Source organism: Clostridium sp. ZS2-4 (genome assembly GCF_026719745.1).
GTDB lineage: Bacteria > Bacillota > Clostridia > Clostridiales > Clostridiaceae > Clostridium_H.
On the sequence record NZ_JAPPRQ010000132.1, the window covers coordinates 1 to 57,150 of the forward strand.

The 57,150-nt window shown below is 29.0% G+C and carries 55 protein-coding genes and 1 riboswitch; of the genes, 40 read left to right on the forward strand and 15 right to left on the reverse strand.

The genetic code is table 11. The features are described 5' to 3' along the window. Window positions 1-497: 497 nt before the first annotated feature. Window positions 498-1,376, forward strand: coding sequence for an aldose 1-epimerase family protein (locus OIO11_RS15200; RefSeq protein WP_268072293.1), 879 nt, complete (start codon window positions 498-500; stop codon window positions 1,374-1,376). 262 nt (window positions 1,377-1,638) lie between these two features. Here the strand turns inward: OIO11_RS15200 and OIO11_RS15205 are convergent, their stop codons facing one another. Then, the gene (locus OIO11_RS15205) at window positions 1,639-2,583 is read right to left on the reverse strand and encodes an L-lactate dehydrogenase (protein ID WP_268072345.1); all 945 of its coding nucleotides are present in this window, start codon (window positions 2,581-2,583) and stop codon (window positions 1,639-1,641) included. A 306-nt stretch (window positions 2,584-2,889) separates the two neighbouring features. Here OIO11_RS15205 and OIO11_RS15210 point away from each other — a divergent pair, with 306 nt between their 5' ends. Together OIO11_RS15210 and OIO11_RS15215 are read left to right on the forward strand one after the other, a co-directional pair. Beyond that, a complete protein-coding gene (locus tag OIO11_RS15210; protein ID WP_268072294.1) occupies window positions 2,890-4,089 on the forward strand; it encodes a hypothetical protein in 1,200 nt (399 codons plus the stop codon). A gap of 66 nt (window positions 4,090-4,155) precedes the next feature. Further along, entirely contained in the window at window positions 4,156-4,713 is a 558-nt protein-coding gene (locus OIO11_RS15215; RefSeq protein ID WP_268072295.1) for a hypothetical protein, read from the forward strand. Window positions 4,714-4,748: 35 nt separating this feature from the next. Here OIO11_RS15215 and ndk read toward each other — a convergent pair whose 3' ends face one another. The 3 genes from ndk to OIO11_RS15230 all read right to left on the reverse strand — a co-directional run bounded on the left by ndk (window position 4,749) and on the right by OIO11_RS15230 (window position 7,854). Further along, window positions 4,749-5,147, reverse strand: a complete 399-nt coding sequence (gene ndk, locus OIO11_RS15220; protein WP_268072296.1) for a nucleoside-diphosphate kinase — start codon at window positions 5,145-5,147, stop codon at window positions 4,749-4,751. Between the two features lie 479 nt (window positions 5,148-5,626). Then, window positions 5,627-5,944, reverse strand: a complete 318-nt coding sequence (trxA, locus tag OIO11_RS15225; RefSeq protein WP_268072297.1) for a thioredoxin — start codon at window positions 5,942-5,944, stop codon at window positions 5,627-5,629. A gap of 479 nt (window positions 5,945-6,423) precedes the next feature. Then, window positions 6,424-7,854, reverse strand: a complete 1,431-nt coding sequence (locus OIO11_RS15230) for a cation:proton antiporter (RefSeq protein ID WP_268072298.1) — start codon at window positions 7,852-7,854, stop codon at window positions 6,424-6,426. Window positions 7,855-8,336: 482 nt separating this feature from the next. Between OIO11_RS15230 and OIO11_RS15235 the strand changes: the two genes are divergently transcribed. Together OIO11_RS15235 and OIO11_RS15240 are read left to right on the forward strand one after the other, a co-directional pair. Then, window positions 8,337-9,719, forward strand: coding sequence for a citrate/2-methylcitrate synthase (locus OIO11_RS15235; protein ID WP_442781312.1), 1,383 nt, complete (start codon window positions 8,337-8,339; stop codon window positions 9,717-9,719). 312 nt (window positions 9,720-10,031) lie between these two features. Beyond that, the gene (locus OIO11_RS15240) at window positions 10,032-10,697 is read left to right on the forward strand and encodes a phosphatase PAP2 family protein (RefSeq protein ID WP_268072299.1); all 666 of its coding nucleotides are present in this window, start codon (window positions 10,032-10,034) and stop codon (window positions 10,695-10,697) included. Between the two features lie 61 nt (window positions 10,698-10,758). On the opposite strand, the gene OIO11_RS15245 is transcribed toward OIO11_RS15240, so the two are convergent. After that, entirely contained in the window at window positions 10,759-11,616 is an 858-nt protein-coding gene (locus OIO11_RS15245; RefSeq protein ID WP_268072300.1) for a mechanosensitive ion channel family protein, read from the reverse strand. A 281-nt stretch (window positions 11,617-11,897) separates the two neighbouring features. Here OIO11_RS15245 and OIO11_RS15250 point away from each other — a divergent pair, with 281 nt between their 5' ends. The 8 genes from OIO11_RS15250 (at window position 11,898) to nagB (ending at window position 20,044) form a co-directional block, all read left to right on the forward strand. Beyond that, window positions 11,898-13,742, forward strand: coding sequence for an AAA family ATPase (locus OIO11_RS15250; protein WP_268072301.1), 1,845 nt, complete (start codon window positions 11,898-11,900; stop codon window positions 13,740-13,742). Between the two features lie 123 nt (window positions 13,743-13,865). Continuing rightward, window positions 13,866-14,348: a PTS sugar transporter subunit IIA gene (locus OIO11_RS15255; protein ID WP_268072302.1), complete on the forward strand. Its 483-nt coding sequence runs from the start codon at window positions 13,866-13,868 to the stop codon at window positions 14,346-14,348. Between the two features lie 226 nt (window positions 14,349-14,574). Further along, complete coding sequence (glcT, locus tag OIO11_RS15260) at window positions 14,575-15,414, forward strand: glucose PTS transporter transcription antiterminator GlcT (RefSeq protein ID WP_268072303.1); 840 nt, start codon at window positions 14,575-14,577, stop codon at window positions 15,412-15,414. A 232-nt stretch (window positions 15,415-15,646) separates the two neighbouring features. Then, window positions 15,647-17,047 carry an N-acetylglucosamine-specific PTS transporter subunit IIBC gene (gene nagE, locus OIO11_RS15265; protein ID WP_268072304.1) on the forward strand — a complete coding sequence of 467 codons (1,401 nt, stop codon included), beginning with the start codon at window positions 15,647-15,649 and terminating at the stop codon, window positions 17,045-17,047. Window positions 17,048-17,179: 132 nt separating this feature from the next. Beyond that, the gene (locus OIO11_RS17290) at window positions 17,180-17,272 is read left to right on the forward strand and encodes a DUF7916 family protein (protein ID WP_442781313.1); all 93 of its coding nucleotides are present in this window, start codon (window positions 17,180-17,182) and stop codon (window positions 17,270-17,272) included. Between the two features lie 125 nt (window positions 17,273-17,397). Continuing rightward, window positions 17,398-18,129, forward strand: a complete 732-nt coding sequence (locus OIO11_RS15270) for a GntR family transcriptional regulator (RefSeq protein ID WP_268072305.1) — start codon at window positions 17,398-17,400, stop codon at window positions 18,127-18,129. A 27-nt stretch (window positions 18,130-18,156) separates the two neighbouring features. Continuing rightward, entirely contained in the window at window positions 18,157-19,305 is a 1,149-nt protein-coding gene (nagA, locus tag OIO11_RS15275; protein WP_268072306.1) for an N-acetylglucosamine-6-phosphate deacetylase, read from the forward strand. Between the two features lie 13 nt (window positions 19,306-19,318). Further along, window positions 19,319-20,044, forward strand: a complete 726-nt coding sequence (gene nagB / locus OIO11_RS15280) for a glucosamine-6-phosphate deaminase (protein ID WP_268072307.1) — start codon at window positions 19,319-19,321, stop codon at window positions 20,042-20,044. A 20-nt stretch (window positions 20,045-20,064) separates the two neighbouring features. On the opposite strand, the gene OIO11_RS15285 is transcribed toward nagB, so the two are convergent. Continuing rightward, window positions 20,065-20,904, reverse strand: coding sequence for a hypothetical protein (locus tag OIO11_RS15285; protein WP_268072308.1), 840 nt, complete (start codon window positions 20,902-20,904; stop codon window positions 20,065-20,067). Between the two features lie 120 nt (window positions 20,905-21,024). Beyond that, window positions 21,025-22,437: an MATE family efflux transporter gene (locus OIO11_RS15290; protein WP_268072309.1), complete on the reverse strand. Its 1,413-nt coding sequence runs from the start codon at window positions 22,435-22,437 to the stop codon at window positions 21,025-21,027. Between the two features lie 190 nt (window positions 22,438-22,627). On the opposite strand from OIO11_RS15290, the gene OIO11_RS15295 reads away from it, so the two are divergent. The 4 genes from OIO11_RS15295 to OIO11_RS15310 all read left to right on the forward strand — a co-directional run bounded on the left by OIO11_RS15295 (window position 22,628) and on the right by OIO11_RS15310 (window position 24,184). Further along, the gene (locus OIO11_RS15295; RefSeq protein ID WP_268072310.1) at window positions 22,628-23,260 is read left to right on the forward strand and encodes a hypothetical protein; all 633 of its coding nucleotides are present in this window, start codon (window positions 22,628-22,630) and stop codon (window positions 23,258-23,260) included. Window positions 23,261-23,368: 108 nt separating this feature from the next. Next, entirely contained in the window at window positions 23,369-23,551 is a 183-nt protein-coding gene (locus OIO11_RS15300) for a hypothetical protein (protein WP_268072311.1), read from the forward strand. A 31-nt stretch (window positions 23,552-23,582) separates the two neighbouring features. Next, complete coding sequence (locus OIO11_RS15305; RefSeq protein ID WP_268072312.1) at window positions 23,583-23,831, forward strand: spore coat protein; 249 nt, start codon at window positions 23,583-23,585, stop codon at window positions 23,829-23,831. Between the two features lie 164 nt (window positions 23,832-23,995). Continuing rightward, window positions 23,996-24,184, forward strand: a complete 189-nt coding sequence (locus OIO11_RS15310; RefSeq protein ID WP_268072313.1) for a hypothetical protein — start codon at window positions 23,996-23,998, stop codon at window positions 24,182-24,184. A gap of 67 nt (window positions 24,185-24,251) precedes the next feature. On the opposite strand, the gene OIO11_RS15315 is transcribed toward OIO11_RS15310, so the two are convergent. Next, the gene (locus OIO11_RS15315) at window positions 24,252-25,109 is read right to left on the reverse strand and encodes an SDR family oxidoreductase (protein ID WP_268072314.1); all 858 of its coding nucleotides are present in this window, start codon (window positions 25,107-25,109) and stop codon (window positions 24,252-24,254) included. Window positions 25,110-25,315: 206 nt separating this feature from the next. On the opposite strand from OIO11_RS15315, the gene OIO11_RS15320 reads away from it, so the two are divergent. The 3 genes from OIO11_RS15320 (at window position 25,316) to OIO11_RS15330 (ending at window position 31,275) form a co-directional block, all read left to right on the forward strand. After that, a complete protein-coding gene (locus tag OIO11_RS15320; protein ID WP_268072315.1) occupies window positions 25,316-30,388 on the forward strand; it encodes an ATP-binding protein in 5,073 nt (1,690 codons plus the stop codon). Window positions 30,389-30,472: 84 nt separating this feature from the next. Next, on the forward strand, window positions 30,473-30,811 hold the full coding sequence (locus tag OIO11_RS15325) for a YtrH family sporulation protein (RefSeq protein WP_268072316.1): 339 nt from the start codon (window positions 30,473-30,475) through the stop codon (window positions 30,809-30,811). Continuing rightward, the gene (locus OIO11_RS15330) at window positions 30,799-31,275 is read left to right on the forward strand and encodes a hypothetical protein (protein WP_268072317.1); all 477 of its coding nucleotides are present in this window, start codon (window positions 30,799-30,801) and stop codon (window positions 31,273-31,275) included. The genes OIO11_RS15325 and OIO11_RS15330 overlap by 13 nt, the downstream gene beginning before the upstream one ends. Window positions 31,276-31,301: 26 nt before the next feature. On the opposite strand, the gene OIO11_RS15335 is transcribed toward OIO11_RS15330, so the two are convergent. Both OIO11_RS15335 and OIO11_RS15340 read right to left on the reverse strand, forming a co-directional pair. Next, complete coding sequence (locus tag OIO11_RS15335; protein ID WP_268072318.1) at window positions 31,302-32,615, reverse strand: aminotransferase class V-fold PLP-dependent enzyme; 1,314 nt, start codon at window positions 32,613-32,615, stop codon at window positions 31,302-31,304. Window positions 32,616-32,830: 215 nt separating this feature from the next. Continuing rightward, on the reverse strand, window positions 32,831-34,198 hold the full coding sequence (locus OIO11_RS15340; protein WP_268072319.1) for a chloride channel protein: 1,368 nt from the start codon (window positions 34,196-34,198) through the stop codon (window positions 32,831-32,833). A gap of 189 nt (window positions 34,199-34,387) precedes the next feature. On the opposite strand from OIO11_RS15340, the gene OIO11_RS15345 reads away from it, so the two are divergent. Continuing rightward, entirely contained in the window at window positions 34,388-34,531 is a 144-nt protein-coding gene (locus OIO11_RS15345; protein WP_268072320.1) for a hypothetical protein, read from the forward strand. Window positions 34,532-35,174: 643 nt separating this feature from the next. Here the strand turns inward: OIO11_RS15345 and OIO11_RS15350 are convergent. Then, window positions 35,175-35,771, reverse strand: a complete 597-nt coding sequence (locus tag OIO11_RS15350) for a superoxide dismutase (protein ID WP_268072321.1) — start codon at window positions 35,769-35,771, stop codon at window positions 35,175-35,177. A 220-nt stretch (window positions 35,772-35,991) separates the two neighbouring features. Between OIO11_RS15350 and OIO11_RS15355 the strand changes: the two genes are divergently transcribed. The 5 genes from OIO11_RS15355 (at window position 35,992) to OIO11_RS15375 (ending at window position 39,821) form a co-directional block, all read left to right on the forward strand. Next, on the forward strand, window positions 35,992-36,495 hold the full coding sequence (locus tag OIO11_RS15355) for a flavin reductase family protein (protein ID WP_268072322.1): 504 nt from the start codon (window positions 35,992-35,994) through the stop codon (window positions 36,493-36,495). A 105-nt stretch (window positions 36,496-36,600) separates the two neighbouring features. Further along, complete coding sequence (locus OIO11_RS15360) at window positions 36,601-36,963, forward strand: transcription factor (RefSeq protein WP_268072323.1); 363 nt, start codon at window positions 36,601-36,603, stop codon at window positions 36,961-36,963. Window positions 36,964-37,356: 393 nt separating this feature from the next. Next, the gene (locus tag OIO11_RS15365; protein WP_268072324.1) at window positions 37,357-38,619 is read left to right on the forward strand and encodes a uracil-xanthine permease family protein; all 1,263 of its coding nucleotides are present in this window, start codon (window positions 37,357-37,359) and stop codon (window positions 38,617-38,619) included. 89 nt (window positions 38,620-38,708) lie between these two features. Next, complete coding sequence (locus OIO11_RS15370; RefSeq protein ID WP_268072325.1) at window positions 38,709-38,897, forward strand: YkuS family protein; 189 nt, start codon at window positions 38,709-38,711, stop codon at window positions 38,895-38,897. A 306-nt stretch (window positions 38,898-39,203) separates the two neighbouring features. Next, window positions 39,204-39,821 (forward strand): acetate uptake transporter, encoded by a 618-nt coding sequence (locus OIO11_RS15375; RefSeq protein ID WP_268072326.1) that lies wholly within the window; start codon window positions 39,204-39,206, stop codon window positions 39,819-39,821. A 95-nt stretch (window positions 39,822-39,916) separates the two neighbouring features. Here OIO11_RS15375 and OIO11_RS15380 read toward each other — a convergent pair whose 3' ends face one another. Beyond that, the gene (locus tag OIO11_RS15380; protein WP_268072327.1) at window positions 39,917-40,462 is read right to left on the reverse strand and encodes a hypothetical protein; all 546 of its coding nucleotides are present in this window, start codon (window positions 40,460-40,462) and stop codon (window positions 39,917-39,919) included. Window positions 40,463-40,694: 232 nt separating this feature from the next. Between OIO11_RS15380 and OIO11_RS15385 the strand changes: the two genes are divergently transcribed. From OIO11_RS15385 to OIO11_RS15405, 5 genes are all read left to right on the forward strand, one after another. Next, window positions 40,695-41,558, forward strand: a complete 864-nt coding sequence (locus tag OIO11_RS15385) for a methionyl aminopeptidase (RefSeq protein ID WP_268072328.1) — start codon at window positions 40,695-40,697, stop codon at window positions 41,556-41,558. Between the two features lie 35 nt (window positions 41,559-41,593). Beyond that, entirely contained in the window at window positions 41,594-41,749 is a 156-nt protein-coding gene (locus tag OIO11_RS15390) for a hypothetical protein (protein WP_268072329.1), read from the forward strand. A 106-nt stretch (window positions 41,750-41,855) separates the two neighbouring features. Then, complete coding sequence (locus OIO11_RS15395; protein ID WP_268072330.1) at window positions 41,856-42,731, forward strand: DegV family protein; 876 nt, start codon at window positions 41,856-41,858, stop codon at window positions 42,729-42,731. Window positions 42,732-42,810: 79 nt separating this feature from the next. Continuing rightward, window positions 42,811-43,563, forward strand: coding sequence for a hypothetical protein (locus OIO11_RS15400; RefSeq protein WP_268072331.1), 753 nt, complete (start codon window positions 42,811-42,813; stop codon window positions 43,561-43,563). A gap of 91 nt (window positions 43,564-43,654) precedes the next feature. After that, on the forward strand, window positions 43,655-44,971 hold the full coding sequence (locus tag OIO11_RS15405) for an aspartate kinase (RefSeq protein ID WP_268072332.1): 1,317 nt from the start codon (window positions 43,655-43,657) through the stop codon (window positions 44,969-44,971). A gap of 258 nt (window positions 44,972-45,229) precedes the next feature. On the opposite strand, the gene ilvD is transcribed toward OIO11_RS15405, so the two are convergent. Continuing rightward, window positions 45,230-46,891 (reverse strand): dihydroxy-acid dehydratase, encoded by a 1,662-nt coding sequence (ilvD, locus tag OIO11_RS15410; protein WP_268072333.1) that lies wholly within the window; start codon window positions 46,889-46,891, stop codon window positions 45,230-45,232. A 337-nt stretch (window positions 46,892-47,228) separates the two neighbouring features. Continuing rightward, window positions 47,229-47,339: riboswitch (SAM riboswitch) on the forward strand. A gap of 127 nt (window positions 47,340-47,466) precedes the next feature. On the opposite strand from ilvD, the gene OIO11_RS15415 reads away from it, so the two are divergent. From OIO11_RS15415 to OIO11_RS15450, 8 genes are all read left to right on the forward strand, one after another. Beyond that, entirely contained in the window at window positions 47,467-48,642 is a 1,176-nt protein-coding gene (locus tag OIO11_RS15415; protein WP_268072334.1) for a M20 family metallopeptidase, read from the forward strand. Window positions 48,643-48,782: 140 nt separating this feature from the next. Continuing rightward, on the forward strand, window positions 48,783-49,739 hold the full coding sequence (locus OIO11_RS15420; protein ID WP_268072335.1) for a methionine ABC transporter ATP-binding protein: 957 nt from the start codon (window positions 48,783-48,785) through the stop codon (window positions 49,737-49,739). Further along, window positions 49,740-50,384 (forward strand): methionine ABC transporter permease, encoded by a 645-nt coding sequence (locus OIO11_RS15425; protein ID WP_268072336.1) that lies wholly within the window; start codon window positions 49,740-49,742, stop codon window positions 50,382-50,384. Window positions 50,385-50,485: 101 nt separating this feature from the next. Beyond that, the gene (locus OIO11_RS15430; RefSeq protein ID WP_268072337.1) at window positions 50,486-51,301 is read left to right on the forward strand and encodes a MetQ/NlpA family ABC transporter substrate-binding protein; all 816 of its coding nucleotides are present in this window, start codon (window positions 50,486-50,488) and stop codon (window positions 51,299-51,301) included. A 164-nt stretch (window positions 51,302-51,465) separates the two neighbouring features. After that, window positions 51,466-51,666, forward strand: a complete 201-nt coding sequence (locus OIO11_RS15435) for a 4Fe-4S dicluster domain-containing protein (RefSeq protein WP_268072338.1) — start codon at window positions 51,466-51,468, stop codon at window positions 51,664-51,666. 172 nt (window positions 51,667-51,838) lie between these two features. Then, a complete protein-coding gene (locus OIO11_RS15440) occupies window positions 51,839-52,336 on the forward strand; it encodes a hypothetical protein (protein WP_268072339.1) in 498 nt (165 codons plus the stop codon). Between the two features lie 67 nt (window positions 52,337-52,403). After that, window positions 52,404-53,309 (forward strand): LysR family transcriptional regulator, encoded by a 906-nt coding sequence (locus OIO11_RS15445; protein ID WP_268072340.1) that lies wholly within the window; start codon window positions 52,404-52,406, stop codon window positions 53,307-53,309. Window positions 53,310-53,477: 168 nt separating this feature from the next. After that, window positions 53,478-54,458, forward strand: coding sequence for a YeiH family protein (locus tag OIO11_RS15450; RefSeq protein WP_268072341.1), 981 nt, complete (start codon window positions 53,478-53,480; stop codon window positions 54,456-54,458). A 55-nt stretch (window positions 54,459-54,513) separates the two neighbouring features. Here OIO11_RS15450 and OIO11_RS15455 read toward each other — a convergent pair whose 3' ends face one another. After that, window positions 54,514-55,242, reverse strand: coding sequence for an HAD-IB family hydrolase (locus OIO11_RS15455; protein WP_268072342.1), 729 nt, complete (start codon window positions 55,240-55,242; stop codon window positions 54,514-54,516). 165 nt (window positions 55,243-55,407) lie between these two features. Next, window positions 55,408-55,806: a flagellin gene (locus OIO11_RS15460; protein ID WP_268072343.1), complete on the reverse strand. Its 399-nt coding sequence runs from the start codon at window positions 55,804-55,806 to the stop codon at window positions 55,408-55,410. A 373-nt stretch (window positions 55,807-56,179) separates the two neighbouring features. Here OIO11_RS15460 and OIO11_RS15465 point away from each other — a divergent pair, with 373 nt between their 5' ends. Continuing rightward, window positions 56,180-57,019 carry a CvfB family protein gene (locus tag OIO11_RS15465; RefSeq protein ID WP_268072344.1) on the forward strand — a complete coding sequence of 280 codons (840 nt, stop codon included), beginning with the start codon at window positions 56,180-56,182 and terminating at the stop codon, window positions 57,017-57,019. Window positions 57,020-57,150 lie beyond the last annotated feature (131 nt).

The window sequence follows — 57,150 nt, forward strand, 5'->3', positions numbered from 1 at the left end:
CAACTTACTTTTAACATCTGAGATCAACAAGCACTTACCCAATGCAATATAATCCAAATTTAGAAATTAAAATTTAACTGTTTTTAGTATTGCATTTTTTAAATTTAGTATATTATTCCAGCAGGCTCCGCCTAAAAGATTGGAAGTCGAAGAAATATTATAGATAATAATAACAGGTAATTATGTACAAATATAAGTTTTATATTTGTACGAAACTTAGGTAATTAGTTTGTTTATAATACCTATTCTATATTTTAAGGAAGACATGTTACTTATATAATTTTAACAAAAACCTTCTTTTAAGAGATTCTTTCTTAGAAGAAGGTTTTTGATTTGTCTTAAATATTTATATTTAAACAAAAATTGAGAAAAAATGATTATATGGGATAAAATGTAATGAAATTAGCGCATATTAAACGATAGAGCGTATGAGAATATTTGTAAATTAACAAAAAACACAATAATATGTTAAATAAAAGGAAATGGGAGGAATGAAAATGATTTTAAAATTAGAAAATGAAATTTTAGAGGTTTCAATAGAAAACATGGGTGCTCAGTTGACAAGCATCAAAGGGAAAAAAGATAATATAGAATATTTATGGACTGCAGATCCAAAATATTGGGGAAGACATTCTCCTATATTATTCCCTATAGTAGGTAAGGTTAAAAATAATCAATATAGAATTGAAGATAAAGTGTTTAATTTAAATCAGCATGGGTTTGTAAGAAATTGTGACTTTACTTTGATTGAAGAGAAAGATGATAGGATTACATATAGATTAACAAGTAATGAAGAAACTTTAGAAAGGTATCCATATAAATTTCAGCTTGATGTGGAATACATATTAATAGAAAATAGTTTAGAGATAATATATAGAGTTAGAAACATAGATGATAAGGATGTTTTCTTTTCAATAGGTGCACATCCTGGATTCAATTGTCCATTGATGGAAGGTGAAACTATGGAAGATTATTATTTAGAGTTTAGTGAAAAGGAGACAGTAAATAGGGAATTAATAGATGCTAAAGTTGGGTTATATACTGGAGAGAGTGAAGAATTACTAAAAAATGAAAGTAAGATATCACTAAAAAAAGAATTATTTAAAGATGATGCTTTAGTGTTTAAAAATTTAAAATCCAATAGAATATCTTTAAAGAACAATAAAAACAATAAAGTCATTACAGTAGATTTTAAAGGATTTCCTTATCTAGGAGTATGGTCTCAATCATTTGGAGCACCTTTTGTATGCATAGAACCATGGTATGGACATGCTGATTTCATAGATTTTGATGGAGACTTTAGGGAAAAAGAAGGAATAATGAAGCTAGGAGTAGAAGAAGAATTTGAATGTAAACACTGCATCATAGTAGAATAAAATTGTGAAGCAATTTTATTCTAGTAACCAGTCGCCAATCCCCAGTCACCAGACAATGACGTTTTGCTAATGCAAAACTAAAATTAAAATAAAACAAAATAGACTTAAAGTAGATATAATCTATCTTTAAGTCTATTTTAATTTATTTTTATCTAATTGTTCTTAATTGCTTTTATCTTTTTTCTTTACGCTGGGGATTGGTGATTGGCTACTGGGGAATAAAAGAATGTTGTGTCGCAACATTCTTTTTAGTTGAATTTAATTAAAAGCTTAATTTATTTGTATATTCTTTTATTGTGTTAGCAGATAACATCAATTGTTGTAGTTCTTCGTTATTTAAAGGAACTTCTAGAATCTTTTTAATTCCAGAGGCACCTACTATTGAAGGTGCACCAAGATAAATATCATTAATTCCATATTGACCTTCAAGAAGAGTGGATACTGTCAAAATTGAATTTTCATCTCTTAAAATAGCCTCAACTATTCTTGTAATTGCTAAACCTATTGCAAAGTAAGTTGCCCCTTTTTTCTCTATGACTTCATATGCAGCTTCTTTTACATCTTCTAATATTTTATATTTGGAAAGACCTTTGCATTTGCTGCATACCTTTGAGCAGTATGTGTTTACATTCATTCCTGCAACAGAGGTTAAACTCCATGTTGCAATTTCAGAATCCCCATGTTCACCCATTATATAGGTATGAATATTTCTGGGATCAATATCAAAATGTTCACTTAAGAGATATTTGAATCTGGAGGTATCAAGAACTGTACCTGAACCGATAACTCTTTCTTTTGGAAAACCTGATAGTTTATAAGTTATATATGTTAATACATCTACAGGATTAGAGACTACAAGGAGTATAGAGTTTGGACTGTATTTTGTAATTTCAGGAATTATAGTTTTAAATATGTTAAAGTTTCTATTTACCAGATCCAGTCTAGTTTCTCCAGGCTTTTGAGCGGCACCAGCAGTAATTATTATTATATCTGAATTTTTTAGATCAGTATAATTACCTGGGTATATATTTACAGGGTTCACAAAGGAAACTCCATGGGCTAAATCCAGTGCTTCTCCAACGGCTTTATCTTTATTTATATCAACAATTACAATTTCAGAAGCAAAACCGCTCATCATTAAGGCATATGCGGTTGTCGCGCCAACAAAACCCGCTCCGATTATTGATATTTTAGTTTTTTTTCTTATATTCATATGATGTCCTCCAATATGAGAAATAGTAGTATAATATTATTTTAGATATTACATATTCAATGATAATTATTATAAATATAAAGATGCAATGTTTTCTTCTTTAGTTTTTTCTTTATTATATTTTTTATACTGTTTTAATTATCATATTCTTTGTACAGCTAAGGCATAGGAGTGTGAATTTTTTAACTTTAAAAATTCATTGAAGTACTTGTTGGAATATTTTAAGTGTTGGTATACAATTTACATATAATAAGACTATAAAAGCAATAAGTGGCTAAAATATAGATATACTGAAGGAAGGTGAACATCATAAATAAGAGAAAAAAAGGTTTCTTTATTCATGATTATTATAAATTTACAGAACAATATATCGCAAACAAGGCTAGCTATTATGGAATACCAAAAAGAGTGATTGAAAGACAAATATGGATTTATGAACTTCATTCTCAAATTCAGAAAAGGCTAAAAGGTAGAGTTGTTTTAAAGGGAGGAGCTTCTACGCAGCTGTATCTTCCTTTAAATGTGCAAAGATGTACAGAAGATTTAGATTTATATACAGATTTAAGTCCAAAACAGCTGAGAAAAGAGATGAAGAGCATAGAAAAAGAGTTTAATTCTAATAAAATTCATATGAAAGCAAATGAATATATACCAAAGAGTGTAATTATATCTGGAAAAACCTTGCCAATTACAACTTTTCTTATTAAACTTCCTTTTATATTCAAGAAAAATAGAAAATCAAAGGAAGAAAGCCTGAAGATAGATTTTCTGCATGTAAACATAAAAAAACTTCATACTACTTCTCTAAAAAATGGAAAAATTTTAGGATTAGATTTGAATTATACACCTATCATAGTAGATAATTATGCGACGATTACATCTAAAATTGTAACTTTCGCGGTAAATTCTATAGGTATAGAAAAATTTAAAAAAGATAAATTATACAAAAATGCGTATGACATGTTTCATATGATAACAACATGTGGGAATAAGGAGGTTTTAATAAAAGTAGCTGAGTATATGAAAATGAGTATGAATGAAGAATTTTATATAAAGAAAATACAGCCTATAAGTATAGAAAAAGTAATGGGGGATATACTCCAAGAACTTTATTATCTATCTATTTATGATTTGCAAGATAACTTTACAGGCTATTCAAAAAGATTTTTGGATTTTCAAACTAAATATATTCAGTATGGAATAAAGGAAAAATTGGATTTTGACAGTTGGGGAATTATATGCGCTCATCTCTATCTATGGGTATATGCACTAAATTATTATATTCAGCACAAGGATTTGTCAAGATTGGACTATATAATAAAAATAGAAGAAGAATATAAGTTTTATGAAAAATTATCTGATAAAGATCAGATTATTTATTTGGATAATATAATAACAAAACTTGAAAATAAAAGAAGGCAATATTTATATAAATATATAAGTAATCCACTTAGACTTATATATTTACACTATATTTATTTTAATAAAAATTATAAGTAAACGAATTTAAACGTAATACTTGAAATATAAATATACCATAGATTAATAATAACAAAAGGAGGAATTATGGAAGTAGAGAATTTAATTTATGGAATTGAAGAACTAAAGGGGCTAGTAGAAAAAAGAGATATAGAAAATAAAAAAATAAAAAAATATAAAAATCCTAATGAAAAAGTTGTAAAGAGTACACTATTACTTTTAATTTTCATATGTCCAGTAATGCTTGTGTTTCCGCATAAATATCAAGGTGTTACTGCTGTAGCCAGTTTAATTATCAATAAAGGAATAGATAGAAAAAATTTAGTCATACTTTCTAATAAGATTTTGATAGGATGGATAATAGTTGCATTGATTATACTTATATATCAATGTTTCTTAAAATCCATAATATTTAGATATAAGGTTAGAAAATGTGAAAGTAATATATATTATCTGGAAAGTAAAATAAATAAATTATCAGAGGAATATGGTATTGCTCCTGAGTTTAGGCAAGAAAAAATATTAAAATCTTTTTTAAAAGATTTTAAAAATAAAAGGGCTAATGATTTAAGGGATTGTATAAATTATTATATGAATGAAACTTGTGTTGATAACATTGTTAATAGCATAAAAAATAGCAGGTAGATAGCATAGAGGTTATATACCTGCTATTTAAAACATTATTTAAACCAAATATTTATTTCTTTTTCAGCAGTTTCTATACTATCTGAGGCATGAACTGAATTTTCAGTTTTAGAAATACCCAAATTTCCTCTTATAGTGTTTTTTTCTGCTTTTGCGGGATCAGTATTACCGTTTAGTTTTCTTACTTTTTCAATAGCATTTTCTCCCGCCAAGATAAGGGCGCATAGAGGACTTCTTGTTATATAATTTATTAATTCCTGAAAGAATGGTTTATCTTCATGTGATTTATAGTGAAGTCGAGCTATGTCTTCACTAGCTATTAGCATTTTTAATGCAGTTATTTTTAAGTCTTTTTTTTCATAAAAAGTAAGAATGTTACCTATGTTATTTCTTTCAACAGCATCAGGTTTTATAAGTACAAGAGTTCTTTCCATAGATTTATTACCTTCCTTTATTATTAATACAAATATATTAAGGTTTACAATTTAATATATGGATAACTGGGGCGTGGTGAAGTGTGAAAATTCAGAAAATTATTGTGTTTAAAATTTTATTATAAAAGTAATATATTGTCAAGAAACATATTACTAATTTCATTGATGTTTTTATTAAACTTTATGGCTATAAAATCTCTCTAACAAAATAATTTTATTAGAGAGATTTTATAGTTAATCTTTTGTTTCAGGAACTGCGTTAGGATGATTTCTTATGATTCTTTGATTAGTTTGACCTTTCTGATTTTCTTTTGGTGATGGTCGTTTCATACCTTTTTTTGCCATATATATCCCTCGCTTATAAAAGTATTCTTTAGTATTTTTTACAGTATTTTTTATTTAATACTTATGAAATTTATATAATTAATTTTTATCAAATTTTATTTATTTCATAAGTGGTAATTCTAACACTCATTATTCTACAAAAATTTTTTTATAGTGCGTATTAATTCATTCTTTGGAGTGGAGCCAATTATAGTTTTCTTTAGTTTACCTTCCTTAAATATCATTATTGTAGGTATACTTGATATTCTGAATTTTTTAGCCAAAAGAGGACTTGAATCTACATTGATTTTTATAAATTTAACTTTAGATACTAATTCGCTAGATAATTGTTCCATGATAGGTGACAGCATTCTACAAGGACCACACCAAGGAGCCCAAAAATCTACAACAACAATAGATTCTTCAGAGTTTAATTCGCTTGTAAAGGTTGTATCTGTTACTTCTTTTACCATAATAAACACCTCCAAACATTTTAATACCCTTACAGGGTATGCTGCGAAGAGGTGATTTGTGCAAAAAAATTTTAATAAAGTGAAACAAAGAAAAGGAGCTACCTTTTGTAATGATTTCTAAATCATTTTTAGATAGCCCCTCTTTACAAAATCAAGAGTTCAAAATTATAACCTAAATTAAAAAATACTTTATTTAACCAATGTAATTTATACACTACATCTTAGAAATAAAATATTTAACTCATGTGAAATTTTTTAAAAATCAATGAGACTGTGCAAGCCAAACACCTCCAGTATCTTTAGAATCATTACAATACTTTGGGCTTATTTACACAATTTTTATTAAGATTAATAAAAATTAAAATCTTAATATTTTTAGTTAAATAATTTTGAAACCCTTTGACAATGTTTATGATGCCCAAATTGAATTTTTATATACTTATTTTTATTATCCATAGGTATAATAAAGTTGTTAAATGTTAACCATTTAACAGCTTTACTATTTCTGCGGATTTATCAGCTAGACCAGCTATAATAAGCCTATCTCCTTTTAAAATTTTAGTGTCAGCTACGGGCAATATTTCAACATTCTCTCTTACTAACATAAAAACTCTAAACTTGTGTGGAAAATTAATTTCTTTTAATGATTTATTAAACAGATCTTCGTTCATTGGAATTATTTCCATAATGCAAATTTTATTAAGTGATGAATTTTCAATAGGTTTAATGTTATCGTGTTTAAACATTGCATCAAAGCATAGAGGAAATAGGATGCAGGATATAACTGTTGTAAGTATAAAAGCTGAGTAATCTGAGCTGCTAATTATATTTAGATTATATGCCATTTGTGCACCGACTATTAATAAACTTAGCTGAGCAGAAAGTATAAAAGCTCCAGATATAGCTTTATTAAAGCTGAACATAAAATTCATAAGTAAAGCTGATATTAGCTTTACTGTAAATAGTACAAGTAAAAATATTGGTATATTTAAAAGAGCCTTTGGATCTTTTAATATGGAGGTTAAATCAAGAGTGACACCAACCATTATAAAGAATATTGGAATTAGGAATCCATATCCAAGTATATCTAATTCATATTTTAATTCTTCTTTTTGCTTATCAAGTATAAATGTAAAAATTACCCCTGCAAGGAAAGAGCCTAATATGATTTCAGTTCCAATTTTATCCGAAATAGTTACAAGTATTAGCATTAATGCAAATGCAGCACGAACGCCTATATGCAAATTTGAAAAAAACGAAGATGAAAAATCAAATATATGTGATGTTTTTTCAATAAATTTAAATATAATAAATGCTACTATAAACAATAATATGAACAAGAAGTTTCTATATGTTAAGCCTTGTGTAATAGTGGAGGAAATAAGTGTAAGAGCTATCAAACACACAAATTCACAGATTATAGTGTATATTAGTAAGGTTTGCCCATATTCTGTATTGAGTATTCCTCGTTCTTTTAAAAATGGAACAATAAGTCCAGGTGCAGCAGCCGTGAATAAAAAAGTTATAAATAAAATATTGTTAATAATACCTATCTTATATAAGGTAAGTGATAGTAAATAGGAAATCAATAAGGAAACTCCAAACATTCCAAAGCACATAAGTATACGAAATAGAGCTTTCTTTTTTTCTTTTCCAAATTTAACTCTATCAATGTCAATTTCAAGTCCACTTAAAAACATAAGATAAGCAAGTCCAAGGTGTGATAAAAAACTTATCCATACGTCTTCATGCACGAGATTTAAAAAGCTTTTCCCTATTATAATCCCTATAAAAATTTCACCTACAACAAACGGAATTTTGAATTTCTTGATACTGTTTATAAAAATGGGGGTTATAAATGCAAAAATCGCTAAGATTAACAATGAATCGTAATTTATAGTTTCTGTCATAAAGCACACATCCAATCTTTTAAAAAATTTTCAAAATTATATATGTTTATATAATTTTGTTTAATTATAGTTTAATAAATAAATTTTAAATTAAAATTAAATTAATGTAAACAAAAAATATAGATATATTAAAAGTATATACTCTGTTCAATAGGAATAGTTGATATATATTGAGAGGATATTTAAAAAAGAAATGAAATTTCAAATAAAATAATTGCAAAGTTAAAAAAAATTCAAAAAATCATTATTAGGAAATAAGATACATTTTAAATTAAAAATTACAGTGGAGTTTTGCAAAAATAAAAGGATTAAAGGGGGATGGGTAAAGAGTTTTTTAACAGGTGATATAAAAGGTTTATATATTTGAATGAAATAATTAAAAACAAATTATGCAATTTTACACAAATTTCTATTTAATAATAACCTTCTATGTGGTAAAATATATTAAATCAACTATTTATTTTATGGGGGGCTGACTAATAGTGATTAATAATTTTAGAGATAGTATACTTATCAATAATGTATTTGCGGAAAATATTTTAAATGAATTAACAGATTTGGCTGAAAAGAATAATGTTATTGATTCACAGTTCTATAAAAAATACGATGTTAAAAGAGGGCTTAGAAACGAAAATGGCACAGGTGTTTTAGTAGGACTAACGGAAGTCGGTAATGTTCATGGATATACAATGGAGAATGGAGAAAAAATTCCAGATAAAGGTATGTTGACTTACAGAGGTATAGATGTAAAAGAAATTGTAAAGGATTGTTATGAAAATAAACGATTTGGATTTGAAGAAGTATGTTACTTACTTATTTTTGGAGAATTGCCTAACAAGGACAGGTTAGAAGAGTTTAAATATCTTTTAGGAGAATTGAGAGGCTTACCAGATGGGTTTATAGAGGATATGATTTTAAAGTTTCCTAGTAATAATATAATGAACAAGCTAGAACGAAGTATACTTGTTTCGTATTCCTTTGATAGTAATCCTGATGAGACAAGTATAAACAATATATTAAGACAGAGTATAGAATTAATTTCCAGAGTTCCAACAATGATAGCTTATGGATATCAAGCTAAGGCTCATTATTATGATAATAAGAGTTTGTTTATACATTCACCTAAAGCTGAGCTTAGCACAGCTGAAAATATACTTCATCTTATAAGACCTGATAATCAATATACTAGAACAGAAGCTGAACTTTTAGATTTAGCACTAATATTACATGCTGAACATGGTGGAGGTAATAACTCAACTTTTGCAACTCATGTTGTATCTTCAACAGGAACAGATACTTATTCAGCATTGGCTGCTGCAGTTGGAGCTCTAAAGGGTCCAAAGCATGGTGGAGCTAATATTAAAGTTATGAACATGATAGAAAATATAAAAGAAAATGTTGAGAATTGGGAAAATGTTAATGAGCTAGAAGATTATCTGATAAAGATATTGAAGAAAGAAGCTTTTGACAGATCAGGATTAATATATGGTATAGGTCATGCAATTTATACTCTTTCTGATCCAAGAGCTGTAATGCTTAAGGAAAAAGCTTTAGAATTGGCAAAAGAGAAGAATAGGATAGAAGAATTTAATCTATATAAAAATATAGAAGAGATAGCTATTAGGATATTTAGAGAATTAAAAGGAAGAGAAGATATTTGTGCAAATGTAGATTTGTATTCAGGATTAGTATATGATATGTTAAATATTCCAAGTGAGCTATATACACCATTATTTGCGGTAGCCAGAATGTCAGGCTGGTGTGCTCATAGAATAGAACAAGTGGTAAGTGAAAGTAAAATTATAAGACCTGCATATAAGAATATTAAAGAAAAATGCCAATATACTCCTTTTAAGGAAAGATAAAAAAACCTAGAAGTTTATAAACTTCTAGGTTTTTTTATCTTTAGCATATTAATTATAAAATATAGTGTATTTTTTAAATTAAATAGAATTCAATATTATTTTATATAATAATATTGAGAAAGTATCTGTATAGTCTATTTATAATAATGTTTTTTAAAATAAAAATTTAAGAATATATTAAGGTTTATAATTAAGTATTTTTTAAGATATTTAATTTAAAATTATAATTATGAGAATGTGAAATTAATTATCTTTTTTATAAGAAGAAAAGATTTTGTTATTCTGAAATATAAAGAAAGAGGGGAATGCATTATGAAGAAATTAAAGAAAAATATAATTCCAATAAGTCTTATGTTAATAATTCCAATTTTAAATATTTTTTATGGAATATTAAATAATGATAGTAGAGGAGTTTATAGTTTAGAGACTAAGATAGATACATTAATTCCTTTTACAAAGAGTTTTATTATACCTTATGTAATATGGTATCCTTTTATATTTTTGGTATTAGTATATCTATGTTTAAAAAATACTAAGATTTATTATAAAACTTTATTCTGTTTAAGTATAGGATTTGTAGTGAGTTATATTATATTTTATTTTTTCCAGACAACTATTGTGAGACCTGCTTTTGTAGAAGATGATATTCTTACAAAGATAGTGGAGATAGTTTATAAAAATGATAAACCTTATAATTGTTTTCCAAGTCTGCATGTATTAACTACTTATTTTGTTATGAAAGGAATAAGTGAAGTTGAAAGTAATAGAAAAATTACTTTGCCTGTAAATATTACTGGAGTTTTAATAATAGTGTCTACCATGTTTGTTAAACAACATGTGGCTATGGATGTTATATTTGCTATAATAATTGGCGAAATTATTGTGAAAGTGGTTAGTGCAATATGTCCACAGGGGGTAGACGTATTGGGAAAAAAACTATTCTCATCGCTGACTATGAAAAAGGAATTAGAAAACTAAAACCCTATTAAAATACCTGTGCCTTTCAATAGACACAGGTATTTTAATAGGGTTGTTTTAATTATAATAAATTAATATCATTATGTTTTTCAAATTCTATAAGTATACTTTCTGTAATATTATGTTCTAAATTTCTAAAATTTCTGGATCTGCAAATAAATCTTAAGGTTAAAATTATTTTTCCAATATCAATAGAAGTATAAATTGTGTGTGAAAGATTTTGATAGTAAATAGGATGAGTTTTAGAAGCTATATCTAAAGAAAGTTTGGCTTCTTCTTCTATATTACCTAAGTGGTGTTCTGTAATACTCATTATTAAATTTTTGGCTTTTTGCCAATTACTGTCTAGAGTAAGGGTAATTTCAAGTTCATTCCATGTATAAGGAAAAGTATTTGTTTCATTTATTATTTCAAAGGAAAGTGCTTTAATATTAGGAATATATACGAGTCTTCCTGTACTCTGACCGTAAGTTTTATTGGTTTGTGTAACTTCAATAATAGTAGTATGAAACCAATCTATTTCTAACACATCTCCAATACTATCTTCAATTTTAATTCTGTCGCCAACCTGAAATGGTTTATGTGAGTTTATAATTACCCATCCAAGAAAATTTGATACAAGATCTTTGAAAGCAAAGGCTAAACCGGCAGAGAATAATCCAAGAAAAGTAAGGATATCTTTGGATTCATATATCCATACAGGAACTATCAACAATACAAAAATTATTTTATTAATTACAGATAATATCTTTTTATTTTTAATTGTTTGCTGGGAGGTCAAATTTATTTTATCAATGAAATGAAATATGCTTTTGTTAAGTAAATGAAGTAAAATAAATAAACCTATTGTTATCATAAGCTTAATTAAAACACTTACGGTTTGAAAGTGCAATCCTAATTTTAATAAAAAATTACTCAATTTTTCAAATCCTTTCCTTAAGTTTCTAGATAAATAAAAGATACATGCTTACATGCCAAATTTTATTTATGTATTTATTTTGGAAGTAAACATATGTATTATTTTACTAAAAATTATCTTCAATTTATAGTCCTTAATTTAAATATTAATAGAAGAATGATTAAATTATAGGATAGTATGATATAAACGTCGTATGTTTAAAGAGCAAAGATTTTAAATATATTATAAATATGATAAAATATTCTTAAAGATGTAAAATATTGTATATTCGAGGTGGTACTTTGGCTAAATTATTTCCAAGTTTAGAAGAGATGAAAAATAAGAAAATGAAAATAACAGAAGGTGAAAAAGTTTTATTAGAATTTTTAAATAAAGAACTTAATGATGAATATGAAGTATACTTTAAGCCAAATATAAATGGAGACAAGCCTCAGATTGTAGTAGTTAGAGAAAAATACGGTATTGTTATATTGGGAATAAAAGAGTGGAAGTTGGAGGATTATTATGTAGACGAAAGTGGCAATTTTAGAAAGAAAAAAGATTTTAATGTTTTTAAATCTCCATTTAGGCAAGTAGAAGAATATAAAAATAACTTATACGACTTACATAGTGAGAGCTTGCTAAAAAAGAGTGTATATAATACTGGTATTTATAATTTAGTACAGAGTGGTGTATACTTTCATAAAGAAAATGTTTATAGTGTAAAAAAGAAATTAGCTAATAAATCCAGTGAATATAAAGAAATTGAGATTATTGGAGAAGACTCACTTAATGGTGAAAGCTTTAATGAATTTTTAGTTAGAACCCATATGGATGGGAAGTGTGGTTTTGCAAAAATATTTGATGACAAAACATATAAAAGTATTAAGAAATTGTTGAGACCTAATGTACATACAAGAAGTTGTGGTAGAAATATTAATTATAGCAATAAGCAAATTAAGTTGATGAAAAGTAGAGGTGGAAGTAAAAAAATTAAAGGTGTAGCTGGTTCAGGAAAAACTTTAGTTTTAGCGCAGAGAGCAGTAAATGCAAATATAAGAACAAAAAATAAGATTTTAATTTTAATGAATAATGAAACTTTAAAGAATTATATTTATAGAAAGATAAATTCTATTAGAGAAGAATTTAATCCAGCAGATTTTGAAATAAATAACTATCATAGATTTATAAAATTTCAATTAAATAATTTAGCAATACCTTTTAATTGGGATAGTAATTTTGGCTGCCAAGAGCTTACTAACTATCTTGAGGCTGCAAAGGAAAGAATAGAGAAATATGATGCTATATTTATTGATGAAATACAGGATTATAAATTAGAGTGGCTTAGGGTTGTAAAAAAATATTTTTTAAAGGAAGGAGGAGAATATGTTGTATTTGGGGATGAAAAGCAAAATATTTATATGAGAAGACTTGAAGAAAATAAAACTTCTCAAACTAATGTTATGGGAGCGTGGAATGTATTAGAACAATCTTTCAGACTCCCAATGAAGTTAGCTGCCCTTGCAATTAAATTTCAGAAAAAATTCTTATCATCAAAATATAATCTTGATGATATAAATACTTTTAATATACAGAGGACTATGTGGGATGATGTTGGAATAATAGAGTATTTTTACTTTGAAAGATTTGATTTAGATGAAAGTTTTAAGAAGATATACTCTATAATATCAAAAAATGATATAAAGAGTGATGAAGTATGCATTATAGGTACATCTATAGAAAAATTAAAAAAGTTGGATTCATATATAAGAATAGAAGGAGATTTTGAAACAGAAATTGCCTTTGAATCTGAAGAAGAATACAATAAAGTAAAAGAAGGACTAGTGAATAATTTTGAAAATATAATAGAGGAAAGTAAGTATAATAAGTTATTAAAAAGAGAAATCAAGAGAATTAGAGAAAGTAGAAAATACAATTTCAAAATACAAAGCAGTAAAATAAAGTTAGCTGCTATTGAAGATTTTAAAGGTTTAGAAATAGATAATCTAATATTGATTATTGATAATACTGAGAATACATCTGATGAACTTATTTATACAGGAATAACCAGGTGTACCAATAACTTATGTATAATAAATATTGCAAATAGAAAATATGATAAATTCTTCAACAACATATTGACATAAATAATAATCGGATTTATAATTATTTGTGACGTGTAACTGTTAAATCAGGCATGAGTTGTGTAAACTCATGCCTTTTTTGTTGAAAAAAATAATAAAGCATAAATATATGGGAGGAATATATACATGTTTGGATTCTTTAAAAAGTCATTTAAACTTATTGCACCAATGGATGGAAAGGTTATAGACTTATCTAAGGTGCCTGATGAGGTTTTTTCTCAAAGATTAGTAGGAGATGGAATTGCTATGGATTCAACAGGAGATACAATAGTGGCACCAGCAGACGGAGTCTTAAAAATGATTTTCAAGACAAATCATGCTTTTGCAGTAGTTTTAGAAAATGGAGCAGAAATATTAGTGCATATAGGGCTGGATACTGTAGAGTTAGATGGTTATGGCTTTGAAAGAATAGCTGAAGAAGGAATAAGGGTAAAGGCTGGAGATCCAATAATAAAAATAGATAGACAAGCAATTCAAGAAAAAGGATGTTCTTTGATTACACCAGTCCTAATAACTAATATGGAAATTGTTGATGAACTAAATTTTAGTGTTGATAAAGATGTAAGAGCAGGAGTAGATGTAGTTGTAACTTATAAAACTAAGAAATAATTAGTATATTTATGAATTGTTCTTAGTATAATATGATATAGATATAAGGGAAATGCGTTTATATTGACACATAACTTTAGATGAATTAAAATGAAAGTAATATAAAATAGCATTTTACTAATGATCAGTGTGTTACTGTATAGGCAAGAACTGAGAAGGATGACCTTTTCAGTTCTTTTGGTTTATTTACCAAATTTTACAGAAATTTAAAGGTGGTTATAGAGATATGGAAAGCTATGATTACAAAGTTAACAAAGTATTTAATAATAATGTAATATTGGTATCTCAGAATGATAAGGAAAAAATAATAATAAAAAAGGGATTAGGCTTTGGGAAAAAAACGGGAGATATTATTTCAGGAGATACTTCAATTGAAAAGGTTTTTGTTATAAGAGAAGAGGATAACTTCAGTAGGTTTAATCAGTTGTTGACTAATGTAGATGAAGATGTTGTGGGAATGTGTGAGGAGATTATTTCTATGATAAGTGATGAGTTAAAGGAAGAATTAAATGAAAAAATACACATATCTCTTACTGATCATATAGCTTATACTTTAAAAAGACTAGAGAAGGATGATGAAATAATAAATCCTTTTCTAATTGAAACAGAGACTTTATATAAGAATGAGTTTCAAATAGCAGAAAAGGCAGTTAGAATTATAGAGAAACGAACAGGCTTAAAAGTACCTGATGGAGAAATAGGTTTTATAACACTGCATATTCATTCTGCTAGAAATAAAGGAAATCTTTCAAATACAATAAAATATGCATTTTTGTGTAATTCTATAGTTGAATTTATAGAAGACAGTTTAGATATATATATAGATAGACAATCTTTGGATTATGCTAGATTTTTAACTCATATTAGATTTGCCATAGAGAGAATACTTTCAGATAATCCAATAAAGAATGAATTACTGAGTGCTATAAAAAAACAGTATAAGCAGTCATATAAACTTGCTAAAAAGGTTGCAAAGATTATAGAAAGAGATTTAAACATAGAGGTTGTTGAGGATGAAATAGGATATATATGTATTCATATAGAAAAACTAAAAAATGCTTCCTAAAGAGTATTGACAATACATTATATATATAATATACTGAAAATATAAAATTAAATAAACGTTTTCAATTGTTTTTTCAGTGTGTCACCATAAAAATGAATGGGCAAGAGCTGGAAAGGGTTAACCTTTTCGGCTCTTTTTTGTTTTAAAATTTTAATACTAGGTTAATAATTCTATGTTTAATACATGGAATTATAATATATGCAATTATACATTATTTTAGGGGGGTAAAATTATGGAAAAGTCAAAAGGTGGACTATTGTCAAAGCTACAAAGACTGGGTAAAGCACTTATGACTCCAGTTGCTGTATTGCCTGCAGCAGGATTACTATTAAGATTAGGGCAGCCAGATGTTTTTAATATTAAATGGATGGCAGCGGCAGGTGACGCTATCTTTGGTAATTTGGCACTTATATTCGCTATTGGTATAGCAGTAGGACTTGCAGAAGAAAACAATGGAATTTCGGCACTGGCAGCTAGTGTTGGTTATTTTGTATTAACTAAAGTAGCTACTACTTTTAACGACAAGATCAACATGGGAGTTCTTGCTGGTATCATAGTAGGTATTTTAGCAGCTCATCTTTATAACAAGTATAAAGCAATTAAGGTTCCAGACTTCTTAGGATTCTTTGGTGGTAAGCGTTTTGTACCTATTATTACTTCAATTTATACTTTAATTTTAGGTGTTATATGTGGATATGTATGGCCAGTAATTCAAAATGGAATAAATGCAGCTGGTAATGCTGTAGCTGGTTCTGGAACTATAGGAGCATTCTTCTTTGGATTTTTTAACAGATTATTAATTCCTTTTGGATTACATCACGTTGTTAATTCTTTATTCTGGTTCCAATTTGGCTCATTTACAGATAAAGCAGGTAAGGTTGTAACTGGTGACCTTTCTAGATTCTTTGCTGGAGACCCTACTGCAGGAACATTTATGACAGGTTTCTTCCCGATTATGATGTTCGCGCTTCCAGCAGCATGCTTGGCTATGATTACTACAGCTAAGAAGGAAAATAGAAAAGCAGTAACAGGTATGCTTTTAGGTATAGCATTTACATCTTTCTTAACAGGTATAACTGAACCTATAGAATTTGTATTTATGTTCTTAGCACCAGCATTGTATTTAATACATGCATTGCTAACAGGTGTTTCCCTTGCGGTTACTTCGGCGTTGGGGATGAAATGTGGGTTCGGTTTTTCAGCTGGATTAATAGATTATGTTCTAAACTTTGGAATTTCATCTAAACCGGTTGGATTGCTAGTGGTTGGTTTAATATTTGCAGCTATTTATTACTTTGTATTCCTATTTGCAATAAAAAAATTCAATATTCCAACTCCAGGTAGAGGAGAAGGAGAAGGAACTTCTAATTTATCAAAATTAAATAATACTGGATTTACAAAGAAAGCATCAGAAATATTAGATGCTGTAGGAAATAAGGAAAATATAGAAGTAATAGAAGCTTGCATAACAAGAATAAGATTGACAGTTAAAGATGGTTCAAAGATACAAGAAGGTAGATTAAAAGAAATTGGAGCTACTGGTGTTATGAAGCTTAATGAAAAAAATTATCAAATAGTTGTAGGTACATCAGCAGATCCATTAGTAACTCATATGAAAGCTTTAATGAAATAGTATAAATAAAACAGAATAGAATTAAGCCAAGTATGAAAACTTATATGTTGTTTTATACTTGGCTTTAACACATATGACTTCATTAGGGGAGTAATTAATTTGTTGGAGGCCAAATTATGAAAAGGTTGTTAGATTGCAGTACCTGAAAATATCATGGATTACAGTATTGCAATAAGAGGTAAACGACATACTTATATTAGAATGGCACGGTCAATAAATAGATAGATAGTATAAATAACACTAACTAAAAATGTAAATATTGTTGAATAGTGCTATTTATTATGGTAAAATTGGTATATACAACATAACAATATAATAATATATTATCATGTAGTTTGGAGGATTGAAAAATGAGAAAGGTTTCTAAAGAAAATCCAATTCCCTTGTATTATCAATTAAAAGAAATACTTCAAGAAATGATTGAAAATGAAGAATTAAAGCATGGAGATTTGATACCTACAGAAAGAGAGCTGTGCGAAATTCAAAATATAAGCAGGATGACTGCAAGAAAAGCAATAATGGCGCTTGTAAATGAAGGTTTACTTTATAGAGAACAGGGTAAAGGAACTTATGTTTCAGAACCAAAGATAAATCAACCACTTTCTGAGCTAAGTAAAGGATTTACTGAAGCTTTAGTAAAGAGAGGTCTTAAGAGTTATACAAAGATATTATCCTTTGAAGTAAAAGATGCAACTTTAGAAAATAGAAGACAGCTAAATTTAATGGAAAATGAAAAGGTTATAGAACTAAAAAGATTAAGAATAGTAGAGGAAGAGCCTTTTGGGGTAGAGCACGTTTGTATTCCGTATAGATTATGTGAAGATTTGACTAGAGAAATGCTAGAAGGTAAATCGCTATATGTTGTTTTGAAAGAAAAATATGGCTATTGTCCTGAAAGTACAAAACAAACCATAGAGCCTATAAAGGTAAATGAATATAAAGGAGAACTGTTAAATTTGGAAAATGACGATTTAGCTTTGCTTGTAAAAGGAACTGCATATCTAAGTGATGGAACAGCTATGGAATATACAAAAGCTACTTTTAGATGCGATAAATATAAATATGAAATAAGACTTAAATAAAATTATTTAGTTAAAGAAGGGATTATAATGAAGGCAATTGTAAATGGCAAAATAATTACTGAAGATGGAATATTAGAAAATAGCAGTATTTTATTTGAGAATAAAATTAAACATATTATTGATACAGATAAGCTTGAAGAGTATGGGTTAGAAAAAATAGTTGATGCAAAAGGTAAATATGTTTCGCCAGGATTTATTGATATTCATATTCACGGCAGCGGTGGAAGTGACACCATGGATGGAAGTATTGAAGATATAGTGAAAATCAGTAGTACTATCTGTGAAAATGGAGTTACTACATTTTTACCAACTACAATGACTATGAGCAGAGATGAGATATACAATGCATTAGAGTGTGTTAGAGAATGTATGAAGATGAAGTTAAATGGAGCAAAGGTCTTGGGGGCTCACCTAGAAGGTCCTTTCATAAATGAAAAGTATAAAGGAGCTCAGAATCCGGAGTTTATACAAAAACCAAATTATGATTTTGTTCAGGATTATTTAGATGTAATTAAAATAATGACCTTAGCCCCTGAAGTGGATAAAAATGGTGAATTTATCAAAATGATGAAGGGTTATTCTGATATTGTTTTATCAATAGGACATACAAATGCAACTTATGAGGAAGCTGTAGATGGTATAGAAAAAGGAATTACCCATGCAACACACCTTTTTAATGCAATGACTCCTCTTCACCATAGAAAGCCAGGAGTTGTAGGAGCTGTACTTGGAAATGATGTTAACTGTGAAATTATTGCAGACACTATACATATTCATCCAGGATTATTTCAGTTACTTGTAAATGTAAAAGGAAAAGATAGACTCATTCTAATAACTGATTCTATGAGAGCAGGATGCATGAAATGTGGAGAATATGATCTTGGAGGGCAAAAAGTTATTGTTGATGAAACATCTGCAAGACTGGAAGATGGAACTCTTGCTGGAAGTATTCTCACCCTTAATGCTGCACTTAAGAATATGTATAAGCATACTAATCTGAAAATACATGAGTTAGTTAAAATGGCTTCTTTAAATGGAGCTAGGGAACTTAAAATTGATACTTTAAAAGGAAGCTTGAAAAAAGGCAAGGATGCAGATATAACAATTTTTGATAGTGAATTTAATGTGTGCCTTACTATAGTAGAAGGTAAAACAGTATATAATAATTTAGATTAGGGGAGGATGCAGAATGAGAATAATTGTTGTTGATAATTACGAAGAAATGAGTATAAAGGCTGCAAAAATAGTTGCAAGTCAGATAATATTAAAGCCAGATAGTGTTTTAGGCTTAGCAACCGGAGCTACACCAGTTGGTATGTATAAGGAATTGATTAGTATGTATCAAAATGATGAAATAGACTTTAGCAGTGTTAAAACTTTTAACTTAGATGAATACTATGGATTAAGTAAAGAAAATGAACAAAGCTATCACTATTTTATGAGAAAATATTTATTTCATTGTATAAATGTTAAAGAAGAAAATGTTTATATACCTAATGGAAATGTGGTAGATATAGATGGAGAATGTGAAAATTATGAAAAGATAATTAAAGAAGCAGGAGGAATAGATATACAAGTTCTTGGAATAGGCGGAAACGGACATATTGGATTTAATGAACCAGATATAAATTTTGAAGCGGCTACTCACTTAGTTAATCTTACACAAGAAACCATAGAAGCAAATTCAAGATTTTTTTCTTCAATAGAAGAGGTTCCAACAAAAGCTATAAGTATGGGAATAAAAACAATAATGCAGTCTAAGAAAATTTTATTACTTGCAAATGGAGTGAGTAAAGCAGATGCTGTATATGAAATGGTAAAAGGCAAAATATCTCCAGAGGTTCCAGCTTCAATCCTTCAGCTTCACAATGATGTAACCTTAGTTCTGGATAAAGAAGCGGCAAGTAAACTATAGAATAATGTTGCATGGCAACATTATTCTATTATACTAAATAGAACATTTATATTTGTATAATAAAGTTCAGTTAGTCCTTCAAAGCCTGAATCAGTACCGATAATTATCCATGCTTCTCCATTTTTATTAGTTGTTATTTCAAATGAAGCTGTAAAATGTTTATATTGGAATGATTCATCTATTGAATTTTTATTTTCAGAACATATTTTTGCTATATCGCCCAGTACAATCATATTTTTACCACTTTGATATTGATTTGCTTTATCTATATTCATTCTTAAATATCCATTTTTAGCTTGGGATGTAGGTTCTACATTAACAACTCCTGCTTTTACATATACGCTTGAACCTGGAGACCCACCAATGCCCATCGTTTCTCCTGGAACATTAGTAGCAATATCAAATGATAAGTCAATTTTATAAGTAGTATTAGGAATTAATCCTATATTTTTATCAAATTTTCTAGTAATATACATAAATAAATCATCACTATGATTATTACCTTGAAGTAATAATCCTTTATCATTCTTACCTTCTATGGGGATGTTAGCATGTTTAAACTTTAATTCATAAAAATCTTCATTATTAATTGGCAAATCAGAAAAATCACCAGTCCAGCCTTCGTTATTTTCAGTAAATTTGAATGTTGTACTAGGTTGTTTTTTTTGTTTAAGCAAAAAATGTAGTATTTTTTTTAATATAGAAAATCTTTCAGGTGAGTTAGTAGGAGCAGCATAGATTTTTTCTATATATGGTTCTTGAGAAATATTTTCAATGGCTTTTGTTGTTAAAAATGAAACTGATGATGTTACTAAAACAGCTAATAATAATAAACTTACTGTAGTTTTCATGATTTTCATAGATTTCACCTCTCATATTCAATGTTTCATAATTTATGATACATTAAATATTACGTATAAAAAATAAAAAAGTTTGCTTAAAAAATATTTTATTAAGTATACTCAAAATTTCCCCAAAAATTATTCTAATGATTTTTTATTTTTTTCATATATTTCTAAATGATTTAATTCTTTTATATCCTTATATAAGAAATAGCCTGTAATTAAAGCAGCAACTATATCGGCTATAGGCTGAGAGAACCAAAGACCATCAAGCTTTAAAAATCTAGGTAAAATAATTATTATAGGAATCAATACAATTACTTGTCTCAAAAAACTAAGGAAAATAGATATTTTGGCTTTACCAATAGCTTGAAAATAATTTGATGCAACTATTTGATATCCTATAATAGGAAGAAACATTAAGTCTATTCTAAGTCCATGAGCCCCAAGTTTTATAAGGTCCATATCATTTTTACTAAACAAGGATATGAGAAATTCAGGAAAAAATTCTACTGCTATAAATCCAATAGAAGCAATTAATACTCCAGAGTATACGGCCAGTTTTAAAGCATCTTTAACTCTTTTATAAGATTTAGCACCATAGTTATAACCTAAAATTGGTTGAACTCCTTGATTTATACCAAAGATAGGCATGAAAATAATCATGACTATACTTGCTATTATTCCCATGGCTGCAACGGCAATATCACCACCATATTTCAATAAACCTTTATTATAAAAGGCAGAAACTGCACTAGCTGCTAACTGCATAGAAAATGGAGATAGACCTATTGAAAATATTTGCAATAAAATTTTCTTGTTAAATTTAAAAGATGATTTTTTCAATTTGAGTATACTACCACTTGTTTTACTTAAGAAATAATGCATAACTAAAATTGTATTAACCGTTTGAGAAATAACAGTAGCAATAGCAGCACCTTTAATGCCCAAACCCAGACCAGTAAAGCTTATTATTCCAATTTTTATATGTTTAAATATAAAAATTGGATCTAACACCATATTTAATAAGCCGCCGACTATCATTGTTCTCATAGCCATCTTGGGATTACCTTCAGAACGTATAATATTATTTATACCAAAGCCAATGTTTTGAAATGCAGCTCCAGCAAGAATAATTACTATATATTCTCGAGCATATGGAAGACTTTCACTACTTGCTCCAAAAATCCTTAAAACTGGATTTATAAATACAATTCCTAAAATACCTATAAATATAGAAAGTATAATATCTAAAAGTACTGCTGTACCAAGAATTTGTTCAGCCTCATCTTTCCTTTTTTCACCTAATTTAATGGAAACAAGAGTAGAAGCACCAATCCCAACCAGCATTCCAAAAGCCATTATTATGGTAGAAATGGGAAAAGTTATTGCTAGACCAGCTAAGGCTATTTTACCTACACCTTGTCCAATAAAAATTCTATCTATCACATTGTATAGTGCATTAACTAGCATACCAATAATTGCAGGAACAGAAAATTTCCAGAGTAAAGTTGAAATTTTTGCACTACCTAATGTTTTTGATTTATCCATATAATCTTTCCTTTCATAAAACAATAATAAAATCTTAAAATACCAAAAAATAAGTATACCATATATTGCATAAAAAAACTATATTTTCTTTAGTTATATGGCTGGGAGTTTTAAAACTTAAGAATAGAATAATTTTCTAAGGAAAATATAGTATTGTATATACAAGCATTATGAAAGGAGTTGCAGATGGGTGACATTATTGGAAATTATACCTGAAAAATTTCTTACAACAGCAATTTCAGCTGCTGCAATTTTAACAGGTACTATAATTGGAAGCATATGGAGTGGGCTTATAGCTAAAAAAAACAGAGAAGTTGAGAATAAAATTGTAGAAGACAATAAAAAGTGTAATAATTTAGAGAAGATAAATAAAATGTGTGAAAATATAAATATTATAAGATTAGACATATGTAATGCTATATTTCAAAGTATAAGAACTTTAAAATATTATAATGAGGCTAATAATGAAAATAAGTATCCTATACCTATAAATAAAGATTATTCAAGAGTTGTTGCTTCCATTACAAGTCGCTTTGATTTAAAGGAAATGAGTTATATATATCAATTATACGCAATTATAGAAACATTAAATAAACATATGAAAAATCTTAATTATAATGATGATGGGTATAATTTAATCAAAAAAGATTGTGAATTGTTTTTAAAAAAACTTTATGGAAAAAATTTTCACAAGATACTTCAGGTGGATATAGAAACAGTAAGCTATGAGCAGTTATATAATAATGAATTTATAAAGCTAGGTTACCGAGAAGTCTTGAAAAAATTAGAAAAAAATAGTTGTGTAGAAGGATATGAACAATAGGTCATATTAAAGAATGGTATGGTATTTATTTTAAATATTTATTGAGTATATAAATGTGAATTTGAAGCAAAATATTAGAGTAAATTATAAGCTAAAGGAGGAAAAAATATGGCACAATTAAATCAATTAGAATTACAAAATTTAAGACACCTTATAGGAGGTCATCAAACTATTGCTTGTAAATTAAATGATTACGCTAATCAGTGTCAAGATCAGCAAATTAAGCAAATGTTTCAACAAGCTGCTACTGCTGCACAGAACACTACGCAAAGATTGATGGGATTAATGTAATTAAAAAATAAATTGGAAAGAGGGATATATTATGCAAGAAAAAGAAATGGTGAATGATGTATTATCTACTGTTAATAGTAGTATTACAGACTATGGTTCTATTATAGCTCAATGTGATAATCAAGAATTAAGACAAATGGTTCAAACATTAAGAGACGGAGACGAAAAATTCCAATATGATCTATACAAAATAGCGGCTCAAAAAGGATACTATAAGCCAGCAGCACCAGCAGCTCAACAAGATGTCCAATTAGTCAAATCACAATTAAGCCAAGGATAAATGAAAAAAGAATTGAATCTTTGCATAAATATATAAAAAGATTCAATTCTTTTTTTATTTAATGAGTTATAAATTAGCGGAAATAAATGTGAATTATTAAGGGGTATGAAAATAATAATTTAAAGCTAAAATAATAAAGAAGACAGTTTATGAGGAGGATTAAAATGAATAACGATAAAAATCATTTAGAAAGACATCCTTATATTACAGGACATGAGAAAATTTATGAGCCTAAAGAAGTAGAAATAGCTAGAGAAGTAGAAATGGAAAATATAAAAAATACTTTGAACTTTGGAAGTACAGAGTATGATAAGTCAATGGAAAATGTACAGCATAAATATGGTCATGAATAATAAAAAGTAAGTAATCCCTCCATTATATACATCATGATGGAGGGATTACTTGTAAAGAGTAAAAGTATTAACTTGTTGTAATTTTTCCACCATTTACATGTATTACTTGGCCAGAAACATATGAAGAGTCTTCAGAAGCTAGAAATACATAAGCACCTGCTAATTCACAAGGCTGTCCTGCTCTTCCCATAGGTGTACTGTGACCAAAATCAGCTACCTTTTGTTGAGAAAAACTGGAAGGAATAAGTGGAGTCCAAATAGGGCCTGGAGCAATTCCGTTTACTCTTATTCCAGAATTAGCCAGATTAAGTGATAGTGAACGTGTAAAAGCATTAATAGCTCCTTTAGTAGAAGAATAGTCGATTAAAGTTTCGTTGCCTTCATATGATGTGACAGAAGTAGTATTAATAATGCTGCTTCCAGGCTGCATATGAGGTACTGCTGCTTTTGTAAGATAGAACATGGAGAAAAAATTTGTTTTAAAGGTTAACATTAACTGTTCAGCAGTAATATCCATAATACTATTTTGAGGGTATTGGACTGCTGCATTATTTACTAAGATATCTATGACGCCAAATGTGTTAATTGTATCATCTATAATTTTCTTGCAAACGGTTTCATTGCCGATATCACCAGAAATTAAAAGACACTTTCCTTGTTTTTGTTCTATTAGGGTTTTGGTTTCTTCAGCATCACAGTGTTCATTCAGGTAGGATATAACAACATTAGCACCTTCAGATGCAAAGGCAAGTGCAACTGCTTTGCCAATACCACTGTCTCCACCGGTAATTACAGCAACTTTATTTAGTAATTTGTTACTTGATTTATAGTTAGGATTCTCAAATACTGGTTTTGGATTCATAAGAGCTTCCAGTCCAGGTTGAGTATCTTGATGTTGTGGCTGAAAATCTTTTGTGTATAACATATATAAACCTCCATAATTAATAGTATATATTTATTTTGTTTACTTATTACATTTTTATTCATTGTTTATTTGTTCCAGAAGAGTGCATAATTAGATATTAGATGTCATATAGCGTTTACATAAATGTAGAAGATTGGTATAATGATGAATATGTATATATATGTAATAATTTATTTATTATGGTATAAAGAGGGGAGGGATTTATTATGAACATACCACAAGAATTTAATGGAGAGATTTTTGACAAACTAATTTGTTCAAATAAAACAGTAGAGATACATACATTTCTTCAAATAGCACTTAATCTAAGTCAAGTTATCGGGGAATTTCACAAAAACGATATTATTTATAAATATATAAATCCATATAATATTTTAATTGATATAAAAACAAAAGAAGTAAAGCTTATAGAACCTAAAGATAGGTTATTAAATATATCAGAAAATCTTCACTATATGTCTCCTGAACAAACTGGAAGAATGGCTAGAAAAATAGATTTCAGAACAGATTTTTATTCTTTAGGAGTAACTTTTTATAAAATGCTTACAGGATTACTTCCTCTTGAAGGTGAAAATGAAATAGAGTTAACATATTCTCATATTGCAAAAGAACCGCTCTATCCACATATGATAAATGACAAAATACCTAAAGTGATTTCTAAAATTGTTATGAAGTTACTGGCAAAGGATCCAGAGGACAGGTATAAAAATGCTTATGGACTTAAGAATGATTTAGTTAGGTGTATGGTTGAATTGGAGGGAAAGGGGTATATTGAACAATTTAAATTAGGTGAGAAAGATATTGCCAATAAGCTAAATTTATCAGAAAAACTATATGGAAGAGATAAAGATATACACAGAATAATAGACAAATATCACAGTAGTAAAAATGGTAATAACGAGGTAGTATTCATATCAGGTGAGGGAGGAATAGGAAAATCCAGCTTAATGAAAGAAATACATAAGCAAATAATAGCTGATGGCGGTATGTTTGTTTCAGGAAAATGCATACAATATAACAATACTCCGTATTCACCCATAATTCAGGTAACTAATGAGCTTATTAAACATATACTTATGGAGAGTCAAGAAGAACTTGTGACAATTAAAGAAGAAATCATGAAGACCGTAGGTAATAACGGTCAAATTATAATTGATTTTATTCCTGATATTGAATATATTATTGGAAAACAACCTTCAGCAGCTGAAATTGGGGCTGTGGAAGGACAAAATATGTTTAGTATTGTATTTTTAAAGTTTATCAAGATTTTTTTGAATAGAAACTATCCCATAGTATTATTTTTAGATGATTTACAGTGGATAGATTCTGCTTCATTAAAAGTTCTTGAAATACTTATAAACGATATAGCTGAAAATCATATTTTTATAATTGGGTCATATAGAGAAGACGAGATACATAAAAATTACGATTTAGCAAGTTTAATTGAGAACATAAATGATAAAAATATAAGTTTAACTTGTATACATCTAAAGCCTTTGGGAACAAGAGAAATAAATAGTTTAATTTGTGATACATTACATTGTGATAGAGTTTCTTCTTTTACTTTAGCAAAATTAATTACTCGTAAAACAGGTGGAAATGCTTTTTTTGTAAAAATATTTTTAGAATCAATGGTAAATGAGAATATATTAGAATTTAATTATGAAGAAAACTGTTGGAAATGGGATATAAATAAAATTGAAGAAATAAAGGTGGATGATAATTCCTTAGATTTACTTGTAAAAAAAATAAAGCAGCTTCCACAAAACACAATTGAAGCTTTAAAATTGGCTGCTTGTGTAGGTATAGAATTTAATTTAAAAATACTGTCAGCTTGTAATGGAAAATTATTATCTCAAAATGTAATGGATATACTTCCGGCAATAAGAACAGGTATTATATCTCCAGTTAATAAACACTATAACAGTCTTTCAAAGGATGGCAGTATCAGTTATATAAATAAAGCTACTCATGTATATATATTTTCTCATGACCATATTCATGAACAATTTTATTCTATAATTGAAGAGAATCAGAAAAAAAAGTTTCACCTTAATATAGGAAGGGCACTTTTGAAAAATGTTTCTTTTAGAGAAACGGAAGGTAATATTTTTGATGTTGTTAATCAACTTAATATATCCTATGAATTAATTGAAGATGAAAATGAGATATACAATTTAGTAAAGCTTAATTTAGAAGCAGGAAAGAAGGCTAACGCATCCGCAGCTTATAATTTGGCCTTAGAATATTTCAGATTGGGATATAAGATGTTAAAAAAAGATAGTTGGACAACTCATTATGAGTTATCTTATGAAATTTATGTAAGTCTTTTTCAATATGAATGTATTAACGGGGACTTTAATCAAGGAGATAAGTTATTTAACATAATTTTAGAAAATGCAAAAGCAAGACAGGATAAGATTATTGTATATAATCTTAAAATTACTATTTATACATATTTAGGAAAGTTTGAAGAAGCTATTGAAATGGGAATTAAAGCATTAAGATTATTTAATATTAATATTCCAATGTATTCCAATAAAAAAGATGTATATTATGAGTTATTTAAAATGAAATGGAAGTTAAAAGAAAAAAAGATAGAACAAATATTAGATAATGAAAAAACAAGAAATCAGGATAAAGAAGATATAAAAAAGATATTAATGAACTTAAGAGGCGCAGCTAGTTATTTTAATAAAACCTTATTTTGTTTTATAACATTAAAAGAAATGAATTTAGTTTTAAAGTATGGAGCTTCGGAAAATGATATAAATATATATATTGACTATTGTATGTTCTTAAATATATTTTTTCAAGACTATAAAGGAAGCTATAAATTTGGAAAAGAGATTTTGAATAAAGCGGAAAATTTAAACGAACCTAATACAAGTAAAGTTTTAAGCAAATTTGGAAATTCAATTGCTTTATGGAATGAAAGTTTTGCTGATGTAATTAAATATTTAAACAGAGCTTATTATTCTTCTTTAAAATATGGTGAAACAATGCAAGCATTTTATTGTGCCAATTCTATAGTTGGTATTTTATTTATGAGAGGATATTCTTTAGATAAGATATATGAAGAATGTGATAGATATTTAGAAGTGAGTAAGAAAACTAAGTATAATAAATCAAACTTTGGAATAGTCTTGATAAGGCAGCTTATATGTAATTTAAGAGGAGAAACTAATAGCAGATTTAGTTTAAGTAATGATAAATATAATGAGAAGAATGAATTTAAATCTGCAAACAGTGGTTTTGGCACTATGGGATACTATACATATAAGCTATTTATAAATTATATATATGGTAATTTAAAAGAGTGTAAAATTTATTTAAAAGAGGTTGAAAAAGAAGGAGAGTTTTATAAGGGAACATTTATACATGCTCTTAGCCATATTTATAGTTCTCTTGCTATGACAGCAATATATAATAATAGTAGTAAAGGTGAACAAAGATTTTACATTAGAAAATTAAGAAATAATTTAAATATAATAAAAAAATGGTCACAGAGTTGTCCGGAAAACTTTTTAAGTTATTATTTATTATTAAAAGGTGAGATGTATCGTATAAAAAAAGATACTGAAAAAGCAGAAATATTTTACGATAAAGCTTTAAAGTATGCAGTTAAAAATGAATTATTATTAAATATGGCTCTTGCTAGTGAAATTAAGGGGAATTTTTACAAGCAAGTGCAAGAAGAAAATCTTTGTAACGCTTACATAAATCAAGCATATAAACTATATAAAAAATGGGGAGCAGTTGAAAAAATAAAAGATTTGCAGGAAAAATATCCTGAAGTGTTTTTAAGTGATGATAAAATAAATAAAAAAATACTTATGCCAGAACCTAATATAATAAATGATATGGTAGCTTGCACTATAACAGAGGTTGATAATGAGAAATTTGATATTACAGCAATAATAAAAGCTTCACAAGCTATTTCTAGAGAAATAGTATTGGAAAAGCTTTTGGAAAAACTGATGAAAATATTAATTGAGAATGTAGGGGCACAAAGAGGATGTTTAATCTTAAATCAAAATAATAGTTTGATAATTGAAATGGAAGGAAATATAAACGAATTAAATTCTTTGGTAACAAAGCCTGTAAAATTAGACAAATATCATAATATTGCAAAGTCAGTAGTTAACTATGCTGCAACAACCAAGCAAAATATAGTTTTAAAGGATGCATCTAAAGAGAATATGTTTTTACATGATACATATATGCAAAATAATAACATAAAATCTGTTTTATGTTCTCCTATAATAAATAAAGGGAAATTTATGGGAATCATATATTTAGAAAATAATTTTGCGGCTGATGTATTTAGTGAACAAAGATTGAACATGGTTAATTTTCTATCTTCACAGGCAGCTATATCCATAGAAAACGCTTATATGTACAAGACTATAAAAGAACTTAATGAGCAATTGGAAAAGAAAGTTGAAGAAAGAACAAAATCTTTAAATGAAACCATGAAATATGAAGAATTAAGAACGGAATTTTTTGCAAATATTTCACATGAACTTAGAACACCTCTTAATGTAATTTTTGGAGGTCAGCAAATGCTTGAATTATTGATAAAGAACAGTATGCCAATGAAAGATGGAGATAAGATCGAAAGATATATGGCAACTATGAAGCAAAATTGCTATAGACTTGTTAGACTCATAAATAATTTAATAGATATTACAAAAATAGATGCAGGATATTTCCAAGTTAGTTTAAAAAACAGAAATATTGTTGATATTGTTGAAGCTATTACTCTTTCAGTAGCTGAATATATTGAGAACAACGGTGTTAATTTGATTTTTGATACTGATGTGGAAGAGAAATTTATTGCTTGTGACCCTGACAAAATTGAAAGAATAATGCTTAATTTGCTTTCTAATGCATTGAAATTCACAGAAGTTGGTGGAAATATATGGGTTGATATGTGCGATAAGGGTGACAAAATACTTATATCAGTAAAAGATGATGGAATAGGTATACCAGAGGAAAAGCAAAAATCTATCTTTGAGAGATTTGTTCAGGTTGATAAATCCTTATCAAGAAATAGAGAAGGAAGTGGTATAGGTTTATCAATTGTTAAATCACTTGTTCAGATGCATGGAGGAAATATAGATATTATAAGTAAATGGGGGGAGGGAACCAAATTTATTATTGAACTTCCCAATAAAAGGGTACAAGAGGATAAAGAAGAATCAATTAGTCACAGTTATTTAGAATCTAATAAAATTGAGAGAATAAAAATAGAATTCTCGGATATATATAATTAGAGTGTTTCGGAGGTATATGGAATAATGAAGATACGGATATCATAAATTATATGGAAGTAATTTTTCTACGGAAAGGTGATATTAATGTCTAATTTTATTCCCAATGTTATATATAGTTTTTTTATTTCCTTTGGAGTTATAGTTGGAGGAAGTTCTTTTGTTGGAGTTGCTGCTTTAATAAATAATCATCCACCATTTAAGACTATGGTTGATCTTGCAGATTCTATAAAAATTTGGGCTGTAGCTACAGCTTTAGGTGGCACCTTTTCTTCTTTTAAATTGATTGAAGAAGGTCTTTTTAGAGGAGAAATGGTGTCTCTTGGCAAGCAGATAGTATACATATTGGCAGCTCTCATTGGAGCTAATATGGGTGTTAGATTTGTGAAATTAATTCAAAAGTGTGGTCATATATGGATTCAATAAATAGTAAGCAGAAGTATTTTCTATTCTTTATTCTTGGATTATTTATAGGTGGTATGGTTGGTATTATAACTATAAACCTTTTAATAAGCTATAGAATAGATAACTATATAAAAGAAATTAAACATTTAGATAAAGTAATAGAGGAAAAAGATTTTCGACTTAAAAAGCTTGAAAAAAATATATACGATAAAAGGCTTCTTGTAAAGAATGTTGAAATTGAACTTGAATATGAGAATGAAAAAGAAAATGACGATATAGTGAAAATCACTCTTGAAAAGCATATTAAAGATAAGTTTAAGTGTTTGGTGGGAAAAGAAGTGGAAAATGTAGATGGAGATATTTTGTTGGAAATAATTGATAGAAGGATAATGAAAATTGAAGACAAAGAATACCAGCTTAAACTTAAGAGAATTATGATATCACAGGTGGTTAAGCTTTGGATAGAAATTAAAGTTATAAAATAAGAATGTTGCGACGCAACATTCTTATTTTATTCTGTTCCGTATTTATCAATATAGTATTTTTTATTCAGGGCAACTTTATTGAGAATATAAATAAGATTGTCTATTTCTTTTGTTGTGTTGTAAAGGCCAAAACTTATTCTTACCATTCCAGGTTTTCGAATTCCAGTTTCTATTCGGTGTATTACTTCTTCAGTTGTCATATTAAGAAGCTTTTGGATATAAGGATGAGCACAAAAACAACCATTACGAGCTGCAATACCACCTTCATAGGAAAGAATTTTTGCGAGTACTTCATGATATATATCTTTTATATTAAATGAAATAACACCTATTCTTTCTTCGAGACTACTTTCATCACAGTATATATTAATGTCAGGAATTTTTCTAAGTTTATCAAGGGCATATTTTGTTAAAGCTTTCTCGTGATTTTCAATGTTTTTCATTCCAATTTCTGTGAGGGTTTCAATAGCAATTGCTAAGGCTACTACACCTATTACATTCGGAGAGCCAGCTTCATCTTTTATAGGAGTTTCAGCCCACTTTATATAATCATGAGTAACAATATCTATAGTTCCTCCACCAGAATAATCAGGAGGTATATTGTTAAAATCATCTTTACTACCTATTAAAACTCCCGTCCCAAAAGGAGCATACATTTTATGAGCTGAAAATACAAGATAATCTAGGTGTTCAGGAGAATTGTTAGCTTTCATATCTACAGATACATGAGGTACAAGTTGGGCACCATCTATTAGGATTTTTGCTCCATATTTATGAGCAAGTTCTGCAGCACTGTGTATGTCAGGTGTATATCCTGTCACGTTAGAGGCACCAGTTATAGTAACAAGCTTAACATTACCAGCATAATATTGCAGTTTTGTTTCTAGATCTTCTAAAGAAAGTTTTCCATAATCGTCTACAGATATATAGTCTATATAATATTTTCTCCAAGGCAAATCGTTTGAGTGATGTTCCATATCTGTGGATAAAATAACACTAGAATTATGCTTTTCATAAAGCATATTTGAAAGTTTATTTATAGCTTCCGTTGTATTTTTCACAAAAATAACTGTATTAGTATTAAAGTCGGCATTGACAAATTTACAAACAATTTTTCGTGTTTCTTCATATATTTTGCTGGAAATTTGAGATTTATATCCAAAACCTCTATGGATAGAAGAATACCATGGGCTAAAGGACATAATTTTTTTCATAACAGGTATAAAAGCTGGAGTAGTTGCTGCATTGTCAAAATTGACGGCTTGTACATAGTGACCGGTTGATAGCGGTATTTTAGTATTAACACCAATTATTAATTTTCTATAATTATATTTAATCATAATATCACCTACCCAATATTGCTTATAGTATATTCTATTTAATTTTTTTGGAAAGGTGTTATTGCAAGTGAAGATTTAAAAAACTTTGTATAAGTTTTTGTTTAAAATAAATGTTGATTTTTTACATTCATATAAAATTTTCATAAGTTAATAAAAAGACTATCTGAAAATAGAATTACGTTCTATTTTCAGATAGTCTTTTTATTAATGTTGTGTCAACTATTTTTAATATTTTGTATATTTTCTTTATTTTTTTTAAAAGATAGTTTAAGCAGAGGATTATTTATTTTTATTTTCTTCTCCACTTTACATACTTCACAATTTGTATCCATAAATAGTGAAGGTGTTTTACTTCTAATTAATATCTGAGTTGGATAAATACTTTTATGTCCAACCATTAAATACCCTATTACACATACTAGAGAAGCATACATTCCAACTTGTGAGCCAAATAGTTCCATACATATAACTATACCTGCTATTGGAGTATTGGCACAGGTTGCCATAAAAGCTATCATGCCTACGGCTGCATAAAAAGTAACGCTGCCATTAATTATGGAAGCCCATAAACTCCCAACAGTTGCCCCAACATAAAGCATAGGCGTAAGTATTCCGCCACTTCCCCCTGAGCCTAAAGTCAAAGCTGTAGTTGCTGATTTCCACATAAAATCTGTAGCATGTATACTATGTCCCATAACAGATTCATGTATTATTTCTTCTCCTATACCTAAATAATTGGTAGTTCCTGTTATGAACACGATTAAAATCACCAATGTACCACCTAGTAGCCCTTTTATAGGAGGATATACATTGATTTTATTAAATAAGTTTTCTACAAAATTTACAAATCTTATAAATATAGTGGAAAGTATTCCTATTATCAATCCAAATAGTATCATTCTGATAATAATTATACTATTACTGAAATTGCTCATATCAATAAAATAAGTAATTAAAGGTTTTGTACCAAAAAATCTTCCTACAGAAAAACTCACAAAAGCCGATATTAATGATGGAAATAATGATATATAGGAAAATTGTCCTATATACAATACCTCTGAAGCAAATACAGCTGCTCCTACAGGGGAGCCAAAAACTCCTACAAAGCCTGAAGCCACTCCACATATTGCTACTTTTTTTCTGTCGGTGTCTTTTAATTTAAATAAATCTGATATTTTTGAAGCAATGCCTGCACCAATTTGTGTTGATGGGCCTTCTAGTCCAACAGAACCACCACAAACTAATGTTATAAGCGTGGTTAAAAGTTTTACAGGTACTACTTTTACGTCCATTTTACCTATATGTCTATTTATTGCTTCTATGGCTTTCTCTGTACCATGTCCTTTGGCATCAGGGGCTAATTTTACTACTATAAAACTACTTAAGAAAAATCCCATTGGCATTAATAGATAATAATATTTAAATCCATAAGAAAAACTAGTGCTTATATTTACTAGTTTAATAAATATAGCTGTAGCGCCTCCTACTATAAGTCCAATGAATACGGATATTATTACCCACTTGATCATACTTGCTAGTAACACATATTCTTCTTCTAAATCTTTTTGAAATATCGTTTTCATAGAATCACCCTATACTATATATTATATTACTGAAACTTTGCACATGAAAATGCGACTTAAAGTGTTGACATATGAAGCTTTTGAGTATTTGAATATTGTAAAGTTCTATCAAAATAAAATGGTGTAATCTATTGTGCTAGGTAAAAGGTTTAACAATATTTTTACAATTAAAAAACTCCAACGTATCTGTTGAAACTTGTTAATGATGACGGAATTTACCATAAAATAACTCCAATACATATTAAAAACAGAAGACATGTTAATAACTCAAAAATGAGTGATAGTGAAATAATCACAATTATTGTAACAGGTGAGTTACTAACTATTGATTGAGAAAATTTTTGGTTCAAGTTTTGCAAAAGAAATTTAATGAACTATTTCTTTTGTTTTGTAGAATGAAGTTTTGAAACATTTCGGTAAATGATTTTTAAAGCGAAAAGAAGGATAGAAACTTCCTATTCTCAACTAATTGAACAATTGAATATCAATAGGATACTAGCTAAATAGATATGAGGCATTCAACCTTGTGTAAATATAAAGATTTTAGCACATAGTATTTGTTATTTTATCAATAATGTCTTGGGTGAAAAAGATAAAATAGCTAGGATCAAAGAATTATATTCTAAATTCATCCTTATTAATTATATATATAGATTTAGGAAGGTTATACCTGAATCTAATGGCTTAAAAATCTAGTTCTGGTAAAAAACCTATCTAACGCAATGAGTTAATGTAATTAATAATAAATAAAAAACATTAAATTTATGAGGATTTACTCATATAAATAACATACCATAAATTAATGAAAATGAAAATGATTTTGTGAAATTTTTATTAATTTTTTTAACAATTTAAGATTTAACTATTAGGAAGGAGTAATATTTCTTGAGGGGTTAGAATAATAAAAATAAATTAGGTATAATACATTTTGGTATATTATACCTAATTTATTTTTATTATTTTCAGCTTATCTTTATTATTTTTGTGCAAGGGACTCCAAGTATCTTTTATTAACATCAGTCCAATTTACTATGTTCCACCAATCATTTATATAGTCTGATCTTCTGTTTTGATGTTTTAAATAGTAAGCATGTTCCCACATATCGATAATTAAAAGAGGAACACATCCCCATAAGGTTAAGTCTTGATGTTTTTCAACTTGAAGTATTTCTAGCTTTTGAAATTTAGGAACCCATACAAGAGTGCACCATCCAGAGCCTTCTACAGCAGTAGCTGCTGCAGAAAATTGTTTTTCGAAATTTTCAAAATTTACAAAGTCTCTGTCTATTCTGCCTGCAAGTTCACCAGATAGAGTAGAACCTCCAGGTATCATATTTTCCCAAAACATAGTGTGTAATATATGGCCAGAACCATGAAATGCCAGTTCACGTTCCCAGTGTTTTATAAGAGCAAAATCTCCTTGATCTCTAGCCTTTTGAAGTTCAGTTTCTGTGTTATTAAGACCATCTACATAACTTTGATGATGCTTATCATGATGAATTCTTAAAGTTTGTTCATCATAGTAAGGTTCTAATGCGTTGTAAGCATAAGGTAATGCTGGTAAAGTAAACATATTAATCACCTCATCTGGAAAATTATATATATATTATTTTATTACAGTATTGAGTATATGTATGTAATTAACTTTTTATGTAGATAATATGGCATATTCTCACTAAAGATAAAGTATGTTAAAATTAAATAAAGAAGACAAGAAAAAATATATAAGTATAAGTGCTAGAGGTATAAATATGTTAAAATATAGTATGTAGAATTATAAAGGAGGAATAGTTATGGCAGTTAATTTTATTGAAAATATGGAAACAGGGATGGAACATCTTCATAAAAAAGGAGCTTTTTTAACAGTAAAGGCTGATGATAAGGTAAATACTATGACTATAAGCTGGGGAAGTATAGGGTTTGAATGGAAAAGACCTATTTTTACAGTACTTGTTAGAAAATCAAGATATACGCATCAGTTTATTGAAAAGGCAGGAGAGTTTACAGTTAGTATACCACTAGATGATGAAATGAAGGAAGCTTTAGCATTCTGCGGTACAAAGTCAGGTAGAAATATAGATAAATTTAAACAATGTAATTTAAACATTCAGCAAGGAAAAAAAATTAACACTCCGGCTATTGATAAATGTGGACTTATTTATGAGTGTAAAGTAGTATATAAGCAAGATATGGATTTAAGTCTTTTGGATGAAGGAATTAAAAATGATTGTTACAAAGATGATGATTATCATACCGTATATTACGGAGAAATAGTAGGATGTTATCTAAATAAATAAATGAATGAAAAGACTCCAATAGGATAGGTTATTGGAGTCTTTTGAATTTTTACAAAAATTAAACATATATTTTAATATACAATAATACTTTCAGGAGGAAACTAAGTGAAGGTTAGATATGTAAAAAAGGAGACTTTAACAGCAGTCGCTACGGTAGTTGGATTGTTATCAATACCCGTACTGGTAGTTAAGGACAGAATAAAGAAAATAAGAGCAGAGGAAGAAGAAAAAAAAAATATTGAAAAATTGATAAAAAATACGATAAAGATTGAAGAAAATTTAAATAATAAAAAAGTAGGGGAGTATATAGAATTAATTAGGTATATTCAAATCCCAAACAAGGTTATATGCAAGAATATCATAAAAAATGGATATGATTTAGTTAAATTAAGTGAAAATGTAGACGATAAACTAAAATTAGAACTTAGAATTGTTCTAGAAAGTAAAGGGATAAGAGTTTTGTATTAAATGATCAATACAAAGTGATTTAATCGAATAATAGATAATTTCAAATATGGAAAAGTTATTTTCTATTGTAATAATACTTATAGTGTCATTATCTTTAAAACAATATCTTCAATTTAAAAATATTTATTGTAAAAAGTAAAAAAATATGATAAAATTTATTAGGTTAGACAAAATTAATTCAAACAAAATATCTTTAAAATAGTCCAGTGAGGCTGACAAGATTTGAAAGTAGACATCTATTTATAAGATAACTTATAGCTTCTTGTCAGCGGGCAAGAAGCTTTTTTATTTATAAAAGTAATAAAAATTACTTTTTAATTCAGTCCAGTGAGGCTGGAAAAAGGAGAAGATGTATTTTCTCCTTAGTATTAAAAATAATAAGGAGGTTTTTTTATGTCAGAAAACGTAATAGGAAAAACAGGCGCAGAAGTAAAAGAAAATTCAAAAGTTGTAGAAGGGGCTAAAAAAGTAATTTTGGCACTTCAACACTTGATTGCTATGTTTGGCGCTACTGTATTAGTTCCAATTCTTACAGGATTTGACCCGTCAGTTGCACTTTTATCAGCTGGTATGGGAACTCTTATATTTCATTTCGTAACAAAGAAAAAAGTTCCGGTATTTTTAGGCTCGTCTTTTGCATTTATAGGTGGTATACTTACGGTTAAAGAAATGTTTAATGGAGATTTGGCTTATGCCCAAGGTGGTATAGTAATAGCAGGACTTATATATGTACTTCTATCATTTATGATAAAGAAAATTGGTGTTGATAAAATAAAAAAATACTTACCAAATCAAGTGGTTGGACCAATGATAATAGTAATTGGATTAAATTTAGTACCTGTAGCATATGGAATGGCGGCTAACAATTTTGTCATTGCAGGTATAACATTGTTTACAGCATTGATAATTACTTTTAAAGCAAAAGGATTCATAAAGCAACTAGCAATTTTAATAGCAGTAGTAGTAGGATATATAATCTCTCTTAAAATGGGAATCGTTGATACATCAGTAATAAATGATGCACCAATGTTTGCAAGGCCTAATTTTACATTGCCTAAATTTGATTTAGGAGCAATAGCTGTAATAGCACCAGTAGTACTTGCAGTATTTATGGAGCATATAGGAGATATAACAACTAATGGAGAAGTAGTAGGTAAAAACTTCATTGAAGATCCAGGTTTAAATAGAACTCTTTTAGGAGACGGACTTGCAACGCTATGTGCTGGTTTTATTGGAGGGCCTGCAAATACAACTTATGGTGAAAATACAGGAGTTCTTGCGATTACTAAAAATTATAATCCACAAATACTTAGAATAGCAGCAGTATTTGCAGTAATATTAGGATTTATAGCTAAAGTTGGTGGATTCTTGAGAACAATTCCTGTACCTGTAATGGGTGGAATAAGCTTAATGTTATTTAGTATGATAGCTTTAGTAGGTATGAAAACTTTAAAAAGTGGAAAAGTAGAGTTTAATGCTAAAAATATCATAGTTATAGCTACTATAATAATTCTAGGGCTTGGAACATCATATGTTGAAAAGAATTTAGGAGTAACAATAGGAATACCAGTAACTTCAACAGTTAAAATTACAGGTTTAAGCCTTGCAGCAATAGTTGGAGTTGTATTGAATGCGGTGATTAATAAAGAAAAGTAAAAAAACAAAAGTATGAAATAAAGAAAGAAGTTTAAAAATTAAAGCCTAAGGATGGAGTTAGCCATCCTTAGGCTTGTTTTGTTTTAACTATGAATAAAATAAGTATGATTAATGATCCATCTTGCTTTGATAAATTTGATGCAATAGTATTAAATGATATAAGTAGAAATATGATGGGATTTGAAGATGTAGTAACGTCCACGCCAACTATAGATGCAGTAGGTATGACACCGGAACAGGTAAAGGAATTGATAGATAAAACGGCTGATAGACATTAAAAATTGCTTATTACATTAGAATTTATTATAAACTAAAGAGACATTAAAATACCAGTAAAAATTAAATTTTTTACTGGTATTTTAACGCGAATTTTTGTAGAAAAAACAAATTTATTGACAAAATATAAACGGTATGTTAAATTGTAATGGAGTATCTTTGAAAATCAGGTGTAAACGTTCTATTATTTGCTAAAGAAGCCTAAATTTTTTAGATACTGTGTCATAAAATGTATTGAAAATCAAAAAAATAATGAAAAAGTTGCTAGGCGACTTTTCATAATATTTTAAAAATTAGGAGGTTATTTTATGTCTACAAACGAAACACAAAAGATTAAGATTACTAACTCAGACCCGTCAGCAATAGGCTTACTTGGACTAGGTATAGTAACGATTGTAGCATCAAGTCAAAAACTTGGATTAACAGAGGGAACTTCTTTTATAATTCCATGGGCAATATTTTTAGGTGCTTTTGCGCAATTATTCGCATGTATTAATGATTCAAAGAGAGAAAATGTTTTTGGTGCAACAGCTTTTGGAGGATATGCATTTTTCTGGTTTGGAGTTGCAATGTCTTGGATGATTAAGAGTGGAGTTTTCGGACAAACACTTGCAGCTGGTGCAGATGGAAAACAACTAGGATTTGCTTTTGTTGGATATTTAATTTTTTCTATCTTTATGACAATAGGATCAGTAGAAACAAATAAGGTATTATTAATAATATTTGTATTAATTGATGTTTTATTACTTGGTTTAGCTTTATCTTCATTTGGTATTATGCCTGAACTAGCTCATGAAATGGCAGCTTATTCTGAATTCGTGATATCAATGGTTTCATTCTATGGTTCAGCAGCATGTGTTTTAAATCCTCATTTTGGAAGAGTATTTTTACCAGTTGGAAAACCTATGGGTATATTTAAAAAATAATTTAAGATTTTGTATGAATGAATAACATTTTTAAATAATATAATTAAACTTAGAAAAAGAGATAGGAAATTTGCCTATCTCTTTTTCTAAGTTATTTAGTTTGATTGAGTATCAGCAGGACAATTTATCCCATTACCCCTCATTCCACTGCCATTTCTTAAGCCTTGACCTTTTCTACCTTGACCATTACCTCTAGGAGAACCAAGTCTGCCCTGACCAGGTACAGCGTTTGCAGCATTTTCTTTTATAGCTTTTTTATATGCTTCTCCATCTTCTTTTGAAATAGTTCCTTTTGTTACAGCCTCATCAATAGCTTTATTTTTGGATTCTATTAAAGCTGCTTGAAAATCATCATGAGAAAGACCTTTCTCTTCAGCAAATTCACTAATAGTCTTACCTTTAGCTCTAGCATTATTAATATCTTCCTCAGTAACATTTAACTTTTCTTTAATAACTGAAGTTACAAAATCATATCCCCTAAATCCAGTAACACGTTTAAGTCCTATTCCACTAGAAGCAGTTGTATTTGTGCTAGTAGATGGAGCAGCTGGTTCAGTTGCAGTAACAGATGCATAGGCTGTAGCCCCTAGTCCAAGTGTAAGTGAAAGCATTAATGCGGCTAAAATATTTTTCTTTTTCATAATAGTTACCTCCCAATATTTTTAAAGTTATTAAATTTTGTTTTGATTTACTTTATGAGTTTATGATATAGCATAATTTTGATTAAAATATGTTATAATTGTGATGAAATTGTGAAAATGAAGTATTAAAATGTGAAGATTATGAAAATACGGTATAGTTATGATTTAAAGCTTAAAAATGATATAATAATATAAGAAAGTTATTATTATAATATTTTTAGAAGGTGAAGGAATGAAGAAATTATCAAGAAATGATTTATGTTGGTGTGGTAGTGGAAAAAAGTATAAAAATTGCCATTTGCAGCATGATGAAAGATTAATAGCTATGGAGGATGAAGGGCTTATAATTCCACCTAGAGAAATAATAAAAACTCCAGAACAAATTGACGGTATTAGAAAGAGTGGAGAGGTTACTAAAAAGGTTCTGGATATGGTAGGGGGAAGAATAAGAGAAGGTATAACAACTGATGAAATAAATACATGGGTTCATGAGTATACTTTAAAATTAGGAGCTATACCTGCACCCTTAAATTACATGGGGTATCCTAAAAGTGTTTGTATTTCAATAAATGAAGTAGTATGTCATGGAATACCTAGTGATAGAGCATTGAAAAACGGTGACATTGTAAATGTAGATGTTACAAGTATTTTAAATGGATATTATGGTGATGCCAGCAGAATGTTTATTATTGGAGAAGCATCGGAAAAGGCTGTCAAATTAGTTGAAACGGCTAAAGAATGTTTAGACATAGGTATTCAACAGGTTAAACCTTTTGCCACTATTGGAGACATAGGGCATGCTATTCAAAGATATGCAGAAAGTAAGGGATATTCGGTTGTTCGTGAGTTTGGTGGACATGGAATCGGACTTCAGTTTCATGAAGATCCTTTTGTTGACCACTGTGGACAGAAGCATACTGGAGTTGTGCTGGTTCCAGGTATGACTTTTACTATTGAACCAATGATAAATGAAGGTACTTTTAGATGTAAGGTTCTGGATGATGGGTGGACTGCAGTAACAGCTGATGGAAAATTAACAGCTCAATGGGAGCATACTGTGTTAGTTACAGAAGATGGAGTTGAAATATTGACATAGTAATATAATAAATTTATTAAAAAGGAGAAGATATAATGTCACAAAAGAATATTGAAATGATGAAAAAGATAATTGAAGAAAAAAAGAAAAAGAGTGCTAATCAAAATAGTACTGCTAGACCAACTAAAGTAATGGGGCAGTCAAGAAAAGGCATTAAAAGTAATAATGGTGGAGGATTATTTGACAGATAATGTCCAAAGACCTAAATGATATATCATTTAGGTCTAATTTAATATATAAACATACATATATAATATTTCACAAATGATTACAATTAATAATGAGGAGGATTAAAAAATGGCTGTTAAAATAGTTACTGATAGTACTTCTTATATACCCAAAGAACTTATAAAAAAATATGATATATCCATAGTTTCCTTAAGCGTTTTCTTTGATGATGAGAATATTAGAGAAGTTGATATAGATAATGAAAAGTTTTATGAAAAGATGGAGCAATGCAATACAATTCCAACTTCATCACAGCCCTCTGTGGAGGAAATATATAAAGCTTTTGAAAAGCATGTTAGAGAAAATAATGAAGTAGTTGGTATTTTTATTTCATCGCATATGAGCGGTACATTTTCCACAGCAAGTATGGTGAAAAATATGATTTTAGAAGAATATCCAGATGCCAAAATTGAACTTATAGATTCAAAATCTAATTCTATGCAGCTTGGATTTGCAGTTATTATGGCAGCAGAGGCAGCTGTTGAAGGAAAAAGATTGGAAAGTGTTGTACAAGCAGCAGAGAAAAATATGAAGAGAAGTAGATTCATATTTTCACCAGATACACTTACTTATTTGAAAAAAGGTGGAAGAATTGGAGGAGCAAGTGCTTTAATAGGATCGCTTTTGAGTATTAGACCAATTCTGACAGTAGTGGAAGGGAAAACAGAGATTTTATCCAAGGTGAGAACATCAAAGCGAGCTATAGAAACAATAATTAATACTTTTATTGAAGATACTAAAAAATTTGGGTTTGGGGATGTAATAATTCATCACATAAATTGTGAGGAAAAGGCAAAAAAAATAGCACATACAATAGAGAAACAAGCCGGAAAGGTAGTAAAAATATGCGATATAGGACCAGTTATAGGGGTACATGTTGGACCCGGTGCCCTTGGTCTTGTATATTATACGAAGCAAGAATTAAAATTAAACATGTATCAATAGAAAATAGCCGTAACAAATGGGTACAACTACTTTCTAATAGGAGTAGTTTGGTGTTATTATAAGGTGCTAGGAGACAAATATGAAAAAAGAAGATTTAGTTCATATAAAGTTAAAAAGTGAGGATACAGCAGAGAAGAGAAAGATAATTAGAATATGCCTAATAAGTCTCTCAAAAAATATAGAATGTGGAGAAATAAAGTCTATTTCACAGGAAGATTTGATGTTATTATTCAACTTATATGATAAATACTTTTTCAATGAATATTTTAAGAATAACTTTAGGGGTGAGATAAATTTTTCATTATCAAATAAAATGACAAGAAGTGCAGGAAAAATGATGGTTCCTAAAAACCTTGCAAGTTTAAAGGAAGAGGCAGAGAAATACGAATTAAGAATTGGTGTGAATTTTTTCTTTCATTATAATGAATTGAAAAGAAAGAAAACTGTAAATGGAATAGAAACTGAAGATGCTCTTCATGCTCTTCTAATGGTTTTCGAACATGAGCTTGTTCATTTTTTAGAGTTTTATGTGTATAAAGAGTCTAATTGTAAGAAAGATAGATTTAAAGATATAGCATATAATATTTTTGGACATACAGATGTGTATCATTCACTACCTACAATTAGAGAAATAGCTGGCGAAAAATTGGGGGTTAAGCCAGGTGACAGAGTATGTTTTATTTATAATAAAAATAAGATTGCAGGTATAGTTAATAGTATAAATAAAAGAGCTTCTGTTATGGTTTTAGATAAGAATGGAGAGTATGTGGACAAATATAAAAATAGATATTCCAAGTACTATGTTCCTGTAAATTTGTTAGAAAAAATATAAGTAAATAAAAAATGCTTGAAATATTTTAAAAGTGTGATAATATTTATAAATATACAAATTATATAGGGAAATATACGTGGGGTGATGAAAAATGAATAACATTATTGTTACAAAATTCGGGGGCAGTTCTCTTGCAGATGCAGAGCAATTTAGAAAGGTGAAAAACATTGTTCTCAGTGATGAAAGAAGAAGGTATGTAGTGCCTTCAGCACCAGGAAAGCGACATAGCAAGGATTATAAAATTACTGATTTGTTTTACTTGTGTCATGCACATGTACAGCAGGGAATTCCATTTGATGATGTTTTTAAGGTTATTGAAGAAAGATATAAGGGAATAGTAGAAGAATTAAATATTCCCTTAGATATCGTGGGGCATTTAAAAGAGGTTAAAAACAAAATTGCAGAAGGAGCAACACCAGATTATACTGCAAGTAGGGGAGAATATCTAAATGGATTAATACTTGCTGATTTTTTGAATGTACATTTTGTAGATGCTGCTGAAGTAATAAAATTTGATAAGTATGGATATTTTGATTCAGAGAGCACTAAAAAGGCTGTAGGTGAAAAGTTAGGGTCTATTGAGAGAGCTGTTATTCCAGGGTTTTATGGGGCAATGCCTGATGGAAGTATCAAGACTTTTTCAAGGGGCGGTTCTGATATAACAGGATCAATTGTAGCAAGAGATACAAAAGCTGTTTTATATGAAAATTGGACAGATGTTTCAGGTTTTTTAATGGCAGATCCTAGAATTGTTGATAATCCAAAGCCTATAGAAGAAATTACTTATAAGGAATTACGTGAGCTTGCATACATGGGAGCTACAGTTCTTCATGAGGAGGCTATTTTCCCAGCAAAAGAAGAGGGAATACCGATTAATATCAAGAATACCAATGCACCTGAGGATAAAGGAACAATTATAGTAAATGATGATGAAGCTAAAAAGGATTTAGGGAATATTACAGGTATAGCAGGAAGAAAAGATTTTACTGTAATAGCTATTGAAAAAGCTTTCATGAATTCAGAAATAGGTTTTGCCAGAAGGATACTTTCCATACTGGAAGCTTATGGAGTGCCTTTTGAAAATATGCCTGCAGGCATAGACACTATGTCTGTTGTAATTGCAGATTCTAATTTGGACAATAAGCTGGATAAGATTCTGGAAGAAATAAAAAGACAGTGTAATCCAGATACTCTTCAAGTCATTCCTAACATGGCATTGATTGCAACCGTGGGTAGAGGAATGTCAAGAACTATTGGTACATCAGAGAAGATATTTACAGTCTTAGCTAGAAGCAATGTAAATATAAGAATGATAGATCAAGGTTCAAGTGAAATGAATATAATAATAGGTGTGGAAGCAAATGACTTTGAAAGAGCTATAAATTCAATATATAAAGCTTTTGTATAAGGACATTATATAAGAATGTTGTGACACAACATTCTTATATTCCCCAGTAGCCAATTACCAATCCCCAGAGTAAAGAAAAAAGATAAAAACAATTAAGAACAATTAGATAAAAATAAAGCAAAATAGACTTAAAGATAGATTATATCTACTTTAAGTCTATTTTGCTTTATTTTTATTTTAGTTTTGCATTAGCAAAACATCCTTCTCTGGTGACTGGGGATTGGGGATTGGTTACTAGAATAAAATTGTTTCACAATTTTATTCTAAAACCGCTCCTCTGCTAGCAGAAGTAACTAATTTACTGTATCTGCGTAAATATGTTCCTTCTGGAGCTTTTGAAGGAGGCTGAGTCCAATTTTTAAGTCTTCTTTGCATTTCTTCATCTGGTAAATCCAAAGTTATTTTTCTATTTGGAATATCTATTTCTATTAAATCGCCATTCTCAATTATTGCGATTGGACCACCTTCAGAGGCTTCTGGTGCTATGTGCCCAATACAAGGTCCACGTGTTGCACCAGAAAAACGACCATCAGTTATAAGGGCAGTACTTTTTTCAAGTTCCATACCTATAATAGCAGCTGTAGGACTAAGCATTTCTCTCATTCCAGGACAACCTTTTGGCCCTTCATATCTAATAACTATAACATCTCCTGCGTCGATTTCCTTATTCAAAATGGCTGCAAAAGCTTCTTCTTCTGAGTCATAAACTTTTGCAGGACCTTTGTGATACATCATTTCAGGTGCAACAGCTGATTGTTTTACAACTGATCCTTCAGAAGCAAGGTTACCCTTCAAAATGGCAATTCCACCTTCTTTAGAATAAGGATTATCTAAAGGTCTTATTACAGAACTATCAAGTACTCTTGAATTTTTCACGTTATTTTCTAAGGTTGTTCCTGTAACAGTTATTGTATCAGGGTATACAAGGTTTGCTTTTATTAGTTGGTTGAGTACAGCTGAAACGCCACCAGCTTCCTCTAAATCTATCATATGGTGTATACCAGCTGGACTTAATTTACTTATATGAGGAACTATTTTGCTTATTCTATCAAATTCTTCTAAATCCAAGTTAACTCTTGCTTCATTAGCTATTGCAAGTAAATGAAGAGTGGTGTTACTAGAACCACCTATAGCCATATCAAGCGCAATAGCGTTTTGGAAAGCTTTTTCTGTTAAAATATCTCTAGGTTTTATATTTTCTTTAACTAAATTCATTATTGCAATTCCTGCTTGCTTAGCAAGCTGCTTACGTCTGCCATAAGGTGCAGGTATTGTTCCGTTACCAGGTAAGGCCATACCTAAAGCTTCAGCTAAGCTATTCATGCTGTTTGCAGTAAATAAACCAGCACAGCTTCCACAAGTAGGGCAAGCCTTTTGTTCTATTTCCAGCAATTCTTCATCTGAAATTTTACCTTCGCCATGAGATCCTACTCCTTCAAAGGCTTTAGAAAGGTCAAGTTTATTTCCGCAACTGTTTCCAGGAAGCATAGGACCTCCACCTATGTAAATGGCAGGAATATTAAGTCTTGCTGCCCCCATTAGCATACCAGGAACTATTTTGTCGCAGCTACCGATAAGAACTAATCCATCAAATTTATGAGCCATACAAACCGCTTCTATGGAATCTGCAATAAGTTCACGGCTGGCTAGTGGATATTTCATTCCACTGTGGTTCATAGAAATACCATCACAAATTCCTATGGCAGGAAATTCGATTGGAGTTCCACCAGCAGCGGATATCCCAAGTTTTACTGCTTGAGCTAATTCATCTAAATGAAAATGACCGGGAATTATTTCGTTGTGTGCATTAACTACTCCGATTAATGGTTTGTTAAGATCTTCTGGCAAATATCCCATTGCATAGAATAAAGATCTATGAGGTGCACGAGCAGCCCCTTGAGTAACTTCTTTACTATTCAATTTATAAGCCCCCTTTGGTTATTAAATCTTAAACATAGTAATTATTATAACTAATTTTAAGATAATTTTTAATATTTTCATTTTAATATACAGCAAATATTAGAGAGTGTCAACTTATTGAATTACTCTGATATTTATTTTTGAAAAGTTATATTAAATAATAGACTAATATAATGTGAATAGTAATTATTCATAGATAAAAAACAATGATATTAAATGTAATAAATTTTTAATTGAATATAAAATTTTTACAAGTTTAGTGAAATTATTTTTTCTATTGTTGACATTTTGAATTTATGAGTATATAATCTAAAACATGAGTTTAACAATCGAATAGTGCTTATCAAGAGTGGTGGAGGGACTGGCCCTGTGAAGCCCGGCAACCGGTGTGTATTTTATAATACATACAATGGTGCTAAATCCTGCAGCGTGTGCTGAAAGATAAGGGTGAAATAGGACTTTCAAGACCTAAGGTTATCCTTGGGTCTTTATTTTTTTACCCGATAAGCATGACATAAGGAGGAATGGACTATTAGTTTTAATGTATCATATGGGGTGTAATAGGGGGCTAATTTATGAATATAGAAAATTTAGCAGACAAGTATAGAAATTATGTTATTAATCTGAGAAGAGAGTTTCATAGATTTCCAGAAGAAAGCTGGAAGGAAGAAAGAACATCCAGATTTATAAAAGAGGAACTTAAAAAAATAGGAATAGAATTTGAGGTGGCTGCAAAAACCGGAATTGTAGCAACACTTAGAGGAAAAAAATCTGGAAAAGTAGTAGCTCTTAGAGTGGATATGGATGCAATTGGAGTCAAAGAGGCTACAGAAGCTGAATTTGCATCTGAAAATGAAGGCATAATGCATGCTTGCGGCCATGATGGGCACATGGCAATGCTTATAGGAGCAGCTAAAATATTAAAGGAAATTCAAAATGAGTGGGACGGTACAATAAAATTTATATTCCAACCAGCAGAAGAAGTTGGAGAAGGGGCAGCAAAGATAATAGAAGAAGGGTTTTTAGATGATGTAGAGGGGGCTTTTGGTATACATCTTTGGAGTGATCTACCTTGTGGAAAAGTATCTGTACAAGATGGAGCAAGAATGGCTTGTGCAGACATTTTCAAGATAAGGATTAAAGGTAAGGGGGGTCACGGGTCACTACCGCATCAAGGGGTAGATGCAGTAGTGGCAGCTTCATCAATTGTGTTAAATTTGCAGACAGCTGTAAGTAGAGAAATAAGTCCTATGGAGCCTGCTGTTGTAAGTGTGGGGCTGATGAGAGCAGGAACAAGGTTTAATGTTATTGCAAATGAAGCTATTTTAGAGGGAACAACTCGCTGCTTTAATAATGAGATTAGAGAAAAATTTCCTAAAATTATAGAAAGAATTTGCAGGAATATAGCTGAGGGACTAAGAGCAGAGACAGAAGTTGAATACATTTTTGCAACTCCAATCACCATTAATGATAAAGAATGTTCTTATATTGCAAGGGGAGCATTAGAGAAAATAGCAGGTACTGATGCTATTGCATTGATGGATAAATCTACGGCAACGGAGGATATAGGAAAATATTTTGAAAAAGTACCTGGGGTTTTAGCTTTTGTAGGAGTTAGGAATGAAGAAAAAGGTGCTGTATATCCGCAGCATCATGAAAAATATACTATCGATGAAGATGCATTAAAAATTGGAACTGCATTATATGCGCAATATGCTGTAGATTTTTTAAAGTATAAAAAGGGGCAATAATATAAGTTGAATTGAAAGAAATTATCTTTTAGACAATCCTTAGTTCCTGATCATCAAAATTTACTGAAGTTGATAACTTAGGATTAGTTAATGGGAACTGGGTGTTGTTATTGGTTACTGAAACAAAGGAGGGTACAGGCTTGATAAAAATTCAAAAAGTAAACAAGTATTTTTCTGGTAAACAAGTTTTAAAAGAGGTAAGCTTGAGCATAAATAAAGGAGAAATATTTGGAATCATAGGTCACAGTGGAGCCGGAAAATCAACGATTTTAAGATGCATAAATGGATTGGAAAATTATGATAAGGGTAGTGTGAAAGTTGATTCTAAAGAAGTTAATGGGTTAAAAGGGAAAGAGTTAAGAGAATTCAGAAAAGATATTGGAATGATATTTCAAAATTTTAGCTTGTTAAATAGAAAGGATGTTTGGCATAACATTGCATTGCCAATGGAAACATGGAAGTATGATAAGAAAGAGATAGATGATAAGGTAAAAGAACTTTTAAAGCTTGTAGGTCTTGAAGATAAAGCACACAGTATGCCTAAAGCATTAAGTGGAGGACAAAAGCAGAGAGTTGCAATAGCAAGAGCTCTTACATTGAATCCTAAAATACTTCTTTGCGATGAAGCAACATCTGCATTAGATCCGAATACTACAAAGTCTATTCTACAGCTTCTAAAGAAAATAAATAAGGAATTGGGAATTACTATAGTAATAGTAACTCATCAGATGGAAGTTATCAAAGAAGCATGTACAAAAGCAGCCTTAATGGAAGGTGGACAAGTTACAGATGTAGGTGATGTAGAAGAACTTTTCTTAAATCCAAGTGATAACATGAAAAAGCTTTTAGGAGAAGAAGAGATTCTTCCAGAAGAAGGAGTAAATATAAAGATATTTTTCCCAAAAGAGTTTAGTGAAGGTTCAGTAATAACTGCCATGGCTAGAGAACTGGATATGGATTGCTCAATTGTTTGGGGGAAGCTTGAGAAATTTGGCGATGATGTTTTAGGAAGTTTAGTGATAAATATTAAAGAAAATGAAGAGGAGAGCGTATGTGCTTATCTTACAAAAAAAGGTGTGAATTGGGAGGTGCTGTAGATGGAATTACATAGTATTATATTTCCTGCTTTAGGGGAAACTTTATATATGGTTTTTGTAGCTACTATCTTTGCAGTAGTAATTGGTTTTTTACCAGCAATAATTATGGTTATAACAGATGAAAATGGATTAAATCCAAATAAAACAATTTATAAAGTATTTGATATTATTGTCAATATTTTAAGGTCTTTTCCTTTTATTATACTTATGATTGTTATTTTCCCTGTTACTAAGCTTATAGTAGGTAAAACAATAGGTACTACGGCAGCAATTGTTCCGTTAACTATTGGTTCAGCACCATTTGTTACAAGAATCATAGAAGGTGCTTTAAAGGAAGTTGATAAAGGTGTAATTGAAGCTGCTAGGTCTTTTGGGGCAAGTACAAGTCAAATTATTTTCAAGGTTATGCTTCCAGAAGCTTTTCCATCTATAGTTTCTGGATTAACACTTACAATAATAAGTGTGGTAGGACTTTCTGCTATGGCAGGAGCAATTGGCGGCGGTGGTCTTGGAGACGTAGCTGTTAAATATGGATATTACAGATTTAAAACAGATATTATGATGTATACAGTAATAGTTTTGATAATTTTGGTTCAGATTTTTCAGAGTTTAGGAACGATTATATATAACAAAGTAAATAAATAATATAGTTGAGAATTAAAAATGGACAGTTATGGAAATTTTGCTTGTAAAAAGCTAAAAATATAAAATGTAAACTATAATATAAAATTAAGGGGGCAATTTTTATGAAGAAAAAAATATTATCAATTGTATTGGCAAGTACTTTAGTTATTGGTGCAATTAGCTTAGTTGGGTGTGGAGCTAAGAAAGAAGCAGGTACTGAAACTAAGAAAAAGATCGTTGTAGGGGCAACACCTAAGCCTCATGCTGAAATTCTAAAAAAGGTTCAGCCTATACTTGAAAAGGAAGGTTATACATTAGAAATAAAGGAGTTCACAGATTATGTTACTCCAAATACAGCAGTACAAGATGGTGAGTTGGATGCAAACTTTTTTCAACATATTCCGTATTTAGAGCAATTCAACAAAGAGAAAAATACAGATTTAGATTATACAGCAAAAGTACATTTAGAACCAATGGCTGTATATTCCAATAAAATCAAAGATTTAAAAGAATTAAAGGATGGAGCTACTATTGCAGTTCCAAATGACCCAACAAATGAAGCTAGAGCGTTAAGACTACTAGAAAAAGAAGGAATTATGAAATTTAAAGAAGGAGAATTAATTTCTAAATTAGATATTATAGAAAATACTAAGAATATTAAAATAGAAGAGTTAGATGCGGCACAGCTTCCAAGAACATTAGACGAGGTTGATGCAGCAGTTATTAATACTAACTATGCTATTGCTGCTGGATTAAACCCTACAAAGGATGCTCTTGCAATTGAATCTAAAGAATCTCCATATGTTAATGTTATTGCTGTAAAGAGAGAGAATAAAGATAAGGATTATATAAAAGCATTAGATAAAGCTCTTAATTCAGAAGAAATAAGAAAGTTCATTGAAGAAGAATATAAAGGATCTATAATACCAGCTTTCTAAGAAGAGAAAAAAGTTAAAAAAAGAAGAATGTAAGTAAAAATACTCTAGTTCATTGTGAACTAGGGTATTTTTTATTTGTTTAGGGATTGAAAAGTTTGATGAAAAGAGGTATAATTTCAATATACCCCATATGGGTATATTGAAATTATTAGGAGGGGTTAATTTTGAAAAAAGCATATATAGATTCGAATAAATGTGATAGATCACCATTTTGTCCTGTGAAAAGAGTTTGTCCTGTTCAAGCGGTTTCTCTGGAGAAAAAAGGAATTTTTTCAATGAGACCAGCTACTGTAGATAAGGATAAATGCATAGGATGCGGCAAATGCCTGCAAGTATGTCCAAGAGCAGCAGTAACTATGAGATAGAACTATATTATATATTATGAAAGTAAAACTTCTTAAGAATTTAGGAAGTTTTACTTTTTAGTGTTTATTTTAGCTTAAATTATCTATTCATAATAAATAATTTAAGTTAAAATATAAGTAAGTGAATACATACAAATCTTGAGGGAATATATATAATAGGGGTGATTTAAAGATGTTAAAGAAATTTTGTATATTATTGCTAACTAGTATTATGATATTTATGTTTGCAGGATGCAAAAAAGCATCTGTAGAAGATCCTGTAAAAAGTGATTTAATGAGTTATATGAATAGAATTTCAGAAGCTGTTACACTAGAGGAAGATGTATTGAATGATTATAGAAAAGTTTCTGGTGAAAATTACAAAGAAGTTGATACTTATGTAGTAATAAAAAAAATAATTATTCCAAAGTATACTGAATTTATAAATAAATTGGATGATATTAAACCTAAAACAGATGAAGTGAAACAACTTCATGAGATTTATGTAAAAGCAGCTCATGTTAGATTAGAGTCTTTTAAACAAATGGAAGAAGGTTTTGAGAAGAAAGATGGAAATCTGATAAAAAAAACGGACAAAAAACTACAAGAAGCTCAAAACAATATAGAGAAATATAAAAAGCAGCTTGTGGAATTAGGACAAAAACATAATATTAAAGTTAATATTAAATAATTGAAGTATAATTAATGGTATAATTAAACAGCTACAATAAAAATATTAGTGTAAAAGGGAGAAAAAAATGTTAGAAACTAGACTGTTAACTTTTCTTACAGTAGCTAAATTAAAAAATTATACTAAGTCAGCAGGAATCCTTAATTTAACTCAACCTGCTGTATCTCAACACATCAAATTTTTAGAGGAGTACTATGGAGTTAAATTCATAAAGAAGAATGGAAGAAATATAGAACTTACTAAAGAGGGAGAAGAATTCTTAAAGTATGTTAAGGAATTGGAGATTAAAGAGCGTGAGATTTATAAAAGACTTAAAAATAAAGCATCTATACAAAAAACGTATAATATTGGGGCAACCTTAACAATAGGAGGGTATGTACTTCCTGGAATTTTAGGAAAATACAAGGAGGCATATCCTAATATCGAAATTATATTGACTGTAAATAATACAAAAGAAGTATTGAGAAAATTATTAAGAGAAGAAATTGATTTAGGGTTAGTTGAAGGGCCTTTTGATAAAAATAGATTTATGTATAAAAAATTAAAGGAGGATGAGTTAATATTGGCTTTTTCTCCTAAGCATGCTTTTTCACAAAAAGATTATATTGAATTAGATGAGGTTCTTTCAGGAAAATTAATTTTAAGAGAAGAGGGGTCAGGTACTAGAAAGTATTTTGAAAATACTTTGCTGGATGAAGGATATAGTATTAAGGATTTTAATATATATATGGAAATTGGAAGTATAGATGCAATAAAAGCTCTTGTGGAAGCAAATTTAGGATATACAATTATATCCAAGGCAGCTGTTGAAAGAGAAATAAGTTTGGGACTTATAAAAACATTACCTATAAAGAATAAAGACTTAAATGTGGTTAAGTTTTGTAGAGAGTTTAATTTTGTATATTTATCAAGAGGAATAAGTGAGTATTTAAATGATTTTATAGAATTTTGTTTTGATAGAAGTATTCAGTAAGATATATTCTAAGTAAAATATTTTTATGCAATAATTGTACAAGACCATTAATACATAGTGGTCTTAATATTTTCAAAGAATATATAAATATTACTTATACAATTATAAGAAATCATAATTTTAATTTATAGTAATGATTTGATATAATTCAAATCAGAGGTGATTTATATGGAAAAAATAAAAAAAATGTTCCCTGGGATTATTTTTGTGTTTTTGATCTCTATTCTATCTATGTACATAAATGATTCTATAAAAAATGTAATAAATTTAGAAGCATTAACTATTGGAATTATTGTTGGCATATTTTACAATAATACAATAAAAACTCAAAAGGTATTCAAAGAAGGAGTAAGTTTCTCACTCAAAAAGCTTTTGAAGGTTGGAATAGTATTGTTAGGATTTAAGCTGAATTTTAACTCATTATTGAAATTGGGACCTAAAGTGCTTTTAATGGTATTGATATTTGTTCCAACTGTTTTAATGTTGTCTATACTTTTAGGAAAACTTTTTAAGGTTCAAGACAAGCTAGCTGCCTTAATTGGAGTTGGGTCATGTATATGTGGGGCTTCTGCTGTAGTTGCTTTAGCACCTACTATAAATGCAGATGATGATGATTCAGTGATAGCAGTTTCTATAGTCAGTTTTTTAGGAGCTGTTGGTGTATTAGTATATTCAGCAGTAGCTGTAACAAGAGGTGTAAGTGATATTCAATATGGAATTTGGTCTGGACTATCTCTTCATGGAGTTGCACATGCCATTGCAGCAGCTTTTGCTAGGGGAGATACAGCAGGAGAAATAGGAACTTTTGTTAAAATGGCTAGAGTTGTAATGCTTGTACCTGTATCTTTAGCTTTAGGGGGTATTTATAATAAAGGTAATGGATATAGTAAAAAAGCTAAATTTCCTATGTATGTATTATATTTCATAATTGCAGGAGTAGTCAGTTCTACTGGAATTATACCGATAAACATATTAAAAATATTGACTGAATTAAGTTCTATTTTCATATTAATGGCTATGGTAGCTATGGGACTTTCGGTAGATTTTAAAAGTATTAAGGATAAAGGAATTAAAGCATTACTTATAGGAAGTATATTGTTTTTAATTACTTCAACGTCTACTTATATAATTATAAAAAATTTCATATAATGATATAATGTTCAAAGTAAAGCCCGAAATTTTATTGAATTTTGGGCTTTAAATATTATATATTAATTGAATTAGCATCTAATTTATAAACTACATCTTTTCTTTCCACAATTATTTTAATTTTATCACGAGTTTCTTTATCGTCTAAAAGTTTAGAAATAAGTTCTCTAGTAGGATTTATTGCTGTTGGATGTTTAACTGATTTTAACATGGAAAAATCTCCAGCAGTATCTCCATAAGCATAACTTTGATTTAAATCAATATTGTATTTACCAATAAAATCTTGTATAGCTTTATTTTTACTTATACTATCCCACATAGGAATAATTTCACCAGTATAAATTTGATTTTCATCAAGGATATATTCTGTTCCAATATAATCATCAAAACCGTGTTTAATAGCCATTTCACGTACAAGCTCCTTTGGGCTTCCTGAAATTGTTATAACAACATGTCCTTGAGATTTGTGCCAGGCTATCATATCTCTTGTATAAGTATAAACTCTATCACCTTTTTCCTTGATAACTTTTTTGGAGATGAATTCTATTTGATTTTTATGGAGACCTTTTACCGCTTCAATATATATATCTGCCATTTTTAGCAAATAATCATCGTAATTGCCTATTCTTTTATCCCACTTAATGTAATAATCTCTTACATCATTATACCAGCGTTCTGGTTCTATTATTTCAGACTTTATTAGTTTCTTAAAGATTTCGGTTATTAAACCTTCTCTGTATAAGGTTCCATCAATATCGAAAAATGCTGCTATTGTTTTCTGCATATATGTATATCCCCTTTCTGTTAGAAACATAATACATAAATATTGATACATATTAAATGTTCTACGTATAAATTTTTTAAAAATAATTATATAATAAATCATTATAATATACAACATATAAGTGTGTGGAATTTTAAGTGTTAAAATTCCACACTAAGTTTCACTTTATTTTTTATTTAAAGGCAAGTAATTAGATTTTTTTATAGGATGAACTTTATAGGAGTTTTCAGAATCATTATTTAAAAGGTAAACAGCATTTGGGCAGAGAAGATTACATTGAGCTGCTAGAGCTAAACAAGCCTGCATAAGAATTTGATTTTGGGTAAATTTTAATAGGTCATGAGCTGTATCTATATTAGATATTTTACAGTTATTATAATTTAAGTTCTTGGGTGAAATAGATTTGGAGTATGTTATTTGTTCAAGCGTACTTTTAAAATCAGTTGTTTGCATAGTTTTATTAGATACTATATTGGATGGAGAATTATTGGATGCTACAGAAGTATTCTTACCTAAAGAATTATATGTAGTTTTTATATTTCTTATAGAATTTATTGGCTTCATAAACAAATCCTTTCTTAAAAAATAATATTAAGAGAGTATAAAATCTTTGTATTATTATATGTATGAATGAGAAAATATATTACAAATATTAGAAAAAACATTTAAATATGTATATATTAATAAATACATCAAGTTAGCTATTTTTACATTTTTATAATATATATAATTAAAAAAAATAAAAGAGAGAATAATAAAACTGTTACTTGATATTAAATTGATTATAGTAAGCTGAAAAACAATGTAAATGATATAATGTCAATTGTTTAATATAAAAGTTGACGGGAAATGCTGTGGTGGATTAAAATAGAAGAAGCCTTATAATATGGATAAGGTAAAAAAGTTTATTGAATAAAAAAGTGAAGGTGAAATTATTATGATAGAAATGGGAAAAATTCAAACTTTAGAAGTTGCTAATATTACAAAAATTGGTGCATATTTAGAAGCAGGAACTGGTGATCCAAAGGATAATATTTTACTTCCAAACAACCAGTTGTCAGAGGAGGTAAAAGAAGGAGATAAGTTAGAAGTATTTGTTTACAGAGATTCAGAGGATAGAATCATTGCAACAAGAAAAAAACCATTAGTTCAAGCAGGAGAACTTGCTAATCTTAAAGTTAAAGAAACTACAAAAATAGGTGCTTTTTTGGATATAGGACTTGAGAAAGATTTATTATTACCTTTTAAAGAGCAAAAATTTGAAGTGCGTGTAGGAAAAAAATATTTAGTTGGTGCATATATTGATAAAAGTGATAGGTTAACTGCTACGACTTATGTTGGTAAATTTTTAAGAAATGATAGTTCTTATAAAAAGAATGATATGGTTAAAGGAACTGTATATTCAGTTAATCCTGAGATAGGTGCTTTAATTGCGGTGGATAATAAATATAGAGGATTGATACCGAGTAGCCAGTATTTTGAAAAAATAGAAGTAGGTCAAGAAATTGAAGCTAGAGTGGTTAGGGTTAGAGAGGATGGAAAGTTGGACTTAGCTATAAGAGAAGTTGCTTATAAACAAATTGATAATGATGCAGAAATGATTTTAAAGAAAATAGAACGATATGATGGATTGCTTCCATTAAACGATAAGAGTAATCCGGAAGAAATTAAAGACAGATTAAAGATGAGTAAAGCTGCTTTTAAAAGAGCGGTAGGAAGGTTATTGAAAGAAGAAAAGATCGTTCAAACTGAAAAAGGTTTAAAATTGAAAAAATAATAAAATATATAAAAAGAAGTTAATAATTTCACCTTGTCCTAAATAGTGTCTCTATTTATAATAAAATAGAGATTATTAAACAAAGGATGAAGAGATATGAATACTCAAAATGAAAAAGAACAAGCATATAA

Excerpts from the sequence above, each read along its gene's own strand:
- OIO11_RS15200 (WP_268072293.1), top strand. The coding sequence starts at position 498 with ATGATTTTAAAATTAGAAAATGAAATTTTAGAGGTTTCAATAGAAAAC.
- OIO11_RS15215 (WP_268072295.1), top strand. The coding sequence starts at position 4,156 with ATGGAAGTAGAGAATTTAATTTATGGAATTGAAGAACTAAAGGGGCTA.
- ndk (WP_268072296.1), bottom strand. The coding sequence starts at position 5,147 with ATGGAAAGAACTCTTGTACTTATAAAACCTGATGCTGTTGAAAGAAAT.
- trxA (WP_268072297.1), bottom strand. The coding sequence starts at position 5,944 with ATGGTAAAAGAAGTAACAGATACAACCTTTACAAGCGAATTAAACTCT.
- OIO11_RS15230 (WP_268072298.1), bottom strand. The coding sequence starts at position 7,854 with ATGACAGAAACTATAAATTACGATTCATTGTTAATCTTAGCGATTTTT.
- OIO11_RS15240 (WP_268072299.1), top strand. The coding sequence starts at position 10,032 with ATGAAGAAATTAAAGAAAAATATAATTCCAATAAGTCTTATGTTAATA.
- OIO11_RS15255 (WP_268072302.1), top strand. The coding sequence starts at position 13,866 with ATGTTTGGATTCTTTAAAAAGTCATTTAAACTTATTGCACCAATGGAT.
- glcT (WP_268072303.1), top strand. The coding sequence starts at position 14,575 with ATGGAAAGCTATGATTACAAAGTTAACAAAGTATTTAATAATAATGTA.
- nagE (WP_268072304.1), top strand. The coding sequence starts at position 15,647 with ATGGAAAAGTCAAAAGGTGGACTATTGTCAAAGCTACAAAGACTGGGT.
- OIO11_RS15270 (WP_268072305.1), top strand. The coding sequence starts at position 17,398 with ATGAGAAAGGTTTCTAAAGAAAATCCAATTCCCTTGTATTATCAATTA.
- nagA (WP_268072306.1), top strand. The coding sequence starts at position 18,157 with ATGAAGGCAATTGTAAATGGCAAAATAATTACTGAAGATGGAATATTA.
- nagB (WP_268072307.1), top strand. The coding sequence starts at position 19,319 with ATGAGAATAATTGTTGTTGATAATTACGAAGAAATGAGTATAAAGGCT.
- OIO11_RS15285 (WP_268072308.1), bottom strand. The coding sequence starts at position 20,904 with ATGAAAATCATGAAAACTACAGTAAGTTTATTATTATTAGCTGTTTTA.
- OIO11_RS15290 (WP_268072309.1), bottom strand. The coding sequence starts at position 22,437 with ATGGATAAATCAAAAACATTAGGTAGTGCAAAAATTTCAACTTTACTC.
- OIO11_RS15300 (WP_268072311.1), top strand. The coding sequence starts at position 23,369 with ATGGCACAATTAAATCAATTAGAATTACAAAATTTAAGACACCTTATA.
- OIO11_RS15305 (WP_268072312.1), top strand. The coding sequence starts at position 23,583 with ATGCAAGAAAAAGAAATGGTGAATGATGTATTATCTACTGTTAATAGT.
- OIO11_RS15310 (WP_268072313.1), top strand. The coding sequence starts at position 23,996 with ATGAATAACGATAAAAATCATTTAGAAAGACATCCTTATATTACAGGA.
- OIO11_RS15315 (WP_268072314.1), bottom strand. The coding sequence starts at position 25,109 with ATGTTATACACAAAAGATTTTCAGCCACAACATCAAGATACTCAACCT.
- OIO11_RS15320 (WP_268072315.1), top strand. The coding sequence starts at position 25,316 with ATGAACATACCACAAGAATTTAATGGAGAGATTTTTGACAAACTAATT.
- OIO11_RS15325 (WP_268072316.1), top strand. The coding sequence starts at position 30,473 with ATGTCTAATTTTATTCCCAATGTTATATATAGTTTTTTTATTTCCTTT.
- OIO11_RS15330 (WP_268072317.1), top strand. The coding sequence starts at position 30,799 with ATGGATTCAATAAATAGTAAGCAGAAGTATTTTCTATTCTTTATTCTT.
- OIO11_RS15335 (WP_268072318.1), bottom strand. The coding sequence starts at position 32,615 with ATGATTAAATATAATTATAGAAAATTAATAATTGGTGTTAATACTAAA.
- OIO11_RS15340 (WP_268072319.1), bottom strand. The coding sequence starts at position 34,198 with ATGAAAACGATATTTCAAAAAGATTTAGAAGAAGAATATGTGTTACTA.
- OIO11_RS15350 (WP_268072321.1), bottom strand. The coding sequence starts at position 35,771 with ATGTTTACTTTACCAGCATTACCTTATGCTTACAACGCATTAGAACCT.
- OIO11_RS15355 (WP_268072322.1), top strand. The coding sequence starts at position 35,992 with ATGGCAGTTAATTTTATTGAAAATATGGAAACAGGGATGGAACATCTT.
- OIO11_RS15365 (WP_268072324.1), top strand. The coding sequence starts at position 37,357 with ATGTCAGAAAACGTAATAGGAAAAACAGGCGCAGAAGTAAAAGAAAAT.
- OIO11_RS15370 (WP_268072325.1), top strand. The coding sequence starts at position 38,709 with ATGAATAAAATAAGTATGATTAATGATCCATCTTGCTTTGATAAATTT.
- OIO11_RS15375 (WP_268072326.1), top strand. The coding sequence starts at position 39,204 with ATGTCTACAAACGAAACACAAAAGATTAAGATTACTAACTCAGACCCG.
- OIO11_RS15380 (WP_268072327.1), bottom strand. The coding sequence starts at position 40,462 with ATGAAAAAGAAAAATATTTTAGCCGCATTAATGCTTTCACTTACACTT.
- OIO11_RS15385 (WP_268072328.1), top strand. The coding sequence starts at position 40,695 with ATGAAGAAATTATCAAGAAATGATTTATGTTGGTGTGGTAGTGGAAAA.
- OIO11_RS15390 (WP_268072329.1), top strand. The coding sequence starts at position 41,594 with ATGTCACAAAAGAATATTGAAATGATGAAAAAGATAATTGAAGAAAAA.
- OIO11_RS15395 (WP_268072330.1), top strand. The coding sequence starts at position 41,856 with ATGGCTGTTAAAATAGTTACTGATAGTACTTCTTATATACCCAAAGAA.
- OIO11_RS15400 (WP_268072331.1), top strand. The coding sequence starts at position 42,811 with ATGAAAAAAGAAGATTTAGTTCATATAAAGTTAAAAAGTGAGGATACA.
- OIO11_RS15405 (WP_268072332.1), top strand. The coding sequence starts at position 43,655 with ATGAATAACATTATTGTTACAAAATTCGGGGGCAGTTCTCTTGCAGAT.
- OIO11_RS15415 (WP_268072334.1), top strand. The coding sequence starts at position 47,467 with ATGAATATAGAAAATTTAGCAGACAAGTATAGAAATTATGTTATTAAT.
- OIO11_RS15425 (WP_268072336.1), top strand. The coding sequence starts at position 49,740 with ATGGAATTACATAGTATTATATTTCCTGCTTTAGGGGAAACTTTATAT.
- OIO11_RS15430 (WP_268072337.1), top strand. The coding sequence starts at position 50,486 with ATGAAGAAAAAAATATTATCAATTGTATTGGCAAGTACTTTAGTTATT.
- OIO11_RS15440 (WP_268072339.1), top strand. The coding sequence starts at position 51,839 with ATGTTAAAGAAATTTTGTATATTATTGCTAACTAGTATTATGATATTT.
- OIO11_RS15445 (WP_268072340.1), top strand. The coding sequence starts at position 52,404 with ATGTTAGAAACTAGACTGTTAACTTTTCTTACAGTAGCTAAATTAAAA.
- OIO11_RS15450 (WP_268072341.1), top strand. The coding sequence starts at position 53,478 with ATGGAAAAAATAAAAAAAATGTTCCCTGGGATTATTTTTGTGTTTTTG.
- OIO11_RS15455 (WP_268072342.1), bottom strand. The coding sequence starts at position 55,242 with ATGCAGAAAACAATAGCAGCATTTTTCGATATTGATGGAACCTTATAC.
- OIO11_RS15460 (WP_268072343.1), bottom strand. The coding sequence starts at position 55,806 with ATGAAGCCAATAAATTCTATAAGAAATATAAAAACTACATATAATTCT.
- OIO11_RS15465 (WP_268072344.1), top strand. The coding sequence starts at position 56,180 with ATGATAGAAATGGGAAAAATTCAAACTTTAGAAGTTGCTAATATTACA.